General features: G+C 62.2%; 57 protein-coding genes and 1 pseudogene (2 of these 58 only partly in view). 35 read left to right on the top strand and 23 right to left on the bottom strand.

All coding sequences use genetic code 11. From position 1 onward, the window contains the following. The 6 genes in view from LZ012_RS08105 to LZ012_RS08080 are tightly spaced (at most 60 nt apart) and all read left to right on the top strand, a layout consistent with a single transcriptional unit that may run on beyond the window. Positions 1-288, top strand: the end of a protein-coding gene (locus LZ012_RS08105; RefSeq protein WP_275709419.1) for an SDR family NAD(P)-dependent oxidoreductase. The gene continues 486 nt to the left of window position 1, outside the view; the window shows 288 of its 774 coding nt (coding positions 487-774); its start codon lies beyond the left edge, outside the window; it ends in the stop codon at positions 286-288. A gap of 22 nt (positions 289-310) precedes the next feature. Beyond that, on the top strand, positions 311-592 hold the full coding sequence (locus tag LZ012_RS08100; protein WP_275709417.1) for a hypothetical protein: 282 nt from the start codon (positions 311-313) through the stop codon (positions 590-592). A 60-nt stretch (positions 593-652) separates the two neighbouring features. Then, a complete protein-coding gene (locus tag LZ012_RS08095; RefSeq protein ID WP_275709415.1) occupies positions 653-994 on the top strand; it encodes a carboxymuconolactone decarboxylase family protein in 342 nt (113 codons plus the stop codon). Positions 995-1,006: 12 nt separating this feature from the next. Continuing rightward, the gene (locus LZ012_RS08090; protein WP_275709413.1) at positions 1,007-2,155 is read left to right on the top strand and encodes a flavin monoamine oxidase family protein; all 1,149 of its coding nucleotides are present in this window, start codon (positions 1,007-1,009) and stop codon (positions 2,153-2,155) included. Further along, positions 2,152-3,189: an alcohol dehydrogenase gene (locus tag LZ012_RS08085; RefSeq protein ID WP_275709411.1), complete on the top strand. Its 1,038-nt coding sequence runs from the start codon at positions 2,152-2,154 to the stop codon at positions 3,187-3,189. The genes LZ012_RS08090 and LZ012_RS08085 overlap by 4 nt, the downstream gene beginning before the upstream one ends. Next, complete coding sequence (locus LZ012_RS08080; RefSeq protein ID WP_275709409.1) at positions 3,179-4,414, top strand: MFS transporter; 1,236 nt, start codon at positions 3,179-3,181, stop codon at positions 4,412-4,414. The genes LZ012_RS08085 and LZ012_RS08080 overlap by 11 nt, the downstream gene beginning before the upstream one ends. Positions 4,415-4,785: 371 nt before the next feature. Here LZ012_RS08080 and LZ012_RS08075 read toward each other — a convergent pair whose 3' ends face one another. The 4 genes and pseudogenes from LZ012_RS08075 to LZ012_RS08060 all read right to left on the bottom strand — a co-directional run bounded on the left by LZ012_RS08075 (position 4,786) and on the right by LZ012_RS08060 (position 8,481). After that, the gene (locus LZ012_RS08075) at positions 4,786-6,060 is read right to left on the bottom strand and encodes an Hsp70 family protein (RefSeq protein WP_275709406.1); all 1,275 of its coding nucleotides are present in this window, start codon (positions 6,058-6,060) and stop codon (positions 4,786-4,788) included. Positions 6,061-6,356: 296 nt separating this feature from the next. Further along, positions 6,357-6,590, bottom strand: a pseudogene (locus tag LZ012_RS08070) (response regulator); the annotation flags it as partial. A gap of 18 nt (positions 6,591-6,608) precedes the next feature. Continuing rightward, the gene (locus LZ012_RS08065) at positions 6,609-6,812 is read right to left on the bottom strand and encodes a response regulator (protein ID WP_275709404.1); all 204 of its coding nucleotides are present in this window, start codon (positions 6,810-6,812) and stop codon (positions 6,609-6,611) included. Between the two features lie 28 nt (positions 6,813-6,840). After that, a complete protein-coding gene (locus LZ012_RS08060; protein ID WP_275709402.1) occupies positions 6,841-8,481 on the bottom strand; it encodes a methyl-accepting chemotaxis protein in 1,641 nt (546 codons plus the stop codon). 327 nt (positions 8,482-8,808) lie between these two features. On the opposite strand from LZ012_RS08060, the gene LZ012_RS08055 reads away from it, so the two are divergent. Next, on the top strand, positions 8,809-9,645 hold the full coding sequence (locus LZ012_RS08055) for a helix-turn-helix domain-containing protein (RefSeq protein WP_275709400.1): 837 nt from the start codon (positions 8,809-8,811) through the stop codon (positions 9,643-9,645). 172 nt (positions 9,646-9,817) lie between these two features. Beyond that, positions 9,818-10,549: an SDR family oxidoreductase gene (locus tag LZ012_RS08050; protein WP_275709398.1), complete on the top strand. Its 732-nt coding sequence runs from the start codon at positions 9,818-9,820 to the stop codon at positions 10,547-10,549. A 52-nt stretch (positions 10,550-10,601) separates the two neighbouring features. Here LZ012_RS08050 and LZ012_RS08045 read toward each other — a convergent pair whose 3' ends face one another. The 5 genes from LZ012_RS08045 to LZ012_RS08025 form a co-directional block, all read right to left on the bottom strand. Next, positions 10,602-10,964 (bottom strand): bacteriohemerythrin, encoded by a 363-nt coding sequence (locus LZ012_RS08045; RefSeq protein ID WP_275709396.1) that lies wholly within the window; start codon positions 10,962-10,964, stop codon positions 10,602-10,604. Continuing rightward, complete coding sequence (locus tag LZ012_RS08040) at positions 10,964-11,521, bottom strand: hypothetical protein (protein ID WP_275709394.1); 558 nt, start codon at positions 11,519-11,521, stop codon at positions 10,964-10,966. The genes LZ012_RS08045 and LZ012_RS08040 overlap by 1 nt, the downstream gene beginning before the upstream one ends. Positions 11,522-11,548: 27 nt before the next feature. Beyond that, the gene (locus LZ012_RS08035; RefSeq protein WP_275709392.1) at positions 11,549-12,385 is read right to left on the bottom strand and encodes an SIR2 family protein; all 837 of its coding nucleotides are present in this window, start codon (positions 12,383-12,385) and stop codon (positions 11,549-11,551) included. A 131-nt stretch (positions 12,386-12,516) separates the two neighbouring features. Continuing rightward, positions 12,517-13,455 carry a GGDEF domain-containing response regulator gene (locus tag LZ012_RS08030; protein ID WP_275709390.1) on the bottom strand — a complete coding sequence of 313 codons (939 nt, stop codon included), beginning with the start codon at positions 13,453-13,455 and terminating at the stop codon, positions 12,517-12,519. A 143-nt stretch (positions 13,456-13,598) separates the two neighbouring features. Continuing rightward, complete coding sequence (locus LZ012_RS08025) at positions 13,599-14,585, bottom strand: NAD(+)--dinitrogen-reductase ADP-D-ribosyltransferase (RefSeq protein WP_275709388.1); 987 nt, start codon at positions 14,583-14,585, stop codon at positions 13,599-13,601. A gap of 116 nt (positions 14,586-14,701) precedes the next feature. Here LZ012_RS08025 and nifH point away from each other — a divergent pair, with 116 nt between their 5' ends. From nifH to LZ012_RS07980, 9 genes are all read left to right on the top strand, one after another. Beyond that, positions 14,702-15,583 (top strand): nitrogenase iron protein, encoded by an 882-nt coding sequence (gene nifH, locus LZ012_RS08020; RefSeq protein ID WP_275709386.1) that lies wholly within the window; start codon positions 14,702-14,704, stop codon positions 15,581-15,583. Between the two features lie 165 nt (positions 15,584-15,748). Further along, positions 15,749-17,221 (top strand): nitrogenase molybdenum-iron protein alpha chain, encoded by a 1,473-nt coding sequence (nifD, locus tag LZ012_RS08015; protein ID WP_275709384.1) that lies wholly within the window; start codon positions 15,749-15,751, stop codon positions 17,219-17,221. A 138-nt stretch (positions 17,222-17,359) separates the two neighbouring features. After that, positions 17,360-18,928, top strand: coding sequence for a nitrogenase molybdenum-iron protein subunit beta (gene nifK, locus LZ012_RS08010; protein ID WP_275709382.1), 1,569 nt, complete (start codon positions 17,360-17,362; stop codon positions 18,926-18,928). 167 nt (positions 18,929-19,095) lie between these two features. Further along, the gene (gene nifT / locus LZ012_RS08005) at positions 19,096-19,323 is read left to right on the top strand and encodes a putative nitrogen fixation protein NifT (protein WP_275709380.1); all 228 of its coding nucleotides are present in this window, start codon (positions 19,096-19,098) and stop codon (positions 19,321-19,323) included. Positions 19,324-19,389: 66 nt separating this feature from the next. Next, entirely contained in the window at positions 19,390-19,581 is a 192-nt protein-coding gene (locus LZ012_RS08000) for a 4Fe-4S binding protein (RefSeq protein ID WP_226404672.1), read from the top strand. An 80-nt stretch (positions 19,582-19,661) separates the two neighbouring features. Beyond that, the gene (locus tag LZ012_RS07995) at positions 19,662-20,393 is read left to right on the top strand and encodes a dinitrogenase iron-molybdenum cofactor N-terminal domain-containing protein (RefSeq protein ID WP_275709378.1); all 732 of its coding nucleotides are present in this window, start codon (positions 19,662-19,664) and stop codon (positions 20,391-20,393) included. Then, a complete protein-coding gene (locus LZ012_RS07990; protein WP_275709376.1) occupies positions 20,390-20,653 on the top strand; it encodes a DUF6129 family protein in 264 nt (87 codons plus the stop codon). Before LZ012_RS07995 ends, LZ012_RS07990 begins: the two co-directional genes overlap by 4 nt. Continuing rightward, positions 20,643-21,395, top strand: a complete 753-nt coding sequence (locus LZ012_RS07985) for a 4Fe4S-binding leucine-rich repeat protein (RefSeq protein WP_275709374.1) — start codon at positions 20,643-20,645, stop codon at positions 21,393-21,395. Before LZ012_RS07990 ends, LZ012_RS07985 begins: the two co-directional genes overlap by 11 nt. 176 nt (positions 21,396-21,571) lie before the next feature. Further along, the gene (locus LZ012_RS07980) at positions 21,572-22,540 is read left to right on the top strand and encodes a hypothetical protein (RefSeq protein WP_275709372.1); all 969 of its coding nucleotides are present in this window, start codon (positions 21,572-21,574) and stop codon (positions 22,538-22,540) included. A gap of 170 nt (positions 22,541-22,710) precedes the next feature. On the opposite strand, the gene LZ012_RS07975 is transcribed toward LZ012_RS07980, so the two are convergent. Next, on the bottom strand, positions 22,711-23,349 hold the full coding sequence (locus tag LZ012_RS07975; RefSeq protein WP_275709370.1) for a hypothetical protein: 639 nt from the start codon (positions 23,347-23,349) through the stop codon (positions 22,711-22,713). 279 nt (positions 23,350-23,628) lie between these two features. Between LZ012_RS07975 and LZ012_RS07970 the strand changes: the two genes are divergently transcribed. Beyond that, entirely contained in the window at positions 23,629-25,011 is a 1,383-nt protein-coding gene (locus LZ012_RS07970) for an APC family permease (RefSeq protein ID WP_275709368.1), read from the top strand. Between the two features lie 28 nt (positions 25,012-25,039). On the opposite strand, the gene LZ012_RS07965 is transcribed toward LZ012_RS07970, so the two are convergent. From LZ012_RS07965 to LZ012_RS07945, 5 genes are all read right to left on the bottom strand, one after another. Then, entirely contained in the window at positions 25,040-28,168 is a 3,129-nt protein-coding gene (locus LZ012_RS07965; RefSeq protein ID WP_275709366.1) for an efflux RND transporter permease subunit, read from the bottom strand. Between the two features lie 584 nt (positions 28,169-28,752). Next, positions 28,753-30,297, bottom strand: coding sequence for an efflux RND transporter periplasmic adaptor subunit (locus tag LZ012_RS07960; protein ID WP_275709364.1), 1,545 nt, complete (start codon positions 30,295-30,297; stop codon positions 28,753-28,755). Further along, positions 30,294-31,544, bottom strand: a complete 1,251-nt coding sequence (locus LZ012_RS07955; protein ID WP_275709362.1) for a TolC family protein — start codon at positions 31,542-31,544, stop codon at positions 30,294-30,296. Before LZ012_RS07955 ends, LZ012_RS07960 begins: the two co-directional genes overlap by 4 nt. Positions 31,545-31,562: 18 nt before the next feature. Next, positions 31,563-31,880, bottom strand: a complete 318-nt coding sequence (locus LZ012_RS07950) for a copper-binding protein (protein WP_275709360.1) — start codon at positions 31,878-31,880, stop codon at positions 31,563-31,565. A 120-nt stretch (positions 31,881-32,000) separates the two neighbouring features. Next, positions 32,001-32,981: a ParB/RepB/Spo0J family partition protein gene (locus LZ012_RS07945; protein ID WP_275709358.1), complete on the bottom strand. Its 981-nt coding sequence runs from the start codon at positions 32,979-32,981 to the stop codon at positions 32,001-32,003. Positions 32,982-33,124: 143 nt separating this feature from the next. Here LZ012_RS07945 and LZ012_RS07940 point away from each other — a divergent pair, with 143 nt between their 5' ends. Together LZ012_RS07940 and LZ012_RS07935 are read left to right on the top strand one after the other, a co-directional pair. Continuing rightward, positions 33,125-33,697, top strand: coding sequence for a hypothetical protein (locus tag LZ012_RS07940; protein ID WP_275709356.1), 573 nt, complete (start codon positions 33,125-33,127; stop codon positions 33,695-33,697). Between the two features lie 58 nt (positions 33,698-33,755). Then, positions 33,756-34,115 (top strand): YnfA family protein, encoded by a 360-nt coding sequence (locus tag LZ012_RS07935; RefSeq protein WP_476728683.1) that lies wholly within the window; start codon positions 33,756-33,758, stop codon positions 34,113-34,115. Between the two features lie 20 nt (positions 34,116-34,135). Here LZ012_RS07935 and LZ012_RS07930 read toward each other — a convergent pair whose 3' ends face one another. The 7 genes from LZ012_RS07930 to pdxR form a co-directional block, all read right to left on the bottom strand. Beyond that, positions 34,136-34,678, bottom strand: a complete 543-nt coding sequence (locus tag LZ012_RS07930; protein WP_275709354.1) for an isochorismatase family protein — start codon at positions 34,676-34,678, stop codon at positions 34,136-34,138. 154 nt (positions 34,679-34,832) lie between these two features. Next, positions 34,833-35,156: a hypothetical protein gene (locus LZ012_RS07925; protein ID WP_275709352.1), complete on the bottom strand. Its 324-nt coding sequence runs from the start codon at positions 35,154-35,156 to the stop codon at positions 34,833-34,835. 318 nt (positions 35,157-35,474) lie between these two features. Continuing rightward, positions 35,475-36,242, bottom strand: a complete 768-nt coding sequence (locus LZ012_RS07920) for a molybdate ABC transporter substrate-binding protein (RefSeq protein WP_275709350.1) — start codon at positions 36,240-36,242, stop codon at positions 35,475-35,477. 33 nt (positions 36,243-36,275) lie between these two features. Beyond that, entirely contained in the window at positions 36,276-36,644 is a 369-nt protein-coding gene (locus LZ012_RS07915; RefSeq protein WP_275709348.1) for a hypothetical protein, read from the bottom strand. 172 nt (positions 36,645-36,816) lie between these two features. After that, entirely contained in the window at positions 36,817-37,245 is a 429-nt protein-coding gene (locus LZ012_RS07910) for a bacteriohemerythrin (RefSeq protein WP_275709345.1), read from the bottom strand. Positions 37,246-37,253: 8 nt separating this feature from the next. After that, complete coding sequence (locus tag LZ012_RS07905; RefSeq protein ID WP_275709342.1) at positions 37,254-38,864, bottom strand: GGDEF domain-containing protein; 1,611 nt, start codon at positions 38,862-38,864, stop codon at positions 37,254-37,256. Positions 38,865-38,979: 115 nt separating this feature from the next. Then, complete coding sequence (gene pdxR / locus LZ012_RS07900; protein ID WP_275709340.1) at positions 38,980-40,437, bottom strand: MocR-like pyridoxine biosynthesis transcription factor PdxR; 1,458 nt, start codon at positions 40,435-40,437, stop codon at positions 38,980-38,982. A 92-nt stretch (positions 40,438-40,529) separates the two neighbouring features. On the opposite strand from pdxR, the gene LZ012_RS07895 reads away from it, so the two are divergent. From LZ012_RS07895 to LZ012_RS07885, 3 genes are all read left to right on the top strand, one after another. Continuing rightward, on the top strand, positions 40,530-41,198 hold the full coding sequence (locus LZ012_RS07895) for a pyridoxamine 5'-phosphate oxidase family protein (protein WP_275709338.1): 669 nt from the start codon (positions 40,530-40,532) through the stop codon (positions 41,196-41,198). 86 nt (positions 41,199-41,284) lie between these two features. Then, on the top strand, positions 41,285-41,629 hold the full coding sequence (locus LZ012_RS07890; protein ID WP_275709336.1) for an antibiotic biosynthesis monooxygenase family protein: 345 nt from the start codon (positions 41,285-41,287) through the stop codon (positions 41,627-41,629). A gap of 171 nt (positions 41,630-41,800) precedes the next feature. Then, positions 41,801-43,423 (top strand): methyl-accepting chemotaxis protein, encoded by a 1,623-nt coding sequence (locus LZ012_RS07885; protein ID WP_275709334.1) that lies wholly within the window; start codon positions 41,801-41,803, stop codon positions 43,421-43,423. A gap of 52 nt (positions 43,424-43,475) precedes the next feature. Here LZ012_RS07885 and LZ012_RS07880 read toward each other — a convergent pair whose 3' ends face one another. Further along, positions 43,476-46,013, bottom strand: a complete 2,538-nt coding sequence (locus tag LZ012_RS07880; protein ID WP_275709332.1) for a TonB-dependent receptor — start codon at positions 46,011-46,013, stop codon at positions 43,476-43,478. 189 nt (positions 46,014-46,202) lie between these two features. Between LZ012_RS07880 and LZ012_RS07875 the strand changes: the two genes are divergently transcribed. The 12 genes from LZ012_RS07875 to nifM form a co-directional block, all read left to right on the top strand. Continuing rightward, positions 46,203-47,507 carry a sensor histidine kinase gene (locus LZ012_RS07875; protein WP_275709330.1) on the top strand — a complete coding sequence of 435 codons (1,305 nt, stop codon included), beginning with the start codon at positions 46,203-46,205 and terminating at the stop codon, positions 47,505-47,507. Next, positions 47,504-48,151, top strand: coding sequence for a response regulator (locus LZ012_RS07870; protein ID WP_275709328.1), 648 nt, complete (start codon positions 47,504-47,506; stop codon positions 48,149-48,151). Before LZ012_RS07875 ends, LZ012_RS07870 begins: the two co-directional genes overlap by 4 nt. A 19-nt stretch (positions 48,152-48,170) precedes the next feature. Beyond that, the gene (locus LZ012_RS07865; RefSeq protein ID WP_275709326.1) at positions 48,171-48,791 is read left to right on the top strand and encodes a hypothetical protein; all 621 of its coding nucleotides are present in this window, start codon (positions 48,171-48,173) and stop codon (positions 48,789-48,791) included. A 249-nt stretch (positions 48,792-49,040) separates the two neighbouring features. After that, a complete protein-coding gene (locus tag LZ012_RS07860) occupies positions 49,041-50,039 on the top strand; it encodes a PEP-CTERM sorting domain-containing protein (RefSeq protein WP_275709324.1) in 999 nt (332 codons plus the stop codon). A gap of 284 nt (positions 50,040-50,323) precedes the next feature. Then, positions 50,324-50,995 (top strand): heavy metal response regulator transcription factor, encoded by a 672-nt coding sequence (locus tag LZ012_RS07855; RefSeq protein WP_275709322.1) that lies wholly within the window; start codon positions 50,324-50,326, stop codon positions 50,993-50,995. 2 nt (positions 50,996-50,997) lie between these two features. Continuing rightward, a complete protein-coding gene (locus LZ012_RS07850; protein ID WP_275709320.1) occupies positions 50,998-52,389 on the top strand; it encodes a heavy metal sensor histidine kinase in 1,392 nt (463 codons plus the stop codon). Positions 52,390-52,518: 129 nt separating this feature from the next. Continuing rightward, entirely contained in the window at positions 52,519-53,655 is a 1,137-nt protein-coding gene (nifV, locus tag LZ012_RS07845) for a homocitrate synthase (RefSeq protein ID WP_275709318.1), read from the top strand. Beyond that, positions 53,648-54,457 carry a serine O-acetyltransferase gene (gene cysE / locus LZ012_RS07840; protein ID WP_275709316.1) on the top strand — a complete coding sequence of 270 codons (810 nt, stop codon included), beginning with the start codon at positions 53,648-53,650 and terminating at the stop codon, positions 54,455-54,457. The genes nifV and cysE overlap by 8 nt, the downstream gene beginning before the upstream one ends. Then, the gene (locus LZ012_RS07835; RefSeq protein WP_275709314.1) at positions 54,441-54,998 is read left to right on the top strand and encodes a hypothetical protein; all 558 of its coding nucleotides are present in this window, start codon (positions 54,441-54,443) and stop codon (positions 54,996-54,998) included. The genes cysE and LZ012_RS07835 overlap by 17 nt, the downstream gene beginning before the upstream one ends. Before the next feature lie 9 nt (positions 54,999-55,007). Then, entirely contained in the window at positions 55,008-55,352 is a 345-nt protein-coding gene (gene nifW, locus LZ012_RS07830) for a nitrogenase-stabilizing/protective protein NifW (RefSeq protein ID WP_275709312.1), read from the top strand. Beyond that, positions 55,349-55,807, top strand: coding sequence for a nitrogen fixation protein NifZ (locus LZ012_RS07825; RefSeq protein ID WP_275709310.1), 459 nt, complete (start codon positions 55,349-55,351; stop codon positions 55,805-55,807). The genes nifW and LZ012_RS07825 overlap by 4 nt, the downstream gene beginning before the upstream one ends. Positions 55,808-55,811: 4 nt before the next feature. Continuing rightward, positions 55,812-56,140 carry the beginning of a nitrogen fixation protein NifM gene (nifM, locus tag LZ012_RS07820; RefSeq protein WP_275709307.1) on the top strand. It continues 523 nt past the right edge of the window, so only the first 329 of its 852 coding nucleotides appear in the window; the start codon lies at positions 55,812-55,814; its stop codon lies off the right edge, out of view.

Here is a 56,140-nt window from a genome sequence, read left to right as displayed (position 1 = left end):
GGTCTGCATGCGCTGACCCAGCATCTGGCCATGGAACTGGCCCCGAAGCACATCCGCGTTAATGCGGTGTCGCCGGCTGTCGTGGAAACCCCGATCTACGAAGGCTTCATTCCGAAAGCCGAGGTTCATGGGGCATTGCAGGGCTTCAACAGCTTCCATCCGATTGGTCGAGTCGGCACGCCCCAGGATGTCGCCGAAGTCGTTACTTTCCTGCTCTCGGAGAAGGCAAGCTGGGTTACTGGCGCCAACTGGGACGTGGATGGCGGCGTAATGGCCGGCCGCAACTGATCTTTCAAAAAGGAGAAACAACATGGTCTATCTGCAAATCACCCTCAAGATCGCCAACCCCAACCGTGCTGCCGCTGCTGGCGTCTATGAGAAATACAAGGCCCCGTTCTTGAACACCATCGCTGGCGCGAAGACGAAGGAACTGCTGGTACGGGATGAGGACGTCCAGGTGCTGCACGGTTTCGACAGCCTGGATCACGCCAATGCCTACCTGCAAAGCGCGCTTTTCAACACCGATGTTGTCGAAGCACTCAAGCCGCTGCTCGACGCTGCACCCGACGTGCGCATCTACCAAGCCGTTTAATTTCTGTCCATCGGGGGCCTTTCAGGCACCCGCCAACTACCTTCATAAGAGATTTTCACGATGCAAGACTGGAACACCTATCGCGATGTGCTGCTCAACCGCGTTGGCGATTTTGCCAAGCTAAGCCCGGAGGTTCTGCGTGGGCTGCAAACCATCGAGAGCAGCGCCACCAAGACCGGCAAATTGGAGCTGAAGATTCATGAACTGATCGCGCTCGCCGTTGCGGTGACCACCCGCTGCGATGGCTGTATTTCCGTTCACGCCAAGAAAGCTGTGGCGTTGGGCGCATCAAATGAAGAAATCGCAGAAGCTCTGGGTACTGCCATCGCACTCAATGCGGGCGCCGCCCTTACCTATACCGCTCGCGTTTTCGACACGATTGGCGCCTTGCCGAAACAGTAACCAGCGTCGGAGGTGCCGAAAAAGCGCCTCCGCATCGTTACCCTGAATATCATCGCCATGACAAATCCTGTCTTCATTGTCGGCGGAGGCCTTGCTGGTTTGACTGCGGCCCGCCATCTCCACCAATCCGGTATTGCCTTTCAGCTGCTTGAGGCGCGTGATCGCCTGGGTGGCCGCATTCTCTCGACGGATGCCAGCGGCCAAGTGTCGAATGACGGCTTTGATCTCGGGCCATCCTGGTTCTGGCCGGGTATGCAATCGGCGATGAGCTATCTGGTGGATGACCTCGCACTCTCCTTCTTTGCCCAGCACAGCGATGGGGACATGCTCTTCCAGCGCGAGCCAGGCGAGGCTCCGCGCCGATTTCCCGGCATGCGCCAGGTACCGGACTCGATGCGGCTGGGCAGAGGGATCGGGGCGATTGTCTCGGCTCTCGCTGCCGGTCTGCCTAAGGCCAATATCTGGCTGGATACGCGAGTGACCCAGGTGACGCTTGATCGTGGCGAGGTTGAGGTGGGTTTCGTCGATGCTGTCGGTGCTGCTCGGAGCATGAAAGCCAGCCATGTCCTTTTTGCCTTGCCTCCGCGCCTGCTTGAAGCGACGGTCAGCTTCTCGCCGCCACTCGATGCAACAACCGCCCGCAACTGGCGCGACACGCCGACCTGGATGGCGCCGCACGCCAAATTTTTTGCGCTCTACGACCGGCCATTCTGGCGCGAAGCGGGCCTTTCGGGTACGGCGCAAAGCGCAGTCGGGCCACTCAGCGAGATTCATGACGCGACAACGGCCTCCGGCAAGGCGGCCTTGTTCGGCTTTGTCGGCATGTCGGCCTGGCAACGTGCGAAGCTGGGAACAGATGTCATCACCCAGGCTGCCATCGAGCAACTCACTCAGGTATTTGGCCCGGAAGCCAGCCAGCCGCACGCAACCTTGTTCAAGGATTGGGCCACTGATCCGCTAACGGCGACGGAGGATGACCGGCAGGCCGATGGTCATCCGGTTTCCGGTGGCCTCGCACCTCTGCCTGTTGAATGGCGAAACCGCCTCTGGCTATCCGGCAGTGAAGCCGGGCGCCGCGATGCTGGTTATCTTGCTGGTGCCATCGAAGCCGCCGAATATGCGTCCATGCAGATCATCAATCAACTGGAGCGTAAGCGGTGAAAACGACCTATCGAGCCATGCAGATTACCCAACCCGGCACACTGGAACTCGTCGAGCGCAAAACGCCCACGCCAGGCAATGATGAGGTGCTGATCGAAGTCGAAGCCTGCGGCATCTGTGGTGCCGATGCCTCCGATATCGACAATGCCGATCCGTCGCTGCAGCCGCCGCGTGTACCAGGGCATGAGGTCATCGGCCGTATCGTCGCCATCGGCGCCCATGTCCACTCGCGCTGGCAGCTTGGCCAACGCGTCGGGATCGGCCGCCTGGGCAGTCATTGCCATGAATGCACGCAATGCCGTCAGGGACAGTTCCAGCTTTGCGAAAACCAGCCCTTTGTTGGCGTATCCTGCGATGGTGGCTATGCCGAAATGATGCTGGCACGCGCCAGTGGACTGGTGTCGATTCCCGAGGAACTGGATTCTGTGGAGGCTGCACCTATCCTCTGTGCGGGAATCGCCACCTTTAACGCACTCAAGAAATCCGGCGCCGAAGCCGGCGATCTGGTCGCTATCCTCGGGATTGGCGGCCTCGGCCACATGGCGCTGCAGTACGCCAGACGAATGGGCTTCAAGGTCGTCGCTGTCGGACGCGGGCAGGACATCGTGGAGGATGCCCTGAAGCTTGGCGCCCATCTCTATATTGATACTCAATCCGAAGACGCAGGAAACAGACTCAGGTCACTGGGCGGAGCACAAGCCATCATCACGACGATTGGTAACCCGGAAGCTGTTGCTGCGCTGATGCCTGGACTCGCACCACGCGGCAGACTTGTCCTGCTCGGTGCCGACAAATCCCCGTTCCCCATGACTGCAGGCCATCTCGTCGTTGGCGAACGCAGCGTGCTCGGCTCGATTACAGGCACCTCCTATGATAACGAGAAGGCGCTCGGCTTCAGTGTCTTGACTGATGTGCGCCCCTGGGTCGAGACCATGCCGCTGGAAAATGCATTTGATGCGTACCTGAAGATGAAATCCGGTGACGTGAAGTTCCGGATGGTCCTGACCATGAAAGACAAAGCCAATGCCCCATAACGATGCCCTCTCTTCAACTGAATCAGCTTCGCACGATCCTTACGCCAATTCCAAGAGCAATGTTGCCAGACTGACAATCGCGCAGGCCCTCTCTGGCGCCAACGCCGTGGTTGTTTATGCTACGGGCGCCATCGTTGGCAACATGTTGTCTCCCAGCCAGGCGCTGGCTACGCTGCCGATTAGCATTTTCGTCATCGGCATGGCGGCCTGCTCCTTACCGGCAGGTGCTATCGCTCAACGCTATGGTCGTCGCACCGCCTTCATGGTCGGGACTGGGTGCGGCGTCCTGGTTGGCTTGCTTTCGGCATTGGCGGTTGTGCAAGGCCTGTTCTGGTTGTTCTGTGTCGCCACCTTCTTTGGTGGCGCCTATGCTGCCGTTGTTCTGTCCTTCCGTTTCGCGGCAGCCGATTGCGTTCCCCCGAGTCAGCGCCCACGCGCACTTTCCTTAGTTATGGCCGGGGGCATCGTTGCCGGCGTAATCGGGCCACAATTGGTCACCTACACCATGAACCTTTGGGCGCCCTATACCTTTGCCGGAACGTTTATGGCACAGGCGGCAGTAGCGGCGCTTTCCGCATCAATCCTGGTTGGGGTGCACCTGCCAAATCCTGCCGCAGAGGAAGCGGCCAACGGGCGTCCGATCCGGGAAATTGCCCGCCAGCCTGAATTTTTGACTGCCGCCGGCTGTGGCGTTGTTTCCTACCTGCTGATGAACTTTCTGATGACTTCGGCGCCGCTCGCCATGCGGATGTGCGGCCACTCCCAAGAGTCGTCGAACCTTGGTATTCAGTGGCACGTTATCGCCATGTACGCGCCGAGCTTCTTCACCGGCAGACTGATTACGCATTTCGGGGCGCCCCGGGTGGTCATGGGGGGATTGCTGCTGACCGGTCTCTCCGTGATTGTCGGCTTGATGGGAGTGGATATCACCCATTTCTGGCTCACCCTGATCCTGCTCGGCGTTGGTTGGAACTTCGGATTTATCGGAGCGTCGACGCTAGTGCTGGAATGCCATCGCCCAGAGGAAAAGAACCGCGTTCAGTCGTTCAACGATTTCGTCGTGTTCGGGGCTGTCGCGTTTGGCTCTTTTCTGTCAGGAGGGCTGCTGACAGCTTACGGTTGGAACACCGTTCTTTGGTTGTCATTCGTTCCGTTGGTGCTGGCGATACTTGCCTTGGCACGGTCAGAGGTGAAACGGGGGAGGGCATGTCCCGGCGTGACCTAGGTTGATTCGGCTGACAGATGTACTGGCAAGGAAGCCCCGACTTTGTCTCGGCTCAGCGCCACATAGATTTTAAAGCGCTTGACGTTACCCCTTCTGTCCGAGCATCTATCGGCCTTGGGCCAGAAAGTCGCGTTTTGCTGATCAATACTGAAGGTGCAACTGCTCCGCTCGTCGATCAAGAACTCATCGATCAATCAGTAGATCGAGTGGTTGAGCGACAGCAGCATTGGCTTAAGGCCATTAGCCTGACAAGTGCTAGCGGCAGTTGAATGGCAGATCTCCGGCGCATTGCCGACTGATGGGCAAAGTGTACTCAGGGACGGCTTTGGCCGATTTTCTGTCGGGCAACGAAAGAAGCCGGCCGCTGTTTGCTAACGTCCCATTCCGTAACGGCGCGCTGCATCGACTGCCAGGCCTGCGCCAATACTGCCGAAGAGGTCACCTTCGACGACCCGGGCTTGGGGCAACAACGAAGAAATACGCCGACGCAGCAGGGGGATGCCGCTCGATCCGCCAGTGAAGAAGACCGTATCGATATCGGACGCTGACACCCCCGCCTCGGGCAGCAATCGAGCGACGGCACCCTCGATCTTTTCCACTAGGACCAGGGCTGCCAAATCAAATTGGCTGCGTGTCAGCAGCTTTTGTTCGCCAGGAGAAAATCGCTCCAGGGAAAGCTGGGCCGTCTCCTGGTTGGAAAGGGCAATCTTTACCTCCTCAACCTGGTGGGCCAGCCAATGGCCGGCCCTGTCCCGGATCAAAGCCAGGAGGCGATCGAGCCGCTCCGGGGCGATGGCATCAAGATGAAGCCGCTGCTGTTCGGCCCAGACCTGGCGGGTGTAGGCAAAATTGATGGTGTGCCAGGTCGCCAGGTTGAAATAGATGCTGGACGGCATTTCCCGACCATTCTTCAACTGGCTACGATGCCCCAACAGAGGCATGACTTCCGCCAAGCTCAGCTGTTTGTCGAAATCAGTGCCACCGATGTGGATGCCGTCGTTGGCCAAGACATCGCTCCATCGGTCAGCTGCGTGTGCCCGATCCGGGGAAAGACGAACGATGGAGAAGTCGGAAGTGCCACCACCGATATCGGCTACCAGAACCACTTCCTCCCGGGCAAGGCCGGTCTCGTAATGGAAGGCGGCGGCGATAGGCTCATACTGGAAACTCAACTCCTTGAACCCCACCGCACGGGCGATATCGCCCAAGGTGGCCTCAGCCAGCCGATCGGCGTCGGTATCGTCATCGACAAAATGCACGGGCCGCCCGAAAACGGCCTGATCGAAAGGGCGCCCGCCGTGCGCTTCCGCCCGCTCTTTGAGCGTGGCGATGAACTGGGTAAGCAGATCACGAAAGCGAATGGAGCGCCCCTGGACTTCGGTGACCCCGTCAATCAGGCTGCTACCCAAAAGGCTCTTGAGGGAACGCATCAGCCGTCCCTCATAGCCGTCGAGGTAGTCCTGAAGACCAGCCCGGCCGAAGCGGACCGAATCTTCCTCGGCATTGAAGAAAACGACGGAAGGCAAGGTCGACTTGCCGTCTTCAAGAGGGAGCAGTGTGGCTTGCTGCGGTCTCAGCCAGCCGACGGTTGAGTTGGACGTGCCGAAGTCGATGCCGCAGGCATGGGCTGAGGTAGGTGAAACCATGGGGGCGCTTTCGGGGTGGGGCGGCGATGCTACTGCGCCGCCCCTTGCCTGTCCAGAACGTCAAGCCTCAGGATAACCGCTAGCCTTTAGGTTGCCATCCGCTGAAATTCAGTGCTGAACGGCGGATGATTGGCCTATTACCACCGGAGTTCGGCTCCCGCTCCAAAACCCGCTTACGCCGATGTTCTGCCTGTTGTAGATGGCATACTCGTATCTCGCATTAACTGCATCCGCTCCCCCTTGGCAAGATTTGTTATACCGGCGAGTGAACAACACAGAATCTTTCTGCCTACCCATCAAGACATGGAAAGTGATGAAAAGGCTTCGCCAATCACCTTGATAAGCTCCTCATCAACCCATGGTTTGGCCAGACAACAATACACTTTTGCTTCAGAGATCGCGGCTTCGAGAGCCTCCTGACTGGCATACCCAGTCAGCAGGATGCGGATCGTTCCTGGCCATCGTTCATGAACCTGCTTGAGAAATTTGGTCCCATCCATGCCCGGCATGCGCATATCAGAGATAACAACGCTGGCCGGCTGGCTTTCTTATCTTTGCAGACCCTCTTCGCCGCTGTTGGCCAGTAGAACTTCATAGCCATGACGTTGCAATAGCCGGCGCAGCGCAGCCAGGACATTAAGTTCATCATCGACACAGAGCACCGTCCTGCTTGGTTCGACTCCTGACTTCAAGGGGACTTCACTTTTGTGCATGAAGGCTTTCGCTGCTAATAATGATTCAAATGCGGTCAATCAGCATGCGACAGGCGAATACGGGACCTTAGACTGCAAATTGATGTACCGATTTCCGCATCCGATCGGCGACTAGGGTTAAATCACGAACCAATGATTCCGTTTGGGTCACTACGGCCACATTTTGTTCGGTCATGTCGGCGACTTTTTCGACATTTTGGGCTAGTTGAATCAGGGCATTTTCTTGCTCCGCGGAAGCATGAGAAATGTCGCTGACCATCTGATTGGTATTGCTCATTTCGGTGTTGATCTCAAGCAGTGCTTGCTCGGCCTCCTGGACCAGTTCTACCCCTGCCTCGACCTGGATTGCACCTGAACGCATTCCTTCTACGGCGTGTTGGGTATCCGACTGAATGGCAGAAATCATGGTGCCAATTTCCTGCGTTGCACTCCCCGTCCGTTCGGCAAGCTTACGCACTTCATCTGCGACCACGGCAAAGCCACGCCCCTGCTCACCGGCCCGGGCCGCCTCAATGGCCGCATTAAGTGCGAGAAGATTGGTCTGATCTGCAATCTCCTTGATCACGCCGACAATGCGACTGATTTCAGCCGAACGGTCACCCAGCGTTTCCACTTGTGTGGCGGATTTTTTGACAGTATCAGCCAAGGCAAGAATGGTGGCAGTCGCTTTGCTCGATAAAGCGGCCCCCTCATGAGATAGCTGGCCGGCTTTCTGGGCTACCGCTTGCGCACAGTGGGCGTGCTCCGCCACCTCTCCGATTGAAACAGTCACTTCTTCAATCGCTGCCGCAGCCGACGAGCTGGCCTCGCTTTGCTGGGTCGCAGATTGCCGGGCAACCTCAACGCCTTGTCCAACCATCCCGGTCGCCTGATTGACTTGTGAGGCAATATCCGCCATTCCCTGAACCGTCGCTTGTACCGTTGATACAAACTTGTCGGCACGCCTTGCGATCGTGCCGATGACATCCCGCCGAGCTAAATCGAAGCGCTTATTGAGTGCCCCAGAGAGCAGGAGTGACTCCAGCCACTCGCCGAGTCGGGACAGATCGCTATTAACTCGTGGCGTAAAAACAAACAGAAAATACAGCCCATACAACAAGCCAATACCTGCGATAACCGCATGAAGATTATCGATCGTGGAGGCCGACGAGGTCGCCATCCGTCCGTAGAGGACGAAAGCACATTCAAAAAGAAGGGCCAATCCCATGATGGCCATCTGTGCCCGGAGAGAGAGAAGTGCGTTTAACCAAGGGGAACACCGTTTCACGACTCGGCCGAATTGAATGAAGATGGACCGGTCACCTTCACGAATTCGTTTATAGGCTGCTTCGGCGGCCTTAACTTCATCCCGGGTCGGACGCGAACGAACTGACTGATAGCCGACTATTTGTCCATTTTCACGGACAGGCGAAGCATTGGCGACGACCCAGTAAAACCCTCCATCTTTCCGTCGGTTCTTGACGATCCCTCGCCAGGGGCGCCCGGCCTTGAGGTCAGACCACAGGTCGGCGAAAGCCGCTTCGGGCATATCGGGATGCCGGACCAAATTGTGCGGCTGGCCGATCATCTCCTCCCGGAGAAAGCCACTGACCTTGGCGAAGGCTTCATTCGCTTCGACGATGATGCCCTTTAGATCCGTCCGTGAGTAAATGAACTCATTTTCTGGCAACAAAGTTTCTACATGGTTAACGGGCTGATTATTTTTCATGAAGGTCGTAATCCGCAGATTGTCGCGTTGCTATCTGGATGTTTTTAAGTTGCTCTGTGAGCGCGTTTTGGAGTAGCACTGATGCTTTCCCCAAAAAATGAATTTCCGCGAGCCCAACTGAAAGGAGTGCTCAGAGGACAGGACGCATAGGACGGGACGGCAGGAGAAGCCTGAGCAGATCTCCGAAGCAATCGCCCGCAGTGGAAAGACCAAAAGATAAGTTTGTCCATTCCGCCACGAACGAAAATCACAAGGTGCAATCGTGTGGTTCAAGTAAACAAGTTGTACTGGGCAGGAATTTAGGGGGGTAGCCTAAAGGAGTCATGTATGATCCGCTCTAATTTATATACGATCGGACATGCCGTGCTGTGGTGCGTATCTGCAAAAATCGAGGATTCAACCGCATGGCATACGCACGACTTCTTTGAGTTTGCGCTGTGTCGATCGGCGCAGGGCCATATCGACATTGGTGACCAGTTGGTCAATATCCGGCCAGGTTGCACTGTCGTTATTGCCCCGGGAGTCCGGCATCGACTGAGATTTCAATCACCAACAGCGGATATGAAGTTCTTTTGTATGAGCGTCCAGGACACCAGAACCTATTTGGCCCCGTACCATCTGGCTTTTCTAGAAGCGATTTGTTCGACATCCATGAGTTTTGCCGACCATGGGAGCAGTGCAGCACGCCTGTGGGATTTGGCAGACCAAATTCCGGCAAGCTTTGCTTTCAATGACAAACGTGAATTGGGTACGGCTTGGGGCGTCGTTGGATTGCTGTTGGCGCTGCATTTGCAGTCCGGAGAAACACCCGAGGATTATCTATGGCAGCGATATCAAAAGAGAATCGCTGAAATCCGAAATTGGATCGACATTCAATTACATCAGAGCATCTCCCTGGAAGAGGTTTGCGCTACATTTGGGATGTCGCGCAGTCTTTTTACCCGTGAATTTCGAAGGCATACGGGTAAGAGCTTTATTGATTACTGTAATTGGCGTCGCGTAGAGAACGCTGCAAATCTTCTAGTGCTCAATGGGGCTTCCGTCACCCAGGCCGCGTTGGAAAGCGGATTTTCCAATCTCAGTCATTTCTACCGACAGTTCAAGTCAGTTTATGGGGTAACTCCGACCGATTTTCGTCGGCAAGTAGTTGGGATCGAAGGCTAGCTAAAACGGCGTATGTTTCGTTCCAGTTGTTCAGGCGTAGCCATTTAAAGTCCGTGTTTCTCCTAGAACATTCCCCATGCGACTGAAGTAATCTCCATAACCCGATACCGAAGTCCGCCGACGTATTCCCGGGTAGCATTGAGGCAGCCACCCATCGTTTCAGGAGAAAACCATGAAAGCCATCGTGACCGGCCATACCCGCGGATTGGGGCAGGCCATGGCCGCCGCCCTGCTCGGCCGCGGCATTCCCGTCCTCGGGCTTGCCCGTAGCGAATGCCCTGAACTCGCCGGTCAGTTCCCCGAGCTGCTGCAGCAGGCCATGGTTGATCTCGCCGATCCCGATGCCTTGGGGGCATGGCTCAACGGCGATGTCCTTGATACGTACCTGGCAGGCACAACCTCGCTGCTGCTCATCAACAACGCCGGCATGCTGGGGCCAGTTGCTCCCCTGGGCCGCCAGGAAGGGGATGCACTGGTCCACGCGGTGAACCTGAACGTCACCGCACCGCTCCTGCTCAGCGACGCGCTCGCCCGCCAGTATCCGGGGCCATTGCGGATTGCCCATATCTCCAGCGGCGCCGGGCGCTCGGCCTTCGCCGGGTGGAGCATCTACGGTGCCAGCAAGGCCGCCCTCGACCACCACGCCCGTTGCGCGGCGGCCGACTGCCTCAGCCGCTTGCGCATTTGCAGCATCGCGCCGGGCGTCATCGATACCGATATGCAGGCGACGATACGCCGCACCCCGGCCGAGGATTTTCCGCTGCTCGACCGCTTCCTCGCCCTCAAGCACCAAGGGGAACTCGCTTCGCCCGCCGACGCAGCGGAACGGATGGTCCGCCATCTGCTGAGCGAGGATTTCGGCAAAGAGGCGGTGGCCGACCTGCGCAGCCTGCCGACCGCCTGACTTCGAGCGCATTGCTGTCGGCCCTTGGCGCTCCCCGCTCAGGCCATCCTCTTCAAACACCCCGCCACGCGGCATCCATCGTCGCCAGATGGGTCGCAAACCAGGCCGGTAATCCACGGGCGTAGTCGCGGGCGGTTTTTAGCCGGCCGCGCTTGAGGCCGCCGGCAAAATGGGCGAGTTCGCCGAGGACGCGCAGGTGTTCGCTCTCGTGCTCACCGATGGCCGGGAAGCGACAGGCCTTCATCAAGGTCTTTTCGTGTTCGAAATGGCGGATGGTGTGTTCGCGCAGTTGCTCGAACAGCGCCGGGAAATCCTCATCCAGCGCGGCGAGCAGGGCGTCGGCCATGTCGATGAACTGGCGATGGGTGGCGTCCATGTCCGCCACCCCGAGCGCAAAGTGCTCATGCCACGGCATCAGACCGCCCCGTGGGTTTCACGCTTGGCGTTGTTGGTCGTCTTCAGGGCTTCGTCGACGCTCAGGTCGGGGTACTTGTACTTGAAACCCTTGAAGGCGTTGAAGACGGTGACGATCTTGTCGGCGGCACCCTGCCCCTTGAAATCGCTCTTCTCGAGCGCGGCGAGGTCGATCAGCTCGTTCCAGCACAGGCCTTCGGTCAGCGGGATGAAGGCGACAGTGGCGCCATTGATGACGGAAACGAAGGGCTTGGGGATATTGACGGTGAACATCACGGCCACCGTGCCGGCATTCAGGCCGGCGCCGAATTTTTCCATCAGGGACGGCCAGTGCTGCAGCTCTTCCAGCGAGCCGGCAAGCAGCTTCAGCTCGTCGCCCTGGCCGAGCACGATGGCCTGCTTGAACAGTGCGACCGGCGGCTTGCGGCGGCCCTGGTCGTCGGCCACTTCGCCTTCGACGACGACCAGCTCGCCGCGGTAGGCTTCCCAGCCGGCAGCGCTGGCCGCTTCACGGAAATTGGAATTGAAAAAGTACGGTTCGTAGCTATCCAGCAGCATGGTATTTCTCCCTGTTTGTGAATGATTTCAGGCCGGCACGGCGGCCCCGATGAATTCGAAGACATCGGCCTGGATGATTTCCAGCCCGACCTTCTTGCAGAAGCGCTTTTCCTTGTCGGTCGGCTCGGCGATGAAGATCCAGCCGGCCGGCTGGGCGGCGGCGTAGATCATGTCGGCCATGACCATGCGCTCGGTGTCGCGGTTCAGGCGCATGCCCATCAGCAGGTATTGCTTGCCCTTGCGCAGTTCCTTGACCGCGGGCGGAATCGAGAAGCCGCCCATCAGTTCGGTGATGAAATCGACGTAGTCGGCGTCGGAGGCGATATAGACCGCCTCCGGCTTCGGCGTACCCATCGGCTTGAACAGGACGGGGATGGCCGGATTGATGACCTCGGTCTTCTGGTAGGACTGGCCGTTCCAGAAATAGAGCTTGTAGCGGAAATCGGTGCCGCCGATGCGGGCGATGCCGACGATCAGGTTGTGCGGGATGTCGGCGTAGGAATCCTGCAGCTGCGTGTCGCGGTTGATGTCGATGACGTAGTGCGGGCAGATGTCCTTCAGCCAGTCATGCACGGCGCCGCGCGTCCACGCCGTGTCGCCGTAGACGCGGGTCAGGAACTTGGTGACGGTGCTGCGCCCGCGCTTCAATTCGATGTTCATCGCGGCGCGCGGGAATTCGTACATCAGCTTCGGCGCCATCGGCTTGCCGTCGTTCATGGCGTAGATCAGCGAATCGCTGTCGGCCGGAATCGGCGCGCCGCTGGCGGCATTTTTGACATCGGCCAGCACGCCGGGGCCGAGATAGGGAACGATGCTGCCGTCCTTGAGGCCGGCCAGCAGTTTTTCGCGCAATTCTGGAGTCATGTCTTTTGCTCGGGGGTTGGGGCAAGCCCATTTAAGCAAAATCCAGGCCCGTCGGCAGATCACGCAGCCACGGGCTTTTCCGCCGGTCTGCCGGCGGTCGTTGTCGGTTTACCTACACGAAAAACGACGGATCAGCACACTTCGGCGCGGTTGCGGCCGGACTCCTTGGCCTTGTAGAGCAGGTCGTCGGCCTGGCGGAACAGCTCCTTGACGTGCCCGGCTGTCGGATCGATGCAGGCGCCGCCGATCGAAATGGTGACCACGCCGAAATCGCCGTTCTTCTCGTGCGGAATGCGCAGGGCGTGTACGGCCTCGACCAGGGAGGAAGCGAGGCCGGCATGGACGCCGGGCGCGGCGTCGGGGACGACCACGGCGAATTCCTCGCCGCCGTAACGGGCGGCAAAGGCGCCAAGCGCCGTGCGGTCGTCATGGGCGTGCTGCACGCAGTGGTCGATGCAGTTGGCAACGGCGCGCAGGCACTCGTCGCCGGCCAAGTGGCCGTAGTGGTCGTTGTAGCGCTTGAAGTTGTCGACATCGACCATGAGCAGGCTGAACGGCCGGCCGGCACGGGCCGCCTGCTCCCACAGGGTATCGACCTGCAGGTCCATGGCGCGGCGATTGAGCAGGCCGGTCAGGCCGTCACGGTTGGCCTGGTCCTGCAACTTGCGGTTGGCCTGCGACAGGCGCGAACGCAGGGCGGCGATGCGCGACATGGCCTTCATCTTGGCCTGCAGCACGGCTTCCGACACGGTCTTGGAAATGAAGTCGTCGCCGCCGGCCTCGATGGCGGTGACCAGATTGCTGTCGGTATCGGTGGCGGTGACGAAGATGATCGGCGTCCACGCCCAAGGCTCATGGCCTTCCAGGGCGCGGATGCGGGTCGTCGCCTCGAAGCCGTTCATGCCCGGCATTTCGATGTCCATCAGGATCAGATCGATCGCCTCGGCCTGGAACAGGTCGATCGCTGCCTGCCCGTTGGCGGCGTGGCGCACCTCGTGGCCAAAGGATTCCAGGCGGGCGCACATGACCATCGCAATGGCGCGGGAATCGTCGACCAGCAGTATCTTCATGTCTTGCGCAGCCTGTCATGGCAAAAAATAATGGCGCTGAGCATACCCCCGGCCGGCCGCGAAAAATAGCCCGAAAGTCATAGACCGGCGATGTTTTGCCCAAACTGTGAAAAATTCCCGGACTCGCCCGCCCGGCCAACGATTCACTGGGTGGACAGCGTTACCTCGGCGACGCCGCCGATGATCAGGAATTCATCCTCGCCCTGCAGCACACCGGGCAGCAGGCCACAATGGAAGAATATCTTGGTCAGCGGGATGTCGACGGCCAGGATGTAGTCGCCGAATTCGCAGGCCCGCTCGCGGCTGCAGGTGAAGGAATTGAGATTGTTGAGCAGCACCACGTGCTGCCCCTTGCCCCGGCTTTCCAGCACTTCGTGATCGGCCAGCCGATTGACGCCGCGATACAGCGTGACATGACGGGCGCCATGATGGCGCTTCGCCAGTTCGAACTGGCAATAGGTGTACACCAGGTCGAGCTGGGCTTCGATGGCGTTGGTGCCGTACAGGCCCTGGGCGCGCATTTCCTGATAGCGGCGATAGGCGCTGCCCGACGGATCGCGCAGCGGCTGGCCGTGCCAGCGCGGGGTCAGTCCGAAGCGCGATTCGACCCAGCCCTTGAGCACGGCGCCTTCGCGGCTGTCGGCATCGAAACTCCAGCCGCGGATCATCTTGATGTAGTTGGCCTTGGCCCGGCCCTTGCGCGTTCCGCTGAAACCCATGTCTTCCGGGCGTTCGAGCCGGAAATGGACGGTCAGGTAGTCGCGGAAGACATCGCCGCGCTGTTCCGGGCTGGCGGCTTCCAGGCGCTGGAAGAGGTTGCGGTGCAGTTCGGCCACGCCGTCGAGCAGCAGTTCGGCCGGGTAACGCTGGAAAGTCAGGCCACCGAGGACGACGGCCGGCAGGTTGCAGCGATTGATCGGCAGGCGCGCCTCGCGCGGCAGTGTCGCAGCGTGTGTGGCCCCGGCCGAAAGCCCGTGGCTGCCTCGTAATGGGTCAGATTGGAGACTGTCGTCTCCTGAGGCCAGCTCTGTCTCGCTAACGCTCGACGCTTTGTCGTCACCCCTACAAAGCGTAGGGGAATTGTCGGGTGTCCCCGCCCCGGCTTGAGCCGGATTTATTTCAATTTTCATTGAAAATTCAATCACATGGAGTCTGTCAGTCGACCTGGCACGCTACGTGCAGATAGTCAGTCGCGACACTAACCAATTCCTTCGCAAATCGACTGACAGACTAAGGAGATTACACCATGGCAAAACTCCGTCAATGCGCCATCTATGGCAAAGGCGGCATCGGCAAGTCCACCACCACGCAGAACCTGGTGGCGGCTCTGGCCGAATCCGGCAAGAAAGTAATGATCGTCGGCTGTGACCCGAAAGCCGACTCGACCCGCCTGATCCTGCATAGCAAGGCCCAGACCACCGTCATGCACCTGGCTGCCGAAGCCGGTTCCGTGGAAGACCTCGAACTCGAGGACGTCCTGTCCGTCGGTTTCGGCGGCGTCAAGTGCGTCGAATCCGGTGGCCCGGAACCCGGCGTCGGCTGTGCCGGCCGCGGCGTCATCACCGCCATCAACTTCCTGGAAGAAGAAGGCGCCTATGACGAAGACCTCGACTTCGTCTTCTACGACGTGCTGGGTGACGTGGTCTGCGGTGGCTTCGCCATGCCGATCCGTGAAAACAAGGCGCAGGAAATCTACATCGTCTGCTCGGGCGAAATGATGGCCATGTACGCTGCCAACAACATCTCCAAGGGTATCGTGAAGTACGCGAACTCCGGCGGTGTCCGTCTGGCCGGCCTGATCTGCAACTCGCGCAACACCGACCGCGAAGACGAACTGATCATGGCCCTGGCTGCCCGCCTCGGCACCACCATGATCCACTTCGTGCCGCGCGACAACGCCGTCCAGCACGCCGAAATCCGCCGCATGACGGTCATCGAGTATGACCCGAAGCACAAGCAGGCTGACGAGTACCGCCAGCTGGCCTCGAAGATCGTTGCCAACACCAACTTCGTCATCCCGACCCCGATCGAGATGGAAGAGCTGGAAGACCTGCTGATGGAATTCGGCATCATGGAAGCGGAAGACGAGACCATCGTCGGTAAGACCGCCGCCGAACTGGCCGCCTGATTTCGTGCCATGACGCCGGTGACTTTGTCGACTTCGCCTTGCCGTGCTAATCGCACTGTCTGCGGCTCGTCTTCGCGTCACCGGCGCCCTGTCCCGCAATCGCACTGAATCACCCTTTCAACCAGCACGCTGGCTACAGATTGGTAGCAGCGTCAGGAGGAAAAAATGACGACTCTGTCTCGTGAAGAAACCGACGCCCTCATCGCCGAGGTGCTCGAGGTTTATCCGGAAAAAGCCAAGAAGGATCGCGCCAAGCACCTCGCGTCCAATGACGTTTCCGTCGAACAATCCAAGAAGTGCATCACGTCCAACCGCAAGTCCCTGCCCGGCGTCATGACCATCCGCGGTTGCGCCTACGCCGGCTCCAAGGGCGTGGTGTGGGGTCCGATCAAGGACATGATCCACATCTCGCACGGCCCGGTCGGCTGCGGCCAGTATTCCCGCGCCGGTCGCCGCAACTACTACGTCGGCACCACCGGCGTCGATACCTTCGGCACGATGAACTTCACCTCGGACTTCCAGGAAAAGGACATCGTTTTCGGCGGCGACAAGAAGCTGGCCAAGCTGATCGAGGAAGTCGAACAGCTCTTCCCGCTGCACAAGGGTATTTCGGTCCAGTCCGAGTGCCCGATCGGCCTGATCGGCGACGACATCGAGTCGGTCTCCAAGAAGGCTGCCGCCGTCCTCGACAAGCCGGTCGTCCCGGTGCGTTGCGAAGGCTTCCGCGGCGTGTCGCAGTCCCTCGGCCACCACATCGCCAACGACGCCATCCGTGACTGGGTGCTCGACAAGCGCGACGGCCAGGCCTTCGAATCGACCCCGTACGACGTCGCCATCATCGGCGACTACAACATCGGCGGCGATGCCTGGGCCACGCGTATCCTGCTCGAAGAGATGGGTCTGCGCGTCGTCGCCCAGTGGTCCGGCGACGGCACCATCGCCGAGATGATGAACACGCCGAAGGTCAAGCTGAACCTGCTGCACTGCTACCGTTCGATGAACTACATCTCGCGTCACATGGAAGAGAAGTACGGCATTCCCTACATGGAATACAACTTCTTCGGCCCGACCAAGATCGTCGAATCCTGCCGCAAGATCGCCGCTTTCTTCGACGACTCCGTCAAGGAGAAGACCGAGGCCATGATCGCCCGCTACCAGGTCATGATGGATGCCATCATCGCCAAGTACAAGCCGCGCCTGCAGGGCAAGAAGGTCATGCTCTACGTCGGCGGCCTGCGTCCGCGCCACGTCATCGGCGCCTACGAAGACCTCGGCATGGAAGTCATCGGCACCGGCTACGAATTCGGCCACAACGACGACTACGACCGCACGATCAAGGAAATGGGCGACGCCACCCTGCTCTACGACGACGTCACCGGTTTCGAGCTGGAAGAGTTCGTCAAGCGCCTGAAGCCCGACATGGTCGGCTCCGGCATCAAGGAAAAGTACATCTTCCAGAAGATGGGCATCCCGCTGCGCCAGATGCACTCCTGGGACTACTCCGGTCCTTACCACGGTTACGACGGTTTCGCGATCTTCGCCCGTGACATGGACATCGCCCTCTCCAACCCGACCTTCAAGAACCTGACCCCGCCGTGGAAGAAGGTTGCTGAAGAAGAAGTGAAGAAGGCCGCCTAAGTTTCAGGAATTGGGAAACAGGCGATGGCGGCGGGTGATTGCGGACTTCGCGTCCTTCACCCGCTCCCTCCCCCGGGACCCTGATCTTCAACCTTGCGCCCGGCACTGCGAATGAGCGGTACGGGCAAGGAGATAGCAATGCAAACCGCAGACAACATCAAGCCCTGTTATCCGCTGTTCCGCGACGACGACTACAAGAAGAACCTGGCCGAGAAGCGCGTCCAGTTCGAGGAAGGTCACGGTCCGGACAAGGTCTTCGAAACCTTCATGTGGACGACGACCCAGGAATACCAGGAACTCAACTTCAAGCGCGAAGCCCTGACCGTCGATCCGGCCAAGGCCTGCCAGCCGCTCGGCGCCGTCCTCTGCGCCTCCGGCTTCCACAAGACCCTGCCCTACGTGCATGGTTCGCAAGGCTGCGTCGCCTACTTCCGCACCTACTTCAACCGTCACTTCAAGGAACCGTGCTCCTGCGTGTCCGACTCGATGACGGAAGACGCCGCGGTGTTCGGCGGCCAGAAGAACATGTTCGACGGCCTGGAAAACGCCAAGGCCATCTACAAGCCGGACATGATCGCCGTCTCCACCACCTGCATGGCCGAAGTCATCGGTGACGACCTCAACGCCTTCATCAACAACTCGAAGAAGGCCGGCCACATTCCGCAGGACTACCCGGTTCCCTTCGCCCACACCCCGTCCTTCGTCGGTTCGCACACCACCGGCTGGGACAACATGGAAGAAGGCATCCTCCGCTACTTCACGCTGAACAGCATGGAAGGCAAGGTCGTCGGTTCGAACAAAAAGGTCAACATCGTTCCCGGCTTCGAAACCTACCTCGGCAACTACCGCGTCATCAAGCGCATGCTGACCGAGATGGGCGTCGGCTACACCATGCTGTCCGACCCGACCGACGTCTTCGACACCCCGGCCGACGGCGAATTCCGCATGTACTCCGGCGGCACGACGATGGACGAGGTCAAGGACGCGCCGAACGCCATCACCACGCTGCTGATGCAACCGTCCCAACTGGAAAAGACCCGGAAGTTCGTCGAGAACACCTGGAAGCACGACATTCCGAAGCTCAGCATCCCGATGGGTGTCGAGTGGACCGACGAGTTCCTGATGAAGGTCTCCGAAGTCACCGGCCAGCCGATCCCGGCTTCGCTGGAACTGGAACGCGGCCGCTGCATGGACCTGATCTCCGACAGCCACGCCTGGCTGCACGGCAAGAAGTTCGCCATCTACGGTGATCCGGACTTCGTCATGGGTATGGTCAAGATCCTGCTCGAAGTGGGCGCCGAGCCGACCCACATCCTGTCCCACAACGCCAACAAGCGCTGGGGCAAGGCTGTCGAGAAGCTGCTCGCCTCCAGCCCGTTCGGCACCCTGGGCAAGGTCTATGTCGGCAACGACCTGTGGCACATGCGCAGCCTGTGCTTCACGGACAAGCCGGATTTCCTGATCGGCAACAGCTACGGCAAGTACATCCAGCGCGACACCCGCCACAAGGGTGAAAAGTTTGAAGTACCGCTGATCCGCCTCGGCTTCCCGATCTTCGACCGCCACCATCAGCACCGTGCCACCACCATGGGCTACGAAGGGATGATGTCCGTGGTTACCCAGCTGACCAACGCTGTCCTTGAGCAACTCGACAAGGAAACAATCGGCATGGGCACCACCGACTACAACTTCGACCTGGTCCGCTGACGCGGCGATAGGCCGGCTGTGCAGCCCGATGGCTTCGTTGGGCGGTGCTCGGAATCCTCACGTACCTCCAGTACGTTCCGGTTCCTGCGCTCCGTCCACCTCGCCCTCGGGCCGCTCGCCCGGCCTCTCATCCGCGCCAGACACTGATACCCCACAAGGAGTTGAGCATGGCCAACATCATGATCCAGCAAGGCAGCAACGGCGGGCTGGTGTTCTACCTTCCGAAGCGCGACCTGGAAGCGTCCATCGAGTCCATCGAATTCGACACCGCCGAAAAATGGGGTGGCGAACTGAAGCTGGACAACGGCGGCACTTACTACATCGACCCGATCACCAAGCCGCCCCGCCTGCCCATTTCCCTGCGTGCCAAGCGCCTTGGCGCGGCAGAGGACTAAGTTTGTTGAACCTGACCCGCCCAGCCAGCCAATTAGCCAGCCAGGGCGGATTTTAAGGAGAGCATCATGGCAATGAAAATCGACCCCGACATGTGCACCGCCTGCGGTGACTGCAAACCGGTCTGCCCGACCAAGTCGATCAGTTCCGGCAAGATCTTCTTCAAGATCGACGCCGCGACCTGCACGGAATGCGACGGCCACAACGATTCCCCGTTGTGCGTCGACGTCTGCCCCAGCGGCTGCATCAGCCCGGCCTGATTCCAGTGTCTTGAACCGAGCGCCGGGCCAGTGTCAAAACTGAGCCGGCGCTCCACTGAAGACACTGCCAGGAGCCCATCATGTCGCCCTCACCCATCGCTTCCCGTGAAGCCGCGCTGCGTATTGCGCTGGCCGCCCGCGCCCTGAACGGCCTCGACGTCAAGGCTTTCGTCGGCGCCCTGCTCGAAAAGCTGGAACCGCCGCTCACCGAAGCCAAGCTCGGCAAGCTGACCGTCGAGGATCTGCGCGTCATCCTGGCCGGCGATTTCGCTGAACAGGGCTGCCATGTCGGCGTCGAGGGCGAACAGCTCAAGGAAGCCGTCCGCATGCTCTGGGGCCAGGGCATCGAAAACGGCGACTTCCCGGTCATCGAAGCCTACGCCGACGGTGAAATGCCCGGCTCCATCCGCGTCGCCGTCGCCGCCAACCGCGGCGAGAACCTAGACGGCCACTTCGGCTCCTGCGACCGCTTCCTGATCTACCAGGTCGGCCAGCAGGCGATCAAGCTGATCGACGTGCGCAGCACCGCCGAGGCCGACGGCGCCGAGGACAAGAATGCCGCCCGCTCGGCCCTGATCAACGACTGCCAGATCGTCTACATCCAGTCCATCGGCGGCCCGGCGGCAGCCAAGGTGGTGCGCGCCGGCGTCCATCCGGTCAAGAAGCCGACCGGCGGCCCGGCCCGCGAAGCCCTGCTCGAACTGCAGGGCCGCCTGTCCTGCCCGCCGCCATGGCTGGCCCAGATCATGGGCGTGCCGTCGGCTTCGCTGGCCCGCTTCGAGGAAGAACTGGAAAACGAGGAAGCAGCATGATCACCCCGACCCAACTCGCCCACGTCGGCGAAGCCGCCCTGCTCGACGCTCGTGCCGCCTCGTTGCGCCAGCGCTTTCCCAAGCTGCATTTCACCGAGTGCAGCGAAGACGACATCTCGCCGCGCTACAAGGCCGCATTCACCGTCGACGGCTACGACCTCTACCTGATCACCGGGGCGAGCGGCCACTGCCTGGAACTGACCAACGATGCCGGCAGCGCGACCGGCATCCTGATTGCCAGCAAGGTCGATGACGAGTGATCAAGGCCAGGCCGGCGTCGGCAAGCTGGGTTTGTGCTCCGGCTGCAGCCACTATCCGGACTTCCTGAACGCCTGCCGCTGCAGCCCGGGCGACGCCTGCATCCGCGCCCACAGCGGCCGGCAGATCGACCGTTTCCTGCGCCAGAACCGCGACGAGGCCGAGAAGTACCTCGCCGACATCTTCTGGGAACGCCGCGCCATCGCCGCCCGCTACGCCCCCATCGACACCATCTATCGCCTGAAGGCCGACCCCGACGAAGTCGTCCGCCGCGTCGTCGCCACCCGTCTGCCGGTCGAGCAGCTCGACGGCATGATCGGCGACCGCGACCGCGAAGTGCGCCTGTCGGTCGCCACCCGCTTGCCCGAAGCGCTGCTCGTCCGCATGGTCGACGATGACGACTACCTGATCCGCGCCACCGTCGCCCGCCGCCTGCCGCACGGCCAGCTGGCCAAGCTAGCCCGGGACAGCGAACGCGAGGTGCGCAAGGTCGTCGCCTCGCGCCTGCCGCCCTTTGCCCTGCACATGCTGGCCGGCGATCCCGAGCCGGAAGTCCGCGCCATCGTCGCCGAGCGCGCCCTGCCCGGCCTGGCCGCCACCCTGCTCGACGACCCCGAATGGTGGGTGCGCCTGGCCGCCGTGAGCAACGCCCCGCTCGAATTCCTGCCGCCGCTGACTGAAGACCCCGAGGTCGAAGTCCGCGAGGCAGCCCAAGCCCGGCTCGCCGAGTCGGAAGCCGCCTAAGAGCCTGTGAAATATTCATTCACGCCCGCTCCCCGCGCCCAGACGAGCCCGCTCGGCGTTGCAAATGCTCGCCATAGCCCGAGCTATGGCTGTGCTTTGCGCCTTGATCGGGCACGCCCGGACACGTTGCTCGGTCGCGCCCGAAAAATTCACAGACTCTGATCCGAGGAAAAATCATGAAGGAAACCCTGGCCTGGACCGAATACTGCAAGTCGCTGTCGCCGGCGATCGTCGAGACCTGCGCCCAGACGGTGGTCAGCGCCGGCCCGGCGACGCTGGTCAAGGCGCTGGGTAACGCCATTCCCGACTGGAAGTTCCGCCACAGCTTCGCGCGCGGCGGCTGGTACCGCCTGGGCGGCATCGTCGATGAAGCCGGCAATCGCCTGAGCGACAGCCTGGAAACCTGGGTCGAGCAGGAACTCGACGCCCGCGACGGCGACCTGCACCATCTCGCCGACGACTACGCCGACCGCAAGCTGTTCGCCACCCGCCTGGTCGGCCAGACGCATTACCTGGTCGCCTCGGAAGGTGACAAGCACGACGGTTTCCTGCAACTCGAAATCGAAGACCTGCAGGAAGTCCGCGCCCATCGACTGTTCGCCAACGATCCGGCGACCGTCGAGGACCTGATCGACCCGCGCGGCGGCAAGGACACGCCCGTCCCGCTCGGCCTGCCCTTCTACGCCTTCCGCCGCATCCAGCACGTCGGCTCCTTCCTCAAGCGCATGCTCGGCCAGAAGCCGGAACCGGCCCCCATCCATCGCATGATCGAAGACTGGGGCAAGAGCAGCGCCGGCAGCACCAGCGCCTGGTACAACCATTGGGTCATCGCCACCCGCGAACACCTCGACCGCTACCACCAGCTCGTCTTCCGCGCCCAGCCGATCCCGACCCTGGCCGGCGACCCGCCGGAATTCGAGGCCGCCGAAGGCACCAACGGCGTGAAACTGCAGCAGGCCCTGACCCATTTCGACCGCGAGGCCGGCTACCCGATGGCCTGGTACTTCCACATGCTGACCACCAAGGCCGTGCCGCACTGGGTGGCGCAGACGGCCGTCGAAGACGCACTGGGCGGCTTCGCCTACCTGCCGCAGAAGGATGTGGACGTCGTACGCGGCTGGCTGCACCGGCCGTACGCGGTTTGAGCCGGAACTCCAAACAGCATTGCCACACAGGCAATACCGTCATTCCCCGGTCCTACGGGGACTTCCTTCGGTCGAAGGCGGGAATTCAGAACGCAAAAATCAATGATCGACGCTACCCAGCATTATTAATCAATATCTCACGACCCAATAGCACAAGATCGACTGTGAAATTAGCGCTTGAGATCATTAATTAACTCAATTGCAATGATATCCGATAATGCTTTAAAACCATCACGAAGCGCTTCGGGGTGTTCTTGATAGTATGCTAGATCGTAGGCTGGTAGCCTATTTTCAAATGCTTCAGGCTTTATTGCCTTTTGCCATAAAATTTTTCCGCTCGTATTTACCAGCGAAAGATTTCCCCAAATAACTGCTCGTAAAGCGCCATCAAATGCCCCTTTCTTAAAAAGTCCATAATTGGTTATAGAAATATTGAACTGAGCATCAGCTCCGTTGCGAACTAACTTGGGAAAAATGTTTGATTGCTCCAGTTGCGCCTCAAAACCGGAGCGGAGTATTTCTCCAACCTGGATTTCGCTTGTCTGAAGAATATTTTTTAGAATGGTCTTATCGTCAAATACTACTTCTTTTGCAACACCACCAACAATTGGCCCGGCAATTGCACCAGTAAGCGCCTGTTTCATTCCATGGAAAAAAACTGTATCTGGCAAAGGCACTGACTCGTTAATAGATACACTTTTGGTTTTTAATCGAACTTCTTGATCTAGAGGTATATGTGTCGTTGTGGCACAAGCTGTGATTAATACACAAAATATTGACAAAACCAGTTTGGATAATTTTTTGAGCAAAGTTAATCCTTTCGTAAATTGAAATAGAAATATCAATGCAAACCGTAACCAAACGATTTAGCAGATCAGCCAATTAATATTACCAAGGCATGACTAGCCCTGTTTTGACTTGCAATCATAATGCCAAATGGATTCCACTGAGCCTCTCATCAAAAATTTCTCAATAGCGAATAGCCACTTTATGAAAGCAGTTTGCCGACACCTTGTGTTTCACCTAATGTCCTAGGAGGTAGGCTTTAACAGCCGTTTTTCCGGGCTTCGTCATGCGGAGGTGAGACCGTGTCAGCACAAGGCGGATTGGCAAAAGGGGTGTTGGGCACCTTCGAGTCGGCCATCATGGGCATTGCCGGCACGGCGCCGGCCTTCAGCGTTGCCGTCACGACGGCGGCCATTGTGGCGGCGGTCGGCGTGCTGTCGGTGGGCAGCATTTTCTACTGCGGCCTGATCATGTTCGGCATCATGCTGGCCTTTTTCCACCTCAGCAAAATCAGCCCGCACGCCGGCGCCGCCTATGCCTGGGTGGGCCATGTCTTCGGCCGGAAATGGGGATTTTTTGCTGGCTGGGGGCTGCTCGTCGCCTCCATCTTCTTCATGGTCTCGGCCACCATCCCCGCCGCCACGTCGACCCTGGTCCTCCTTGCCCCCGACCGGGTGGAGAGCACTGTCTGGGTCACTGGGACAGCAGCGGTCTGGCTCACCCTGGTGACCATCGTGGTCACCAAGGGCATCAAGCATGCGAGCTATACGCAGCTGATGCTGACCGGCGTCGAAACCGCCGTGGTCATTACGCTGATTGCCGGGGCGTTTGTCGAATATGGCGGCAATCCGGCGCATACGCCGTCATTGATCTGGTTTTCGCCGTTTTCCTTCACGCCGCAGCTGTTCGCGACCGGCGCCCTGACCGCCATCTTCTTCTACTGGGGCTGGGACGTCACCATGAACCTGAGCGAGGAAACCCGGGCCGGCGCCACGGGCCAGCCGCACCCGGCCAGCCAGGGGGCTTTTTGGGCGATGGTCAATCTGATCCTGTTCTTCATCATCATGATGATCGTGGTCCTCATCGTGCTGAGCGACGACGAGATTGCCCAGGCCAACACCAACGTCCTGTACGCCATCGCCAACAAGCTGTTTCCGGCGCCGTGGAGTTACCTGGCCGTGCTGTCGACCATCCTGAGCACCATAGGCACGATAGAGACGCAGATCCTGCAGTTCAGCCGCAGCATGTACGCCATGGCGCGCGACGAGATGCTGCATCCGCGCTACTCCAGGATTCACCCGAAATGGCAGACGCCCTGGGTGGCGACCTTCGTGATCTGGTTCCTCGGCGTGCTGCTGCTCTTCAGCTCGTCTTACATGCCGACGGTGAAGAGCATCCTGGAAAGCTCCATCCTTGCCATCGGTTTCCAGATCTGCTTCTACATGAGCCTGGCCGGCTTTGCCTGCGCCTGGCACTACCGCGACAAACTGACGGGTGGGCTGTACGGCGCCGTGTCCTACGTGCTGTGGCCCCTGCTCGCCGCGGCGTTCATGGTCTTCATCGCGCTGTACAGCATTCCGACCTTCGACCCGATCACCACCCTGTTGGGAATCGGCGGCATCCTGGTCGGTTTCATTCCCTTGCTGCTGGGCAATTGGCGGCAAACAGGCGGCGCCAGGGGATGAGCGGCCTGCCGCGGCCCATCCTCCACTGTCAGCGGCGGAGCGCCTTCTCCTTGAGCAGCGCGTAGATCGCCGGGATCACCGCCAGGGTGAGCACCGTCGAGGAAATCATGCCGCCGACCATGGGCGCGGCGATGCGGCTCATCACTTCCGAACCGGTGCCGGTACCCCACAGGATGGGCAGCAGGCCGGCCATGATGGCGGTCACCGTCATCATCTTCGGACGCACCCGCTCGACGGCGCCTTCCATGACCGCGGCGTAGAGATCGGCCGCCTGCGGCCGCCGACCTTCAGCGGCGCATTTCGCCTGCACTTCCTGCCAGGCGTGGTCGAGGTAGATCAGCATGACCACCCCGGTTTCGGCCGCCACGCCGGCCAGCGCGATGAAGCCGATGGCGGCGGCGACCGACAGGTTGTAGCCGAGCCACCACATCAGCCAGATGCCGCCGACCAGCGCGAAGGGCACCGACAGCATGACGATCAGCGTTTCGGTAATGCGCCGGAAGTTCAGGTAGAGGAGCAGGAAGATGATGAGCAGCGTGATCGGCACGACCACCTTGAGCTTTTCGGTGGCCCGTTCCATGTACTCGAACTGGCCGCTCCACGTGGCGTAGGTGCCGGGCGTGAATTTGACCTGCTCATTGACCGCCTTGCGTGCCTCGGCGACGTAGGAGCCGATGTCGCGGTCGCGGATATCGACGTAGATGTAGGCCGAGAGCAGCGCATTCTCGGTGCGGATGGCCGGGGCGCCGGTGGTGATCTTTACTTCGGCCAGCTGACCGAGCGGCACCATGGCCGCCGCACCGCCCATTTCCGCCGGCACCGGCACCAGCACCTCGCGGGCGATGGCCTGCGGATCGCTGCGCAGGTCGCGCGGGTAGCGCACGGTGACGCCGAAGCGCTCGCGGCCTTCGACGGTGGTGGTGACCATCTCGCCGCCCAGTGCTGCGGCGACGACATCCATCAATTCGCCGACGGTCAGGCCGTAGCGGGCCAGCGCGGCGCGGTCGGGCACGATGTCGAGGTAGAAGCCGCCGGTGATCCGTTCGGCGAAGGCGCTGCTGGTGCCGGGCACGGCCTTGACCACCGTTTCGATCTCCTTGGCCAGGCGCTCCATCTCGTTCAGGTCCTTGCCGAACACCTTGATGCCGATGGGCGTGCGGATGCCGGTGGACAGCATGTCGATGCGTGCCTTGATCGGCATGGTCCACGAATTGGCGACGCCGGGGAATTGCAGCGCCTTGTCGAGCTCGGCGATCAGCTTGTCGGCGGTCATGCCCGGGCGCCATTCGCTTTCCGGCTTGAGGTTGATCACCGTCTCGAACATCTCCATGGGCGCCGGGTCGGTGGCGGTCTGCGCCCGGCCCGCCTTGCCGAACACCGAGGCGACTTCCGGGAAGCTCTTGATGATCTTGTTCTGGGTCTGCAGCAGTTCGGCCGCCTTGGTCACCGACAGGCCGGGCAGCGTGGTCGGCATGTAGAACAGCGTGCCTTCGTTCAAGGTCGGCATGAATTCCGACCCCAGCCGGCTGGCCGGGAAGACGGTGATGGCCATGCCGATCAGGGCGGCGACGATGGTCGCCTTCTTCCATTGCATGACCCAGGCGATGATCGGCCGGTACAGGCGGATGAGCAGGCGATTGACCGGGTTCTGCGCCTCCGGCTTGATGTCACCGCGGATGAACAGCAGCATCAGCACCGGCACCAGCGTCACCGACAGGAAGGCGGCGGCGGCCATCGAAAAGGTCTTGGTCCAGGCCAGCGGCGCGAACAGTCGGCCTTCCTGGGCTTCCAGCGTGAACACCGGCAGGAAGGAGACGGTGATGATCAGCAGGCTGAAAAACAGCGCCGGGCCGACTTCCTTGCAGGCATTGATCATCGCCTCGCTGCGCGACTCGCCGGGCTTGAGCCGCTCCAGATGCTTGTGGGCATTCTCGATCATCACGATGGCGGCGTCGATCATCGCCCCGACGGCAATCGCGATGCCGCCCAGGCTCATGATGTTGGCGTTGATGCCGAGCGCGCGCATGCCGATGAAGGCGGCCAGGATGCCGACCGGCAGCATGATGATGGCGACCAGCGCCGAGCGCAGGTGGAGCAGGAAAACGATGCAGACCAGCGCGACGATCAGGCTTTCTTCCGCCAGCGTCCGTTTCAGCGTGTCGATGGCGCGGTGGATCAGTTCCGAACGGTCATAGACGGTCTCGATACGCACGCCTTCCGGCAGCCCGGCGCCGATCTCGGCGACCTTGGCCTTCAGGTTGTGGATGACCTCCAGCGCGTTCTGCCCGTAACGCGACATGGCGATGCCGGAAACCACCTCGCCGTCGCCGTTCAACTCGGTGATGCCGCGCCGCTCGTCGGCCACCAGCTCGACGCGGCCGATTTCGGCGACGCGCACCGGTGTGCCGTTCTGCGCCTTCAACACCAGGTTCTCGATGTCGCCCTTGCCGCGCAGATAGCCGCGGCCTCGCACCATGTACTCGGTCTCCGCCATCTCCAGCGTCCGCCCGCCGACGTCGCGGTTGGAATTGCGGATCACCTCGGCGACGCGCATCAGCGGGATACCGTAAGTGCGCAGCTTGATCGGATCGACGGTGACCTGATACTGCTGCACGAAGCCGCCGATGCTCGCCACCTCGGCGACGCCCGGCGCCTTGGCCAGCTGGTAGCGCAGGTACCAGTCCTGCAGCGTGCGCAGCTCGGCCAGGGTTTTATCTTTGGCCAGCACGGCGTACTGATAGACCCAACCCACCCCGGTCGCGTCCGGGCCGAGCGTCGGACTGACGCCCTTCGGTAGCTTGCCGGATACCGAATTGACGTACTCCAGCACGCGCGAACGGGCCCAGTAGATGTCGGTGCCGTCCTCGAAAATGACGTAGACGAAGGAGGCGCCGAAGAAGGAGAAACCGCGGACGACCTTGGATTTGGGGACCGACAGCAGGGCGGTGCTCAGCGGATAGGTGACCTGGTCCTCGACGACCTGTGGCGCCTGGCCGGGGAATTCGGTGTACAGGATGACCTGGGCGTCGGAGAGGTCGGGGATGGCGTCGAGGGGGGTTTTGAGGACCGCGGCTATGCCAGCGATTGTTATGAAGATGGTGGCCAGTAGGACGAGGAAGCGGTTTTTGGCGGACCAGGTGATTAGGGGGTTGAGCATGTTTTCTTGGCTCTAAGCCGCGCGCTTGATTTGCGGGTGGGTTCCGCCCTTGCGGGGCGTCTCACTTTTTCTTGCTTCGCCAAGAAAAAGTAAGCAAAAAGAAGGCGACCCTAGGTCGGTGCCGGCTGCGCCGGTTCCCTGCGCTACTCGGTCTTCGCGGGGGCTGCGGAACTCGGGGCTGCGCCCCTCAGACAGTCCTCGCCCTTTTTCCGCGAAGCCCTGCGTTGCTCGGCACCTCTCAAGGGGCCCGGGAAAACATCCGGGTGCGATCACCGGTTTCAATTGCAGGTGTTGTCCAGAGGCAAACACAACTCTTGTTTTTTTGGACGGTGCCCAGTCCCGAGACGCCTTTCGGGTCCCCTTGAGAGGCGCTGAGCAACACAGGCGGGCCGGGGGCAGTCGGTTCGCATTGTTTGAGCCGCAGGCGAGTTCATGCGAACCGCCCGGCCTGCCGAGTAGCGCAAGGAACCCCGAAGGGGCGCCGACCCAGGGGTCGCCTTTTCTTTGGCTACTTTCTTTTGGCGAAGCAAAAGAAAGTACGCCCGCCCTCAAGGCGGAAAGCAACGGTTGAACAAAACAAATGCTCATTTCCGCACCACCAAAGAAGTAACCACCCATTCCCCCGGCGACCGCTCAACAAACTCGAAATCCACCGCCGCCCCCGGCTTCAAACCAGCCCCCAACGAACCATTCGCCAAAACAAAATCCATCTTCATCGCCGGCCACTTCAAGCTAGCCACCGGCTCATGCGAAATAGTCACCGTTCCAGAAGCCGCATCGAAGGCATTCAAAACCCCCACCCCCTTATGCCCCACCACCGCCGGCTTGGCGGCAGCCGAAGGCAAATCCGTCTTCTGCATCCCGCCCAGTGCGGCTTTCAAATTGCTCTCCGCATCAATCAGGAAATTGGCCGCGGTAACCACCATATCCCCATCCTTCACCCCCTCCAGCACCTGCACGAATTCCCCGCCCCGGGCACCAAGACGGACCACCCGCGGCTCGAAGCGCCCTTCGCCGAGCTGCACGATGACCACCTGCCGCTTGCCGGTGTCGATCACCGCCGAGTTCGGCACGCTGACCACCGAGCCGGCGCCGGCCACAGGAATCTCCACCTCGGCGAACATCGCCGGTTTCAGCCGGCCTTTTGGGTTGGCCAGTTCGATGCGCACCGGCACCGTCCGCGTCTCCGCCTTCAGGGTCGGATAGACGTAGGCGATACGGCCCGCGAAGACTTCGCCGGGATAGGCGGAGATACGGATATTCGCCTTCTGGCCAACGCCCACCGCCGCAATGTCCTGCTCGAAAACATCGGCCTGAACCCAGACCGACGAGGTGTCAGCGATCTGGTACAGCACGTCGCCGGGCATGAAGCGCATGCCCTGGATGGCTTTTTTCTCGGTGACGATGCCGGCCGCCGGGGCGCGGAAGGTCAGGGTCCGCTTGGCATTGCCGGAGCGGGCCAGGGCCTTGATCTGTTCGTCGGAAATGTCCCAGTTCTTCAGCCGCTGCAGGCTCGATTCGGCCAGTTGCTGCATCGCGCCCTGCGCTTCGCCGCCGGCGGCGCTGAGCTGGCCCACGCCTTGCGCGGCGATGGCGTATTCGCGCTGGGCCGAGACCAGTTCCGGGCTGTACACTTCGAACAGCGGCTGGCCACGGCCGACCGGCTGGCCGGTGGTGTTGACGTGCAGGCGCTCGATGTAGCCCTCGAACTTGGCGGTCACCGTGGTGGTGCGGCTTTCGTCGATTTCGACCCGGCCGCTGGCGCGCACCGTCCGGTCGAGCGCCTGCAGCTTCGCCGGCTCGGCCTTGACGCCCATTTTCTGGACCTTCTCGGCGCTGATTTTCAGGCTGGTATTGCCAGCACCGTCGTCGCCGCCGGCCTCCTCGCCTTCATAGACGGGGATGTAGTCCATGCCCATTGGGTCCTTCTTGGGTACCGGCGAGGTGTCGGGCAGGCCCATCGGGTTGCGGTAGTACAGGAGTTTCTTTTTTGACCCGGCCGTCGCTTCGGTGGCTGTGGGCGCCGCAGCGACCCCATCGGCGTGCTGCCGGGAAAACTGATAGCCACCGGCGAAACCGCCAACGGTGAGGGCGACGGCGATGAAAATCAGGGTGTAGCCGCTTTTCACAAGTCTTCTCCGAGCAGGCGTTCGATTTCGGCCAGCCGCAGTTGTTGGCTGGCCTGGGCGCGCAGTAGCGCCAGTTTGGCATTGCGGATCTGGCGCTGGGCGTCGAGCAGGGTGGCGAAATCCACCTTGCCGGTTTCGTAGCCGGCCAGCGCCGATTTGAAAGTCAGTTCGGCCTGCGGCAGCAGGCGGTTGCGGCTGATCTGCTCGGTGGCACGGGCGCCGTCAAGGTTGCTCAGCGCCGCGGTCAGGTCGCCGCGCAGCCGGTGACCGAGCGCCTCCTGGCGTGCCGCCGCCGCTTCCAACATGCGTTCGCTTTCGCGTTCCTGGCTGCGCCGGGTGCCTTGCTGCAGCGGCAGGTTCATTTCCAGCATCAGGCTCCAGGCATCGACGCGGTTCTGCACCTGCATCGGCGCCACGCCGAGGGTGAAATCCGGATAGCGGTTGCGGTAAGCCAGATCGCGGCTCTTTTCAGCGCCGCCGACGCGCGCCGCTTCGATGGCCAGTTGCGGGTTGTTGGCGAGCAGGCGGGCGTTCAGGGAGGCTTCGTCGAGCCGGGCGGGAACCGGACGCAAGACCGCCGGCTCAGCCAGCGCCGCACCGCTCGGCCGGGCCAGCATGGCGTTGAGGAAAACCATCAGGTGATGGAATTCGCTCTCCATGCCGACCAGTTCGGCGTCCATCGCGCTGCGCTCGAGCTGGGCGCGGATGGCGTCCTGCTGCGCCGCCAGCCCGCCGGTGTAACGGGCCTGGGCGATTTGTTCGAGACGACGGGTCAGTTCGATATTCTCGCGAGTCAGTTGCAGCGACTGGCCGGTCAGCCAGTATTGCGCGTACAGCGTCTTGATGCGGCTGGCGACCTCGGACCAGGTATCGGCAGCCCGGCCTTCGGCCTGGGTCGCCTCGGCCGCCGCCACGTCGCGCTTCAGGTCGCGCTTGCCCCAGAAGGGCAGCGGCTGCATCAGCGTGTATTTGGTGTCGCCAGTGCGGCTGGGGTCGAGCGTCGCGCCCTGGCTGCCGTTCCTGGTGATGTTTTCCAGTTCGACGCGCAGCACCGGGTCGGGCAAGGCGCCGGCCGGCTGGATGCGTTCGCGCGCCGCCTCGGCTTCGAGGCGCACCATGCGCACATCCGGGCTGTGCTCGCGGGCGGCGGCGAGCAGCGATTCGACGCTGGCACCGGGCAATGGCTCGGCCTGCGCCGTTCCAGCAAGGGCAAGGATCAGCAGCAGAGCGCCGCGCGCATGTTTCATCGCCGCCTCACTTCAACTTTATTTGGCTATTTCGTAACGGCTGACGATAGCCTGGCTGCCCTTCATCTCGGCCGCGAAGCGGATCTTGTCGCCGGCCTTCAACTTGCCCAGCCAGCCCTTGTCGGCGACGCCGAAGGCCATGGTCATCGGCGGCATGCCGATGCTGTCTAGCGGGCCGTGCTGGATGACGACTTCACCCGCCGCCTTGTCGATCTTCTTGACCGTGCCGTCGGTCAGCGGTGCATCCTGTTTCGCCGCCATATGGCCGGCTGGGTGATTGTGCTGGGCGAAGGCGGGCAGGCTGACGGAAAGCAGGAGGGCAAACAGCAGGCGCATGGCGGTTCCTTAAATGGATGGTCGATGCGCCGATTTTGTGCCCGCCAGCCCAACAGACCGCTGACGGCAAGATTACAAATTTGTAATGCAGCCGGCGCGCCATGGCCGCCAGCCGTCGGACTACGCCCCCTTGAGAGCCAGGAATTCGTCGATCAGGCGGACCAGTAGCTCTTCTTCGTCATCCTCGCTGAGGCCGAGCAGGTCGGCGACGAGCTTGACCTTGCCCGGACTGACCCGGCTGCGCGGTGCGGTCGCGGGAGCGGCAACCGCGGTGGCCTGCAGCTTCGGTTCGGCGGCTTCCTCCCACGGCGGCGACGCTTCCACTACCGGCTGCGCAATACCGGCGGCAGGGGCCGTTTCGGCGACGGCCGGTGCAGCGGGTTCCGGCGCCGGCTCTTCCTTCCTGGCCCGCCCGCTCTCCTGCTGCAGCGCGGCGTCGACCAGCTTCTTCGAGGCCTTTTCACCCTCGGGCAACTGTTCGATCTGCTCGATCAGCGTTTCGGCCCGCGATTCGTTTTTCTTGGCCAGTTTTTCGAGCTGGACGGCAGCGCCAGTGCTGGCAATCTTGCCCGAATCGAGCAGGGCGCTGACCTTCTCGGACAGATTGGCCGCCGCCGTGGCCTGGGCGAGCCAGGTCGGCGCCCGGCCGAAGTACTGGGCGGCCTCTTCCGGCGATTCGAAGCGTTCGGCGATGGCCTGGATGGCGTTGGCCATGTCGCGCGGCTCCAGCGCGGAGCGGACGCCCAGGCCGATGTTCTCGAAAACACGCACGGTGAGCGCTTCTTCGTCGGTGCAGGCGCGAATGACCGCCGGCACCGCGGTTTCACCGGCCTGGATGGCGGCCAGCCGGCGCCGCTCGCCGGCCAGCATGACGTAGCGGCCGTCGGCCCCCGGCCGCACGATCAGCGGCTGGATCACGCCCAGCTTCTCGATGGCGTTGACCAGCCCCTTCAGGGCCTCTTCGTTGATGCTCTGCCGGACGTGCTGCGGATCGGGATCGATGCGCGACAGTTCGAGAATCTGGAATTGCGGCATGCTGTCTTTGAAGGCCATGGCGAAGGTCCGGGAAGGGATGAAGAAGAGGCGGAGAAGGGGCGGCATGTTCGTCGTTTTTGACCGGTTTTTCAAGCCGCCCCACCCCGACGGCCGTTCGGTCAGCCACCGTCACACCCGGTTACCGGGATCAGGCAGGCAAATGCCGGCCGTTCGGCTATATTTCCTGCCATCGCATGGAAAATTCCGGCATGGAACAGAGACTGAAACGCCTGCTGACGCCGCCCTTCATCGCCCTGGCGGCCTTGCTGCTGTGGTTCTGGGAATGGCTGTGGGAGCCGCTGGAACGGCTGATGGCGCTGATCGGCGGCTGGCCGCTGCTGCGCCGCATCGAGGCGTGGATCGCCCGGGCGCCGCGCTACCTGGCACTGGCTTGCTTCCTGATTCCCGGCGCCGCCCTGCTGCCCTTCAAGGTGATCGGCCTCTATTTCCTGACGCACGGCGCGCCGCTGCTCGGCGTCGGCACCTTCCTCGCCGCCAAGGTGGTGGGAACGGCGCTGGTCGCGCACATTTTTACTCTTACCAAGCCGCAACTGATGCAAATCGGCTGGTTTGCGCGATCCTATGGCGCGGTGATCCTTTTCCGCACCTACGTGTTCGACACGCTGCACCGCCACCCGATCTACCGGCGCACCCGTGCCGCCCTGCTCGCCCTGCGCCGCAAGTTGCGCCGGACGCGTCGCGGCATCCTGGCGCTGTTGCTCCGCCGCTGGCGTGCCGTCTATCGCCTCTTCCGCCGGCGTAGCCGCCAGGCCAGCATCTAGAGACTGCCTCACCCCGGCTTCCCCACTCCCAACGCGGTTCACGGCTTTTTCAGGCAACATGGCAAGCCACACCGCGACGGAAATCGACATGGAATTGCTGCGCCTGAGCCTTTTGTTTGCCGTGACGGCAATTGCCGAAATCGTCGGCTGCTACCTGCCCTGGCTGGTCGTCAAGCAGGGCAAGACCGCACTGCTGCTGGTTCCGGCTGCGCTTTCGCTGGCCTTGTTCGCCTGGCTGCTGACGCTCCATCCGGCGGCAGCGGGCAGAACCTATGCCGCGTACGGCGGCATGTACATCGCCGTGGCACTGCTGTGGCTACGCCTCGTCGACGGCGTCGCGCTGACCCGCTGGGACGTGTTGGGCGCCGCAATCGCCTTGATCGGCATGGCCGTCATCGCCCTGCAACCATCGACCTGATTGCTTGCTGTCCGCCAGAGCTAGCGAATGAACCGGCGCAGTACGTCGCGGAACGCCGGGTTGTTGGCACTTTCCAGCCACTCGAAGGCGACCATTTCGCGGCTGACGATTTCGGCGCCATTCTGCTGCATGCGGCCCAGGGCCAGTTCCTTGTCGCGCGCCCGGCGCGAACCGACCGCCTCGTCCACCACGAAAACGCTATGGCCGCTGGCGAGAAGGTCGAGTACCGTCTGCTGAACGCAGACATGGGCTTCCGTTCCGGCGACGACCCACTGGCGCCGGCCGGCCGGTGCGGCCTTGAGCAAGGCGCCTTCGGTAACGGCCGAGAAATGGGTCTTTTCGACGATACACTCCGCCAAAAAACGCGCCCGCAGCGCCGAATCGGTGAGGCCGATGCGCTGCGGACAATGCTCTGTCACGAGCATGGGAATACCGATCGTTCGGGCGACATCCACCAGCCAGGTGGCCTGCGAAAGGACAGCCTCGCCGCCGTCGATGGCGGGCAGCAAACCGCTCTGGAGATCGACGACCAGCAGCAGGGATTCGGACGCTTGTATACGCATGGGGCTTCTTTCCTGAATGGGTACTTCCCGAACGGCATGCCGCTTCTCGACGGAAGTAGCATCCCGCTCAGACAGTGGCGTGACCATTGTAATTGTCATTAAACCGCTGCGTAACAATCGGCATCACGAATTCCCGCAACCGGTGCCCAATCCATCAAGGAATACTCACCCGGTTATTGAACGGATAGCGGTCCATTTGCAGGTCGCGGCGTAAGGTTTCCGCATCGGCTCCGACCATCGGGTCGTTGTAGTCTCTACGGATGGGACCTTGCGCGCCTTTTGCATGGCGACTCTCTTCGGTCGCATTGCTTGACGCGGCTGCGGGTACTTGAGGGGGCACGACCATGGTCTTGGCCGACCACTTGCTGAGTACCGGCATTCCGACATCTGCCGCCCATGGCGTATTTACGGCCGCCGAAACGCCGGCCAGCCCAATCAGCAGGCCGCAGAAAGAATTGAGCATGGAATGATGTTTCATGATTTTGCTCCTATAACGATGTTCGCCACGAACCCTGGAAACCCACGTTACCCTGAGCAATTGCCGAACCCGGCGATATATCTGGAGATCAGTTGTTTTGAACTTGACTCGGCTTCATACCAAATGACCGTCCTTTGGCTGCGCTGGCCATAGGTTAATGCTAGGTCACCACCCGCCGATTTCAAGGCAAACCGGTGCCCTGGCAAAAGCATCGTCCGGCACGCGAGTGCCTGGCCGACGCGCGCTTCACGCGACAAAACATGGCTTCGCCAGTCCAGCCCGGCCAGGCTGTCAGACAGCCAAGGCAGCGAACACCGCCTACCTGACCGGCTCCATGCCCGACTGGCCGATTGCAGTCGCTGCCTCGGCCTCTCGCAACGCCCCGAGAAAGGACTTGGCGACCCCGGGCTGCAGGGCCTGGCGGTGTATGGCAGCCGAATAGACAGTGTAGTTTTGAATCTCCGGCGGAAGCGGGCCGAGATACCGGATACCCGGTACATGGACGAGTTCGCTCACCTGTTGGAAGCCGAGTTCGGCCTCGCCCCGCGCGATGATCTCGCCGATCTGAGCCCCGGAAGGGGGTTGCACGAGCTTTGCCTCAATCTGCTGGCGAATCGCCAGCCGGTCGAACATCTTCAGGAGATAGCGGCCGCTCGTGCCGGAAGAGATGGCTACTGACTTGGCCGCGAGAAGCGCCTGCTTCAGCCCATCGACCGACGCAATGTCGGGCCGGGGCAGCGACTCCGGTATCGCGACGCCGATTGCCGACCGGGCGAAGTCGGTACGCGAGCCGTCGACCAACTTGCCGTCAGCGGTCAGCTTTTCGATATTTTGTGTGGCGTTGACCACGACATCTGCCGTTTCTCCGTCGCCAACCCGCTTGGTGATGGCCTCGGTGCCGGCCCAACGCAGCACAACCCGGTGACCTGAGGATTTCTCGAATCGTGCGACGATGATCTCAAGGGGTTCCTTGACGGCATTGGGAGCGAAAACATGAAGTTCGGCGGCGGTCGCTACGCAGCAGCCCAAGGCCGCGACCACGGCAAGCGATCGCCGCACCGTGGCGCGCAACGTAGCGTGCTTCATGAACAATTCCCTTACACCCAGCCGTTCGCGCACTTATTTCAGACGAACGACGTACAGCACGACTTCACTATCGCCAACGTTCTTCACCGTATATTGCGGCCCCGGCCCCTGGATCTGCACATCACCGGTTTGCCAATTGGATTGCTCGGTCCTCCCATCGGCATAGGTCCTCAACAGCGTCCCTCCCTTGAGCGCCCTGATGACCCGGGTGCCGGACGTCACTGCCGTATTGACCTCCCCTGGCATCTGACGAATCTCGAAGGCCTGGAGTTTTTCATCTTCGGCCAGGATGGTCCGGGCCGCCGATCCTGGCTTTGCAGCTTCCTCGGCGACACCGGCAAGAGAAATCGACAAAACGGAGACCCCAAGCGAAGCCAGGCCTATGCGAGCAAACAATTTCATGATCCACGCCTCCTCCGGAATGACGACTTATCCGACCGCCATAAAAACGATTCGTTCCAGGCGGACAAGGTGTGGCCGTGCAATGACTGTGGCAAAGCGGTTTCGCCACTGTGATTCACAAGCAAACCGCTTTTAAGGCCAATTTCAGCTCAGGCGCTGCTCCCTGCACCAACTAACAGCCGCCATTGAGGAATTTCCCCAACTCCTGGTCTGTCCCCATCACGTGGTTGACCAACCAGTTGTTCAGGAAACCGAACAGCGTTTCGTGGTCGATCGCCTTGCCTTGCTTGAGCGCCAACTGGTACTCGGTGGCGGCCTTGGCGAAGGCGCGGTGCTCTCGCACGTGGGCTTTTTCGTCGTCGGGCAAGCGATCGCCATAGCCACCCGACTCCATCAGCTCCTCTTCCGAGTCGAAGTGATAGATGGTGTAGCCGATCAGGTCTTCGATCGCCTTGGCTTGCGCCTCGGCATTTCCTCCGGCGCGGAAGCAGTTGTTGGCGTCGTTCAGGATGTTGATCAGCATCTGGTGTTGCTGATCGATCCGGGCGATCCCGGTAGCGAGCGTATCGCTCCATTGCAGTAACTGGTGTCCGACTTTCATTGTTTTTTTCACCCTACACACACCCGGTTGCGCCCGCTTTGCTTGGCCTCGTACAGCGCCACATCGGCCCGCGAACAAAAGGCCTCGAAGGTTTCCCCGCGCTTCCACTGCGTCACTCCGAACGAGCAGGTGACATGCCCGATGCCGGGGAACTCGGCGGCAGCAACGCATTGGCGAACCGACTCGGCAAAACTCTGCGCGCCGTCGATGCCGGTATCCGGCGTCATGATGATGAACTCTTCCCCGCCCCAGCGGGAAATGAGATCGGTGTCGCGGCTTCTCGTTTTTACCGTATCGACAAACATCTTGAGCACCTCGTCGCCCGTGGCGTGGCCGCAAGTGTCGTTGATGCGCTTGAAATGGTCGATATCGAGAAAGATCAGCGACAGGTTGTGACCATAGCGGTTCGCGCGGGTAATTTCGCGCTGGGCATATTTCAGGAAGGCGCGCCGGTTCATCACGCCGGTCAACGTGTCCATCGACGCCAGGGTTTCCTTCTCCCGGATCAGGCGGTCGGTAAATTCGAGCAGCCGGTTGAAATGCTGGAAAGCGTGGCTCCATTCGTCGCGCCCGCCGCGATCCTTGAGCCGGATGGCGTAGTTTTCCTTTTCGACAATCTGGTCGAGCGCCGTAGACAGCTCCCGCAGATCGCGCATCATCACGGTGATGGTCATCGTGACGAAGCTGACCAGGACGAGCAGCATCGCGAACATGCCGGCGGACACCCACAGCATGACGTTTTTCTGCGCTCGGCCTTTTTCCATAGTTTCCCGGGCCAGTTGGTCAAACAACTGATCTTCAAGGGTCTTCAGGGAGTCGATGACCTTGGTCGAACGTTCCCACCACTGTTCCCCATCCGGCAGCGCGGCCACCATATCGTACTTGCTGAGTACCCGATTGATGGCTTCCATGACCCAGGCGTGATCCGGCGTGTCGATGGCCGAACGCAGGGAATGGATATCCGATTCGGCGAAATGGCTCCGCACCACGTCGATGTGGTGACGGTAGAGGGTCAGTTCGCCGGCGATGAAGATCAGATCGCTGGTATTCCGACTAGCCTGGGTCCGCACGCTGTTCACCGTCGCCCGCAGCAGCCCCAGTGCCTCGCGGGCCAGCGCGAGTTCGGCAATCATGTCCAGCTTGGGCGAGAAGGTGTCCACCTCATGCAGCATTTCATACGATACCGCCCCGAGCAGCGTGTTGATGGGGGTGGTATAGGCATCACGCAGGCGTCGCCAGTCGGTGCTCTGGTGCTCAACGTCGTTGCGGACCTCCATGAGCTTGACCCGGAGATCGGCCATCCCCAGGCGGGCCAGCCGGTGTTCGGTCGCCAGCGGGTTGTTGAACAGGGCCTCGAGCGCGGCGCTGCTGTCCGAACGCATCTTCTTGACGGTATCGAAGTCCTTCAGACTCGACGCGATGAAGCTGGCACTGGCGCCCCGTTCGCGCTGCAGGTAGTGAATCAGCGACGAGCAGTCATGGGCCCACTTGTTATGCAACACCTCGCGCTCGACGTTGTGGCGCGTTTCATTCAGGCGACTGATGCCCAACCATGTCGCGATGGCCATCGCCAGTATGGCGATGCCGGCAAGCAGCACGAGTCGCAAACGGATGGGCATGGGCGGAGACGAATTGAACGGAGACTGTTTCGCTATTTTGCGCGAACGATATTAAAAGGCTTTTAGCTGAGTCAAGTTATGGCCGAGGTAATAACTCTGCAACAGCAGTCAATTTTCACGCTGCGGTGTGCCCCGACTGAACCGCCGCCGCCAAGCGGCGCACGGCCTCGCCGACCATCCCCTCTGCCAGACTTCCGTAGCCCAGTACCAGCCCGTTGCAGGCCACCGGCGGCCGCGTGTAGCTGCCCAGGGCGCGCAGGCCCAACCCCAGTTGCGCGGCACGCGCCGCCACCTCGCTATCGCGTACCCCATCCGGCAACCACATCACCAGGTGCAGGCCAGCGTCGCCGCCCGACAGTTCCACGGACGGCCCAAAGGCTTCCTTCAAGGCCGCGCGCAGGGCGAGCTGCCGCGCGGCATAGCGGGCGCGCATGCGGCGCAGATGGGCGGTGTAGTAGCCGCGCTCGATGAAATCGGCGAGCGCGCGCTGTTCGATGCCCTGCCCGGCGCGCGTGGCCTGGGTAGTGGCGCGCGCGAAGTCGGCGGCGACGGCGTGGGGCAGCACCAAGTAGCCGAGGCGCAGGCCGGGATAGAGCGTCTTGCTGAAGGTGCCGACATAGACCACCGGGGCGTCGGGCTGCAGGCCGAACAGTGCCGGCGGTGCCGGGCCGGCGCGGCGGAATTCGCTGTCGTAGTCGTCCTCGATGATCCACGCGGCGGACTGGCGGGCGCGCGCAATCAGCGCCAGGCGCCGCGGCAGGGACATGACGCGGCCGGTCGGGTACTGGTGCGACGGCGTGATCATGATCAGGCGCGGTGGATGCCCGGACCAGTCGGTTTCGCTCGGCGCCAGCCCCTCGCTGTCCACCGGCACGTCATGCACGCGCAGCCCGGCCAAGCCAAAGGCGACGCGAGCAGCCAGATAGCCGGGATTCTCGGCCCACACGGTGTCGCCGTGATCGGCGAGCAGCCGGGCGCAGAGGTCGAGCGCCGCCTGCGTGCCGCTGGTGATGACGATTTGCCCGGCGTCCACCGCCAGGCCGCGGACGGTGGTCAGGTGACCGGCCAGCGCTGCACGCAGCGCCGGGTCGCCGCCGTGCGCGGCATAGCCGAGCTGACGCCACCCGGCATCGCGCCAGGCGCGTTCCAGGCAGGCACGCCAACTGCGGAAGGGAAAGGCGCCGTAGTCCGGCGTGCCGGGGGCAAATGGCAAGGCCGCCGCCTCGCGTGCCGGTTCGGGCTGCAAGGCCGCCGCGGCGCGGGTGGAGAGTTGCAGCGGCGCGCCGGATTCGTCCGCGCGGCTCGGCGCCGTAGCGAGCCGCGCCGGAAGCAGCGCCACGCGCGTTCCCTGGCGATCCGCCGCCAGGCAGCCTTCGGCGACCAGTTGCTCATAGGCGAAGAGGACGGTATTGCGGGCGATCTTCAGCGACGCCGCCAGGCTGCGGCTGGCCGGCAGGGGCGTGCCGGGCGCCAGGCGGCCGATCAGGATGGCATCGCGCAAGCGGTGGTAGAGCACGCGCTGTCGCGGCATGGTTTCCGGCAAGGGCGGGGCGAGCAGCCAGTCCAGCTCCATCGTGGCTCCATGAATTATTCGTTTTGTGGCACTACTAACAGTACCACGCCATCCGTACAGTGGAGCCATCGACATCACGGAGCCCTGCCTGCATGACTCAATCCACCGCCCCCTCTCCCCGCACCCGCATCCGCCGCAAGCCGGAGCGCGCCCGCTACGACGTCGAGGCCATCAACGCCATCGTCGACGCGGCGGTCATCTGCACCGTCGCCTTCCAGATCGACGGTGCGGTGCACGCCATCCCCACCATCCACTGGCGCGACGGCGAGCACCTGTACATCCATGGCGCCAAGGCGTCGCGCATGCTCACGGCGCTGACCGAGGGCGAGGCCTGCCTCACCATCGCGCTGGCCGACGGCCTGGTCGTGGCCCGCTCGGCCATGCACCACTCGATGAACTACCGCTCGGTGGTGGTCTACGGCCGCTTTGAATTGGTCACCGAACCGGCCGAGAAGGAACGCAGCCTCAAGGCCCTCATCGATAGCCTCTATCCCGAACGCTGGGACACGCTGCGCCCGATCAATGACAAGGAACTGAACGCCACCGGCGTGCTGCGCATTCCGCTCGCCGAGGCGTCGGCCAAGGCGCGCGACTTCGGGGTCAAGGACGACGACGAGGATCTGGACTGGCCGGTGTGGGCCGGCGTGATCCCGCTCGCAACCACGCTCGGCACACCGCGCCGGGAGGACGACAGCGTGGGGCGCACGGTGCCCGCCACCCGGTTCAGGCCGCAGAGCGATAGCGACCGGGGCGCGGCCTGAACCGGCGGCAGCGAAAGATCGCCGCCGGACGAATCACTGTGCCATGATCGCCGGCAGCGCCCGGCACAACACCCCAGGAGATTTTCATGATCGCAGTCATCTTTGAAGTGTGGCCCGTCGCCGAGCGGGCCCAGACGTATTTCGACATCGCCGCCGAACTCAAGCCGCGCCTGCAGGACATCGACGGCTTCATCTCCATCGAGCGCTTCGAAAGCCTGGCCACCAAAGGCAAGTACCTGTCGCTTTCCTTCTGGCGCGACGAGGAGGCCGTTCGCGCCTGGCGCAATCTGGAGGAGCATCGCCAGGCGCAGGCCACCGGGCGGGCCAGCGTATTTGCCGAATACCGGATACGCGTCGCCTCGGTGGTGCGGGATTACGGCATGGACGAGCGCAGCGAAGCGCCCGACGACAGCCGCCGCGCAAACGGCTGATCCAGAGTCATAAAGATTATCGATTTCTCAGGCTGTTACAGCGGAAAAACTACGGGTTATAACTAATAGCCTAGTGCTTTGGTTTTAATTACCCTGAGGGCAGATTGTAAGAAAAATCCGACAGCCGTGCTCCCAGCGAGCATATTGCCCCACGCCAACTTAGAGATCTCGATGCGCAACAACCAGCCGGTAACCCAGCAGGAAACCCTGCTTCCCGAAGGTCAGTTCATCTACTCCCGCACCGACCTGCAAGGCAACATCACCGAAGCAAACGAAGCCTTCGCCAATATCAGCGGTTATCCGCGCGAGGAGATGCTCGGCCAGCCGCACAACATGGTGCGCCACCCGGACATGCCGGCGGAAGCCTTCGAAGACATGTGGCGCGACCTGAAGCAGGGCCGGCCGTGGCGCGGCATCGTCAAGAACCGGCGGAAGGATGGCGGCTTCTACTGGGTGGTCGCCAATGCTTCGCCAGTCCGCGAGAATGGCCAGATCGTCGGCTATCAGTCGGTTCGCACCTGCCCTACCCGCGACGAGATCAACGCCTCCGAAGCGGTCTATAAGCGCCTGAAGCGCGGCGACAAGTCAATACGCATTTTCCACGGCCGGGCGGTTCCCAAGCATGCCTCGCCCTTCTCCCTGTTTGCCGGCCTCGGCCTGCAGCCCATGCTGTTCGGCATTTTTGCCCTGCTGCTCAGCGTGGGCGTGCTCGCCTCCGCCTGGCTACCCGCTATTGCCCTGCAGATCGCGGGTGGGCTGGGCATCCTGTGGAGCCTGTTCTTCCTGATCTTTTTTGTACCCCGCTTGCGCGGCGACCTGGACAAGGCCGGCGATTATCTCGAACGCTTGCTGATCAGCGGCAATCTGAAACTCCGCTTCGACCTCTCCCGCCCGGACGAACTGGGCGTCCTGATCCGCAAGATCGACCGTTTCGTCTCGTCGGTCCAGGCCACCATCCAGGGCATGGCCGACACGGCCCACCAGGTGCACCTGATTTCGAACGAAGTCAGCCAGGGCATCGCCAACGTCAATCAATCGGCCCGCGTGCAAAGCGATGCGACCTCCACCGCCGCCGCCGGCATCGAGGAAATCACCGTCTCGATCGGCGAAGTCGCCACCCGCGCGGATTCGACGCGCAGCGCCGCCCAGGCCGCCGCCGATGTGTCGGCCGACGGCGAGAAGCTGTCCGAAGAAGCCTGCGCCACCATTCTTTCCCTGGCCGAGACGGTCAAAACCTCAGCCGCCCAGGTCGAGCGCCTGGGACAGCAGTCCGAAGAGATTTCGCGGATCACCGGCGTCATCAAGGACATTGCCGACCAGACCAATCTGCTCGCCCTCAACGCCGCCATCGAGGCGGCACGGGCCGGCGAGACGGGGCGCGGTTTCGCCGTGGTGGCCGATGAAGTGCGCAAGCTGGCCGAACGCACTGCCAAGGCCACCGAGGAAATCCGCCACATGATCCAGGGCGTGCAGGACGAAACCGGCAAGGCGGTCGACAGCATGCGCACCGGCGCCACCCAGGTCGAAAATGGCGTCACCCTGGTGCAAAACGCACAAAACGCCCTGCGCGAAATCAATAGCCAAATGGCCGTCACCATGGAGATGGTGAACGACATTTCCCATTCCTCGAAGGAGCAGGAGCAGGCCATGACCATCATGGCGCAGAGCGTCGAACAGGTCTCCGCGATGACCGATCAGAACATGTCGGTGGTCAGCCAGACCACGGCGCGGGTGGATGACCTGAACAGCATGGTTGAACGGATGGAAAAGTCGGTCACCCAATACACGATCTGACCGAATCAGCGGGCCGGCAGGGAAAGATGCCGGCCCGAAACGCTACGCGGGGTTACTTGCCGAACTCGTAGCGGACGCCGGCCCAGAAGGTGCGCGGCGCGCCGGGGGCATAGAAGGTCGACGACAACGTCGAATTGTCGCCGCCCCCCACCAGGTTCGGATTGAACGGACGGGCCACGAAGTTGCCGTTGGCGTCGAAGCCGGTCGGACCGAGCTGGGCCGCGGTGGCGTACTTGCGGTCGAAGAGGTTGTTCACCTGGGCGAAGAAGCTCAGCCGTTGCGTCGCGCGGTACTTGCCGCTCAGATCGAAGATGGCGTAGCCGGCGGTCTTGCCGGAACCGATGTAATGGCTGCCGTCGGCCTGGTGCTGGCCGTTTTCGTTGCCGCGGGCCAGTGAGCCGGAAGTGCCCAGCATCCCCATGCCGACCGACCACGCTTGGCTGATCCGCCAATCGGCATGCAGCTTGAAGATATGGTGCGGGATCAGCGGCATGCGGCTGCCCGGCCGGATGGCGATGTTGCCGTTGGCGTCGGCGCTGCTGTTGGCCTCGGCATTGATCGTTTCGTTGCTCTGGAAGGTGGCGTCCAGATAGGTGTAGCTGGTGGCCAGCGTGAAATCGCCGATCTGCGTATCGACACCCAACTCGATGCCCTGGCGGCGTGTCTTGCCGAAGTTCTTGAAATAGCCGAAGCCGGCCGCGTTGTCGGCGACGAACAGGATGTCGTCGTGGTTTTCAGCGCGGAAGACGCCGACGTTCCAGTAGCTGGCGTTGCCGATGGCGCCACGCAGGCCGGCTTCCCAGGTCTTGGTCACCACCTGCTTGAGCGGCGGATCGCCGGCCATGGCATTGGGCAGCTTGCACGGATTGGCCGGGTCGGCGCAGCCGAGTTCGATGGCCGTCGGCGTGCGGCTGCCTTCGTTGTAGCCGGCATAGACATTGAGCGCCGGGCTCGGGGTCAGCGCTACGCCGACCGCCGGATTGAAGCGGCTGAAGCGGTGATCGCCATCCAGCGAGCCGCTGCCGCCGCCCGGCGTAATGGCGTCACGGTTGTGCACCACGGTCATGTTGTAACGCCCGGACAGCGTCACGTGCAGCAGATCCCGGACGCTGAGGGTATCGGTGGCGTACAGGCTCCAGGTGTGGCTCGTCCCCTTCAGATCGACCCGGTTGTCGTAGGGCTCGCCGTCCACGTTGCCGCCGGTGACGCCGTCGCCAAAGGCATTGATGCCGGTGATGCTGCGGTCGGGATTGAGATAGCCGAGCTGGGTGGTCTGCTTGAAATGCATGCGGCTGGCATCGTAGCCGGCGCCGCCGGTGAATTGGTTCTTCAGGCCGGCGAGCTTGCCGAAGACCGTGAACTGGCCGCTCCAGCCGTAGTTTTCCTGGGTGGTTTCGGTGCGGTTGATCAGGCCGTTACATTTCTCGGCGGGTTCGTCGTTGAGCCCGGCCTGGGCGATACAGGCCCACTTCGGGAAGGGGGTATTGGCCGCGTTTTCCGCAAAGAGCGGGAACTGCCCCGCGTAGCCGTTATTGGTCAGCCAGGTGCGGTTCGGATTGCCGTTGGGGCCGGCGTTGCGCAGATAGGTGTTCTGGTCGAGCGAGTCTTCGTTGATGTCGCCGTTCAGCGTCGACGTCCTGATCTTCCGGTAATAGGTATTGCCGGAAACGAGTACGTTGTCATTGACGCTGTGCTTGGCGGCCACATTCAGGAACAGCGAGCGATTCCGCGTCTCGTCCGGCTTGGTGTAGACGCTGCCGTAATCGCGGCCGAGCAGGCGCCCTTCCTGCAAGCCGTTGCCGGTCAGCTTGGTTTCGGCCAGCGCGGCGGTCAGCGAGATATCGGTCTTGGCGTCCATCCAGCCCAGCTTGCCGAACAACTGGCCGACGCGGCTCGGCGAATCGTCGCGCCAGCCGTCCTCCTTGAAGGCGTTGCCGGTGACGAACCAGTGCAGCCCCTGGTCGTTGTGGCCGCCATGCTCGACTTCCAGCGCCTGCCGGTTATGGCTGCCGTAGAGCGCCTGCACGGCGCTGCCCGGGTTGCTGTAGCCGTCCTTGGTCTGGATCGCCAGGGCACCGCCCAGGGTATTCAGCCCGAACAGCGGGTTGGAGCCGGGCATCAGCGTCGTCGAGGCGATGGCCGAGCGCGGAATGAGGTCCCAGCTGACCACGTCGCCAAACGGCTGGTTCAGGCGCACGCCGTCCATGTACACGGAAAGCCCTTGCGGCGTGCCGAGCAGCGGCGAGGCGGTGAAGCCGCGATAGTTGACGTCCGGCTGATAGGGGTTGCCCTGCATTTCATTGACGAAGACGCCCCCCAGCCGGCGATTCATCAGATCCGGCAGGTTGGCGCTGGTCGGGTCCTGGATGGCGGCCGTGCCCAGCGACTGGACGTTGGAAGGAATCTGCTCCTTGGCCAGGCTGCTGCCCGGCAGGGGCGTCGTCCCGATCACTTCGACCGTCGGCAGGGCGACGGCCTGCTCGGCCCCGGCATGGGGCGCCTGGAACAGCGCGCCGACGATGACGGCGATGGCCGCTTGGCGTAGATTGGGCTCTTTTCGTACTGCCCCCGGGAAAGTCTGCTTTGCCACCTGTTGTCTCCTGATATTTTCGGATCGACCGGACGACAGCCAGCCCGGTCGGAATGGCGGCGAGTATCCCGGTCCCGGCGGGTCGGCAATAGGGAATTTTTCCCGACGTGAATTCGCTGCCATCCAGCGAAATCGGGCTGGTACGAAAGCTGCAGATGAGCATCGGACAAAAAAGACAAAGAGGGGACCATGGACCTGCGTCGTCGGCTGATCGGCTCGCTGAGCCTGCTGTTGGCAAGCCTGATGGCGATTGCCGTCATCATTCAGCTTTACTCGCTGCGCGCGGATATCGCCTCCGAGGTCGGCGCCTCGACCCGCCTGGTCGGCGTCCTGCTGGCCGCCGAGAACGCCGCGCTGCGCGACCCTTCCGAGCTGGCCGAACGCCTGTCCGAAGCGGGAATCCGCCATTTGACCATCCGCACCCCGGAGCAGGCCCCGGCCGAGCGGAAATCCCATTTGCTGCTCGACTGGCTGGGCCACAGCAGCGAAGTGCCGGATGAACAGGAGATCCGCATCGGCGGCCAGACGCTGTACATCGCCGCCAATCCCAACTCGGAAATCGAGGAGCGGCTCGGCGACACCGCTCGAATTTTGATCACCCTGCTGCTCTTTTCTGGAGCAACCCTGCTGGTCGTCTGGTGGTCGGCCGACCGTGCGCTCAGCCCGGTCCGTGCCCTGGAGGACGCCTTGCACGGCCTCGCCCGCAGCGAAAAGCGGCCGGTGCTGCCGGGCTTCGCGCTGCGCGAATTCCGCCGTGTCGCCGATGCCATCGACTACCTGGCCGACGCCCTGGGCGAAGCGCGAGCCGCCCAGCATGCCCTCGCCCAGCAGCTGATTTCGGTCCAGGAAAACGAACGCCGGGCCCTGGCCCGCGAACTGCACGACGAGATGGGCCAGACCCTGACCTCGCTCAACGCCACCGCCGCCCATCTCGCCCGCAATGCCCAGCAACTGGCTCCGGAGGCCGTGACCGAATGCGCCAACGACCTGCGCCGCGACATCCGGACCAGCGGCGCCCAACTGCGGGCGCTGCTCAAATCGCTGCGCCCGCACGGCCTCGACGCCAGCGGGCTAGCCTCGACCCTACGCGACCTGATCGACGGCTGGCGCAGCCGGGAAACCGGCATCACCTTCGAACTCGACCTCCCGGCGCCGTTTCCGGATGTCGATGAGGAAGTTGCCCTGACCATCTACCGCATCGCACAGGAAGCGCTCACCAACGTCGTTCGCCATAGCGGCGCCAGCGTTTGCCGGGTGAGCGCCGTGCGCGACGGGGAATGGGTACGCCTGGCGATCAGCGACGACGGCCACGGCTTGCCGCAGGACGGCCCCAAGCGGCGCAGAGGACTGCTCGGCATCGCCGAACGCCTGGACATGGTCGGCGGCAAGCTGCAGCTGGAACCGAATGCCGGCGGCGGGCTGTACCTGAGCGCCTGGCTGCCGCTGGCCCAGGTCGGCAACGACCTGTCTTTGCCGATGGAGGCCTACGCATGATCCGCATCATCCTGATCGACGACCACGCCGTCGTGCGCACCGGCTACCGGCGCCTGCTGTCGGCCGAACCCGATTTCGAAGTGGTCGGCGAAGCGGCCAATGCCAGCGAAGCCAATGCCCTGGTGCAGAAAACGCAGCCGGATGTGGCGCTCGTCGATCTGAGCCTGAAAGGCAGCAGCGGCCTGGAAGCGATACGCAGCATCCTGTCCCGCCAGCCCGACTTGCGCGTCCTCGTGCTGTCCATGCACGACAGCGCCGGCCACATCACCCAGGCGCTGAAGAGCGGCGCGCACGGCTACCTCACCAAGCACAGCGAACCGGAAGAAGTGATCGCCGGCATCCGCCGGGTCGTCGCCGGCGAACGCGTGTTCTCCAGCGACATCGCGCATCTGGTCGGGAACGATGCGACGACAGGCAATCCCGTCCTGCACAACCTCACCCCGCGCGAGTTCGAAGTCCTTCGCCTGCTCGTGCATGGCGAGTCGGCCCAGGAGATCGCCACTTCGATGCACCTGAGCCCGAAGACCGTTCTGAACTACCTGACGCTGATCCGCCAGAAGCTCGACGCCGACAACGATTTCAAGCTCATGCACCTGGCCGCCCGCCTCGGTATGGTCGAATTCGGCGCCGGCGCGCTGGCCTGAGCGGCCCGGGAGAGATTTAATGTTGTCGCTGCGTGATCGCTTTTCCATGGCGCTCTGCCTGGCACTGGCGCTGTCGCCCGGTATCGCTGCTGCCGACTGGTTCGACGAAGGCAAGGCCAAATTCGGCATCGAGTACGAACTGGAAAACGGCGCCGGCAACGCCTGGCAAAGCCGGGGCATCACCCTGGTGCCCGGCCTCAAGCTGGACAACCCGTGGATCAGCATGGTCGAACTGCTGCTCGAAGGTGCCCAGGAGTACGACCGGGAGAGCGGCGAGCACTCGAGGGAACGCAAGGCGGGCGTACGCATCCGCCACGAGTTTCCGCTCACCGACGACGCCAAGATCGTGCTGCGCGGACTGCTTGGGCACAGCACTCAAGGTGACGAGAGTTTTTTCTATTACTACGTCGAACCCAGCTTCAAGTACGCCTTCCGGCATGTCGAAATGATGGTCGGCTACCGCTTCGTGCATGGCATCGATGCCAGCAAGGAGCACGACCTGCACAAATTCCGCATCGGGCCGAGCTTTGACCTGAGCGAGCGCAGCGAACTGGAGTTTCGCTGGGCACGCAGCTGGAATGCGCACACCGGGCAGCATGTCAGCGATGCGTATATTGTTGAATATACGCAGAAGTTTTGATGGGAAGCCCGGAAGCTGATCTCATAGCTTGCAGCTTCGCGGATACCGGAGGCCAGAATCATGGCCTACCCCTACCGTTCCAATATCGTTATCCATGCGATTAATGTCGAAAATATTTACATAGCCATATCAGCTGCAAGGCGATTCAAAAATAAGAAATTGATTTATTTATAAATAACACCACTGGCCTAGCAATTGCTTTTTTAGCCCCGCATTGATTGGCAATGCACAGCAGGATTGGAGGATGTTATGAAAAAGCCCTTTACCTTGGCGATTCGTAGCACTTTTCTGGTGGCGCTTGTCGTGGGGATGACAAGTTCGCATGCGACGCTCTATACCGGATCGCTTTACTACACCACCTACAATGGAGGCCAAAATGTCTGGAGCATCGGTTTCGGATATGACACCGTAACCAACGCCTATAGCCTTAATAACAATACAAATATCGCGTCAACCAATGGAGCGGACGGCATTATCTTCGGCTCAAACGGAAACCTGCTGGTCGGAGGCCAGGGCTCAGGTAATGTTTATGAGGTAAATAAAAATACGGGCTCGGTGGTCAATACTCAAAACACGGGCGCGCCAAGCTTTCACCTCACCTTGGACCCAAACGGGAACAAAGTCTACACGAGTGATTTTGGAGGGCGACTAAATACCGTTGCCGTTCCGGTCGGCACCGGTAGTACATCGACTACGATTACAGGTGGGGATTCCGGTGTTACGCAAATTGCATTTGGACTGAACGGTGCAGTCTTCTACGTTAACGGGAGTCCGAATGGTGGCGGGAATCTCGGAACGATCGATCTTTCTACCGGGGTAACCACACGACTGTATTCCTCCGTCCTGCCGGCCCATGGTTTGATTTTCGATCCGTTCACCAACCTGATCACGATGTTCGGTGCTGGACGTACAGGCACAATGAGTGCGTTGGATGGGAGCGGGCTGACGACAAGCGATACTTCATTTATCTGCGATTTTGACCAAGGAGCACTCAACGGTTCCGGAATTGCCCTTGTCGCTGGTTGTGGCAGCCTGACGCTGATTGACTACACCCAGTCACACGACATTACGCACCCGGACTGGTTCGGCTCAATATTTGTCAATAGTTTCATTGATGATGTTGCTCCTCTCATCGGCGCCGGATCGGAATGTGGAAATAACTGCGGCACCGTGCCCGAACCCGGAACAATTGTACTTATCGGCCTTGGATTTTTAGGCTTTGCAACGTCACGTCGTCGCAAGGCTTGACTTGAGTCCCTGTCGGCCACCCCGTTTCGGCGGGGTTTTTATTTTTTGCTTGATGGAAATTCTATGGATTATCTGATCAGGCCCGTAATTTCTGGATGAATTCATCGCACCAGTTCAACCGGGGGGTACAGACAACGCACAGCGGTCTGTGAGCCCCATTTTATTTGGGTAAGCACGAATGGCGGGGTTTGGGTCGGACTTGAACCATCCAACTCGCAAAAGCAAACACCCATGCGCCCCCGCCCCGCCAGACAAGCCGCCGGCATCTCGGGCACAATACCGGCATGAAGATTCTCATCGTCGAAGACGAAACCAAGACCGGCGACTATCTCAAGCAGGGGCTGGGCGAGGCCGGGTTTCCGGCCGATCTGGTGCGCAACGGGCTGGACGGCATGCACGAAGGGCTGGCCGGCGACTATGACCTGCTGATCCTCGACGTCAATCTGCCCGGCCTCGACGGCTGGCAGGTGCTGAAAACCCTGCGCGCCGCCGGCCGCGACCTGCCGGTGCTCTTCCTGACCGCCCGCGACCAGGTGGAGGACCGGGTCAAGGGGCTGGAACTGGGCGCCGACGATTACCTGGTCAAGCCTTTCGCCTTCTCGGAACTGCTCGCCCGCGTGCGCACCCTGCTCCGCCGCGGCCGGGCCAAGGAAGCGGATGCCCTGAGCGTCGCCGATCTCGAACTGGATGTACTGAAACGCCGCGCCACCCGCGCCGGCCAGCGCATCGACCTGACCGCCAAGGAATTCGCCCTGCTCGAACTCTTCCTGCGCCGGCAGGGCGAGGTGCTGTCGCGCAGCTTCATCGCCTCGCAGGTGTGGGACATGAATTTCGACTCCGACACCAATGTCGTCGAGGTCGCCATCCGCCGCCTGCGCGCCAAGGTCGACGACGACTTCACGCCCAAGCTGATCCACACCCTGCGCGGTATGGGCTACGTGATGGAAATCCGTTGAGCGTGGCGCTGACTGTCAGCAACTGGCGGCACTCGATCACCCTGCGCCTGGCGCTGGCCTTCGCACTGCTCGCCATCCTCGTTTTCGCCACGCTGGGCATCTACCTGAGCCGGTCGACCGACCAGCACATGGCTGAGCTCGATGCCCACGAACTGCTCGGCAAGCTGGCGCTGGCCCGCCACATCGGCAGCCAGGCCGAATCGCCGGCCGCCTTCGCCAACCGCCTGAGCGACGCGCTGGTCGGCGAACACGGCATCATCGTCGCCGTCGATGGCTCTTCCGGCGCGCTTTTCCGCTGGCCGGAAGAGGGCCTGGCCGCCTCGCTGGCCGCCGCCTCGGCCGGGGTTGGCGAGCAACCGACCCGGCTGCGCGAGGACGGCATGGACTACCGTGCCGTGGCCGGCAACGAGCAAACCGGCTGGGGCGAAGCGGTGCGCGTAGTCGTCGCCCGCGACATCCACCACCACACCGATTTTCTCGACCAGCTGCAGCGTGACTTCTGGTGGGCCGTGCTCGCCGCCGCCGTGCTGACGGTGGTCGTCGGCATGCTCATCGTCCGCCACAGCATGCGCCCGGTGCGCGCCATCGCCCAGGCCGCCGGCCGCATTTCCGCCGGCCGCCTGGCCGAGCGCATGCCACAGCAGGACGTGCCGCCGGAACTGGCCGAGCTAGTCGGTGCCTTCAACGACATGCTGGGCCGCCTGGAGGAGTCCTTCGCCCGCCTGTCCGACTTCTCCGCCGACCTGGCGCACGAACTGCGCACCCCCATCCACAGCCTGCGCATGCAGACCGAGGTTTCGCTGAACCGCTCGCGCAGTGCCGACGAATACCGCGAACTGCTCGCTTCCAACCTCGAGGAATACGACCGGCTGACGCGGATCATCGCCGACATGCTATTCCTCGCCAAAGCCGACCACGGGCTGATCGTGCCGCACCGCGAACGGCTCGACCTGCACGCCCTGTGTGAACGGCTGCTCGAGTACTACGGCCTGCTCGCCGACAACGTCGCCGTGCATCTGAGCGGCGCCCGCCTCGCCGCCGAGGGCGACCGCCTGATGCTGGAGCGCGCCATCGGCAACCTGCTGGTCAATGCCATCCACCACACGCCGGCCGGCGGTTGGGTGACCGTCAGCCTGCACGACGAGGGCGGCATGGCCGTGGTGGCGGTGGCCAACACCGGACGGCCGATCGCCCCCGAGGCCATGGAGCGGATTTTCGACCGCTTCGGCAAGCTCGACCAATCGAGCGAAGGCACCGGTCTCGGCCTGGCCATCACCCGCTCCATCGTCCTCGCCCACCAGGGGCGGATTTCGGTGACTTCGGACGCGACGGCGACGGTGTTTTCGGTGGCGCTGCCCAAGTCGGCCACAGCGACGAGCCAAGCGGCGATCTGAGCCGCTCTATCCTTGTCGCATTCGCGACACGCCTCCGACAACAGCCGGACACGCCAACAAAAACACACAACAATTCAATAACTTGAAGTCTGGCACCACCCTTGCTACGGAAACAGCAAGGAGATTGCCATGACCCAGTCTTTCATCACCATCAACGACACCACCCTGCGCGACGGCGAACAATCGGCCGGCGTGGCGTTTTCGTTGGATGAAAAGCTGGACATCGCCCGCCAACTCGCCGCCATCGGCGTGCCGGAACTGGAAGTCGGCATCCCGGCCATGGGCGACGAGGAACGCGAATCGATCCGCGCCGTGGCCAATCTCAAGCTGGCGCCGCGCCTGATGGTGTGGAGCCGCATGCACCCGGCCGACATCGCCGCCTGCGCCGGTCTCGGCGCCCACCTGATCGACATCTCGGTGCCCGCCTCCGACCAGCACCTGGCCTACAAGCTGAAGCAGGACCGCGCCTGGCTGCTGCGCGAATTGCCCAAGTACATCGGCGCCGCGCTGTCCCTCGGCCTCGAAGTCGGCCTTGGCTGCGAGGACGCCTCGCGCGCTGACATGGATTTCCTGTGCGCCCTGGCCGAAACCGCCGAACGGGCCGGCGCCCGCCGCCTGCGCTTCGCCGACACGCTGGGCATCCTCGAACCCTTCGGCACCTACGACAAAATTTCCACCCTGTGCCGGCGCAGCGGCCTGGAAATCGAGATGCACGCCCACGACGACATGGGGCTGGCCACCGCCAACACGCTGGCCGCCTGCAAGGCCGGCGCGACACACGTCAATACTACGGTCAACGGGCTGGGCGAACGGGCCGGCAATGCGCCGCTGGAAGAAGTGGTGCTCGGCCTGAACAAGCTGCACGGCATCGCCACCGGCATCGACCTCAAGGGTTTCCCGTCGCTGTCGGCCAAGGTGGCCAGCGCTTCCGGCCGCGCCATTCCGTGGCAAAAGAGCGTCGTCGGCGCCGGTGCCTTCACGCACGAGGCCGGCATCCACGTCGATGGCCTGTTGAAGCACCCGGACAACTACCAGGGTTTCGACCCGCGCGAGGTCGGTCAGGCGCACCGCATCGTCCTCGGCAAGCATTCGGGAACGCGTGCCGTGCAGGTCGTCTATGCCGGGCTCGGCATCGAACTCGGCGACAGCGAGGCGCAGGCCATGCTGCCCCACGTCCGCGCCTTCGTGGCCGAACACAAGCACCCTCCCGAAGTGTCCGACCTGCGCGACCTTCTGGCTTCGTTGCGGAGCCATCACCATGCCTGAAGCGATGACCATGAGCGCCCCCGTGCCGCCCTCACCGACAGCCCCCGACCTGTGGGCCACCCTCAAGGAGGACCTGGCCTGCGTCTTCCAGCGCGACCCGGCAGCCCGCTCGACCCTGGAGGTGCTGACCACCTACCCCGGCGTCCATGCCATCCTCACCCATCGCCTGGCGCATCGCCTGTGGCAGTCCGGCTGGTGCTTCCCGGCCCGCTTCCTGTCCTTCCTCGGGCGCACGCTGACCAATGTCGACATCCACCCCGGCGCCACCATCGGCCGCCGCTTCTTCATCGATCACGGCGCCTGCGTGGTGATCGGCGAAACGGCCGAGATCGGCGACGACGTCACGCTCTACCACGGCGTCACGCTGGGCGGCACCTCATGGAACAAGGGCAAGCGCCACCCGACCCTGGCCGACGGCGTGGTCGTCGGGGCTGGTGCCAAGATACTCGGCCCGATCAGCATCGGCGCGCGCGTGCGCGTCGGCGCCAATTCGGTCGTCGTCAAGGATGTGCCGGCCGACCGGACCGTCGTCGGGGTTCCCGGCCGGATCGTCGACACCCGGGTCGGCCCGGCACGCCTCACCGACGGCATCGATCTCGACCACAACGTGATGCCCGACCCGGTGGCCAAGTCCATCGCCTGCCTGATCGAACGCATCGAGACGCTGGAAAAGGAACTGGCCGAACTGCGCCACGAACCGCCGCCGACCGAGCACAGCGGCGAATGCCGCACCTGTTCGGCCGGCGACCTGTGCTGCGAGACAGACGCAATGCACGAAGCCATGCATGAGGCGATGCACTGACATGGACCTGCTCGACTTCTCCGACTGCAAACTCTACTTCGAAGACGCCCTGCCCGCCGAAGCCGAGCTGCTGATCGCCCAGGCGGCCAGCGACTACGGCGACCCGGCGGCCGAACTGGCCCTGTTGCGCGCCAACCTGCTGGCGCCCGAGCACCTGACCGTGCTGGTCAGCCTGTACCGCTACTACTTCTACCAGCACCGCCTCGACGAGGTGCTGATCGTCGCCGAGCACGCCAAGCGCGTTTCCGCCCGCCACCTCGGCATCCCCAACGACTGGCGGCAGATCGACGAGACCCAGCTCGGCTCGGCCGCCGCCACCTCCTTCGGCCTGCTCCGCTTCTACCTGCTGGCGTTGAAAGCCGAAAGCATCGTCCTGCTCCGCCTCGGCCGCATCGCCGAATCGCGCGACCGGCTGAACAAGCTGGCCGCACTGGACAGCCGCGACCATCTCGGGGCGGCCAAGCTGCTCGAAGTAGTCGACGAGTTTCAAACCGAAAACACGCCGGCCGCCACCCCATCCATCACCCTTGCCATCGCCTGAGGAGGCACCATGGAAGACATCGCCCTGACCCTCGAAGAAGCCATGGAAGAACTGGTTTCGGCCGAGGACTTTCTCGAATATTTCGAAGTCCCCTACGAGCCCTCTGTCGTCCATGTGAACCGCCTGCACATCCTGCAGCGCTTCCACGACTACCTGGCCAAGCAGGCACCCAACCTGCCGCCGCAGGAAGACCAGCAGCGCGGCATCTACCGCCTGTGGCTGGAGCGCGCCTACCAGGATTTCGTCGAATCGAACTCGATCAAGGAAAAGGTCTTCGCCGTCTTCCAGAACCAGGCCCAGCCGGGCGGCGGCTTCAGCTCCTTCGTGTCGCTCGACAAGGTGTTCCGCGCATGATGAACGCCCGCTGGGAGTACGGCGAGGCGGTGCGACTCACTCGCAACGTCCGCAACGACGGCACCTATCCCGGCCTCGATCCGGGTGCCTTCCTCGTCCGCCGGGGCAGCGTCGGCTATGTCGTCGATGTCGGCACCTTCCTGCAGGACCAGGTCATCTACTCGGTCAATTTCCTCGACGAGGGCAAGATCGTCGGTTGCCGCGAGGAAGAACTGATCGGCGCCGAAGAGGAATGGACGCCGTCGAAATTCGAATTCCGCGAAAAGGTGCGCGCCGCCAAACAGCTGGCCGTCGGCGGCGAGGTGCTGGTTGAGCTGGGCGCCGTCGGCGAGGTGATCAAGGTCATTCGCGATGCGCCGGGCGGCGTCGCCTATCACATCCACTTCGACAGCCTGCCCGGCCGCGTCCTGCAGATACCGGAAGCCGCCCTCGCCGCGGCCGAGGCCCGGGAGTGAAGCCATGCAAGCACTCGGCTATCTCGAACTGAAACTGTCCTGGGAGCTGTTCCAGAAAGGCCCCGAGGCGCTGAGCGAACCGGAACGCCATCGGCTCGACGGCGTGGCGCGCAAGCAGGACAGCATCGAGCAGAGCATCCTGGCCAGTGCCGCCGCAGCCAACGTGGTCGTGCCGGCCGCCACGCTGGCCAACCGCATTGGCGAAATTCGCCAGCGCTACCCGGCGCAGGACGAATTCGCCCACGACCTCGAACGCAGCGGGCTGACGATGGCCGACCTGGAACAAGCCGTCGAGCGCGACCTGCGCGTCGAAGCCGTGCTGGAGAAGGTCGC

Source organism: Dechloromonas hankyongensis (assembly GCF_022012295.1).
Taxonomy (GTDB): Bacteria; Pseudomonadota; Gammaproteobacteria; order Burkholderiales; family Rhodocyclaceae; genus Azonexus; species Azonexus hankyongensis.
Note: the sequence above shows the minus strand (reverse complement) of the source record. Positions and strands in the feature narration are given on the sequence as shown.

What these genes read in the sequence shown, in the direction of transcription:
- LZ012_RS08100 (WP_275709417.1), top strand. Translation starts at nt 311, where the DNA reads ATGGTCTATCTGCAAATCACCCTCAAGATCGCCAACCCCAACCGTGCT.
- LZ012_RS08095 (WP_275709415.1), top strand. Translation starts at nt 653, where the DNA reads ATGCAAGACTGGAACACCTATCGCGATGTGCTGCTCAACCGCGTTGGC.
- LZ012_RS08080 (WP_275709409.1), top strand. Translation starts at nt 3,179, where the DNA reads ATGCCCCATAACGATGCCCTCTCTTCAACTGAATCAGCTTCGCACGAT.
- LZ012_RS08075 (WP_275709406.1), bottom strand. Translation starts at nt 6,060, where the DNA reads ATGGTTTCACCTACCTCAGCCCATGCCTGCGGCATCGACTTCGGCACG.
- LZ012_RS08060 (WP_275709402.1), bottom strand. Translation starts at nt 8,481, where the DNA reads ATGAAAAATAATCAGCCCGTTAACCATGTAGAAACTTTGTTGCCAGAA.
- LZ012_RS08055 (WP_275709400.1), top strand. Translation starts at nt 8,809, where the DNA reads ATGATCCGCTCTAATTTATATACGATCGGACATGCCGTGCTGTGGTGC.
- LZ012_RS08050 (WP_275709398.1), top strand. Translation starts at nt 9,818, where the DNA reads ATGAAAGCCATCGTGACCGGCCATACCCGCGGATTGGGGCAGGCCATG.
- LZ012_RS08045 (WP_275709396.1), bottom strand. Translation starts at nt 10,964, where the DNA reads ATGCCGTGGCATGAGCACTTTGCGCTCGGGGTGGCGGACATGGACGCC.
- LZ012_RS08040 (WP_275709394.1), bottom strand. Translation starts at nt 11,521, where the DNA reads ATGCTGCTGGATAGCTACGAACCGTACTTTTTCAATTCCAATTTCCGT.
- LZ012_RS08035 (WP_275709392.1), bottom strand. Translation starts at nt 12,385, where the DNA reads ATGACTCCAGAATTGCGCGAAAAACTGCTGGCCGGCCTCAAGGACGGC.
- LZ012_RS08030 (WP_275709390.1), bottom strand. Translation starts at nt 13,455, where the DNA reads ATGAAGATACTGCTGGTCGACGATTCCCGCGCCATTGCGATGGTCATG.
- LZ012_RS08025 (WP_275709388.1), bottom strand. Translation starts at nt 14,585, where the DNA reads ATGAAAATTGAAATAAATCCGGCTCAAGCCGGGGCGGGGACACCCGAC.
- nifH (WP_275709386.1), top strand. Translation starts at nt 14,702, where the DNA reads ATGGCAAAACTCCGTCAATGCGCCATCTATGGCAAAGGCGGCATCGGC.
- nifD (WP_275709384.1), top strand. Translation starts at nt 15,749, where the DNA reads ATGACGACTCTGTCTCGTGAAGAAACCGACGCCCTCATCGCCGAGGTG.
- nifK (WP_275709382.1), top strand. Translation starts at nt 17,360, where the DNA reads ATGCAAACCGCAGACAACATCAAGCCCTGTTATCCGCTGTTCCGCGAC.
- nifT (WP_275709380.1), top strand. Translation starts at nt 19,096, where the DNA reads ATGGCCAACATCATGATCCAGCAAGGCAGCAACGGCGGGCTGGTGTTC.
- LZ012_RS08000 (WP_226404672.1), top strand. Translation starts at nt 19,390, where the DNA reads ATGGCAATGAAAATCGACCCCGACATGTGCACCGCCTGCGGTGACTGC.
- LZ012_RS07995 (WP_275709378.1), top strand. Translation starts at nt 19,662, where the DNA reads ATGTCGCCCTCACCCATCGCTTCCCGTGAAGCCGCGCTGCGTATTGCG.
- LZ012_RS07990 (WP_275709376.1), top strand. Translation starts at nt 20,390, where the DNA reads ATGATCACCCCGACCCAACTCGCCCACGTCGGCGAAGCCGCCCTGCTC.
- LZ012_RS07985 (WP_275709374.1), top strand. Translation starts at nt 20,643, where the DNA reads ATGACGAGTGATCAAGGCCAGGCCGGCGTCGGCAAGCTGGGTTTGTGC.
- LZ012_RS07980 (WP_275709372.1), top strand. Translation starts at nt 21,572, where the DNA reads ATGAAGGAAACCCTGGCCTGGACCGAATACTGCAAGTCGCTGTCGCCG.
- LZ012_RS07965 (WP_275709366.1), bottom strand. Translation starts at nt 28,168, where the DNA reads ATGCTCAACCCCCTAATCACCTGGTCCGCCAAAAACCGCTTCCTCGTC.
- LZ012_RS07955 (WP_275709362.1), bottom strand. Translation starts at nt 31,544, where the DNA reads ATGAAACATGCGCGCGGCGCTCTGCTGCTGATCCTTGCCCTTGCTGGA.
- LZ012_RS07950 (WP_275709360.1), bottom strand. Translation starts at nt 31,880, where the DNA reads ATGCGCCTGCTGTTTGCCCTCCTGCTTTCCGTCAGCCTGCCCGCCTTC.
- LZ012_RS07945 (WP_275709358.1), bottom strand. Translation starts at nt 32,981, where the DNA reads ATGCCGCCCCTTCTCCGCCTCTTCTTCATCCCTTCCCGGACCTTCGCC.
- LZ012_RS07940 (WP_275709356.1), top strand. Translation starts at nt 33,125, where the DNA reads ATGGAACAGAGACTGAAACGCCTGCTGACGCCGCCCTTCATCGCCCTG.
- LZ012_RS07935 (WP_476728683.1), top strand. Translation starts at nt 33,756, where the DNA reads ATGGCAAGCCACACCGCGACGGAAATCGACATGGAATTGCTGCGCCTG.
- LZ012_RS07930 (WP_275709354.1), bottom strand. Translation starts at nt 34,678, where the DNA reads ATGCGTATACAAGCGTCCGAATCCCTGCTGCTGGTCGTCGATCTCCAG.
- LZ012_RS07925 (WP_275709352.1), bottom strand. Translation starts at nt 35,156, where the DNA reads ATGAAACATCATTCCATGCTCAATTCTTTCTGCGGCCTGCTGATTGGG.
- LZ012_RS07920 (WP_275709350.1), bottom strand. Translation starts at nt 36,242, where the DNA reads ATGAAGCACGCTACGTTGCGCGCCACGGTGCGGCGATCGCTTGCCGTG.
- LZ012_RS07915 (WP_275709348.1), bottom strand. Translation starts at nt 36,644, where the DNA reads ATGAAATTGTTTGCTCGCATAGGCCTGGCTTCGCTTGGGGTCTCCGTT.
- LZ012_RS07910 (WP_275709345.1), bottom strand. Translation starts at nt 37,245, where the DNA reads ATGAAAGTCGGACACCAGTTACTGCAATGGAGCGATACGCTCGCTACC.
- LZ012_RS07905 (WP_275709342.1), bottom strand. Translation starts at nt 38,864, where the DNA reads ATGCCCATCCGTTTGCGACTCGTGCTGCTTGCCGGCATCGCCATACTG.
- pdxR (WP_275709340.1), bottom strand. Translation starts at nt 40,437, where the DNA reads ATGGAGCTGGACTGGCTGCTCGCCCCGCCCTTGCCGGAAACCATGCCG.
- LZ012_RS07895 (WP_275709338.1), top strand. Translation starts at nt 40,530, where the DNA reads ATGACTCAATCCACCGCCCCCTCTCCCCGCACCCGCATCCGCCGCAAG.
- LZ012_RS07890 (WP_275709336.1), top strand. Translation starts at nt 41,285, where the DNA reads ATGATCGCAGTCATCTTTGAAGTGTGGCCCGTCGCCGAGCGGGCCCAG.
- LZ012_RS07885 (WP_275709334.1), top strand. Translation starts at nt 41,801, where the DNA reads ATGCGCAACAACCAGCCGGTAACCCAGCAGGAAACCCTGCTTCCCGAA.
- LZ012_RS07875 (WP_275709330.1), top strand. Translation starts at nt 46,203, where the DNA reads ATGGACCTGCGTCGTCGGCTGATCGGCTCGCTGAGCCTGCTGTTGGCA.
- LZ012_RS07870 (WP_275709328.1), top strand. Translation starts at nt 47,504, where the DNA reads ATGATCCGCATCATCCTGATCGACGACCACGCCGTCGTGCGCACCGGC.
- LZ012_RS07865 (WP_275709326.1), top strand. Translation starts at nt 48,171, where the DNA reads ATGTTGTCGCTGCGTGATCGCTTTTCCATGGCGCTCTGCCTGGCACTG.
- LZ012_RS07860 (WP_275709324.1), top strand. Translation starts at nt 49,041, where the DNA reads ATGAAAAAGCCCTTTACCTTGGCGATTCGTAGCACTTTTCTGGTGGCG.
- LZ012_RS07855 (WP_275709322.1), top strand. Translation starts at nt 50,324, where the DNA reads ATGAAGATTCTCATCGTCGAAGACGAAACCAAGACCGGCGACTATCTC.
- nifV (WP_275709318.1), top strand. Translation starts at nt 52,519, where the DNA reads ATGACCCAGTCTTTCATCACCATCAACGACACCACCCTGCGCGACGGC.
- cysE (WP_275709316.1), top strand. Translation starts at nt 53,648, where the DNA reads ATGCCTGAAGCGATGACCATGAGCGCCCCCGTGCCGCCCTCACCGACA.
- LZ012_RS07835 (WP_275709314.1), top strand. Translation starts at nt 54,441, where the DNA reads ATGAGGCGATGCACTGACATGGACCTGCTCGACTTCTCCGACTGCAAA.
- nifW (WP_275709312.1), top strand. Translation starts at nt 55,008, where the DNA reads ATGGAAGACATCGCCCTGACCCTCGAAGAAGCCATGGAAGAACTGGTT.
- LZ012_RS07825 (WP_275709310.1), top strand. Translation starts at nt 55,349, where the DNA reads ATGATGAACGCCCGCTGGGAGTACGGCGAGGCGGTGCGACTCACTCGC.